The sequence below is a fragment of the Azospira sp. genome (genome assembly GCF_030247495.1).
Taxonomy (GTDB): Bacteria; Pseudomonadota; Gammaproteobacteria; order Burkholderiales; family Rhodocyclaceae; genus Azospira; species Azospira oryzae.
Map to the genome: position 1 here is coordinate 1 of NZ_JAOTRW010000011.1, position 55,188 is coordinate 55,188.

At 61.9% G+C, this 55,188-nt stretch carries 63 protein-coding genes (1 of these 63 only partly in view); 29 read left to right on the forward strand and 34 right to left on the reverse strand.

The window, feature by feature from the left end; all coding sequences use genetic code 11:
• Positions 1-485: 485 nt before the first annotated feature.
• Entirely contained in the window at positions 486-1,838 is a 1,353-nt protein-coding gene (locus OEL49_RS15635) for a M23 family metallopeptidase (RefSeq protein ID WP_287875563.1), read from the forward strand.
• Positions 1,839-1,907: 69 nt separating this feature from the next.
• On the opposite strand, the gene erpA is transcribed toward OEL49_RS15635, so the two are convergent.
• The 5 genes from erpA to rplM all read right to left on the reverse strand — a co-directional run bounded on the left by erpA (position 1,908) and on the right by rplM (position 4,505).
• Positions 1,908-2,255 (reverse strand): iron-sulfur cluster insertion protein ErpA, encoded by a 348-nt coding sequence (erpA, locus tag OEL49_RS15640; RefSeq protein WP_014236435.1) that lies wholly within the window; start codon positions 2,253-2,255, stop codon positions 1,908-1,910.
• 44 nt (positions 2,256-2,299) lie between these two features.
• Entirely contained in the window at positions 2,300-2,710 is a 411-nt protein-coding gene (locus OEL49_RS15645) for a bactofilin family protein (protein WP_014236434.1), read from the reverse strand.
• A 20-nt stretch (positions 2,711-2,730) separates the two neighbouring features.
• Complete coding sequence (locus OEL49_RS15650; protein ID WP_331489326.1) at positions 2,731-3,231, reverse strand: DUF6776 family protein; 501 nt, start codon at positions 3,229-3,231, stop codon at positions 2,731-2,733.
• A 443-nt stretch (positions 3,232-3,674) separates the two neighbouring features.
• Positions 3,675-4,067: a 30S ribosomal protein S9 gene (gene rpsI / locus OEL49_RS15655; RefSeq protein ID WP_014236432.1), complete on the reverse strand. Its 393-nt coding sequence runs from the start codon at positions 4,065-4,067 to the stop codon at positions 3,675-3,677.
• Between the two features lie 9 nt (positions 4,068-4,076).
• Entirely contained in the window at positions 4,077-4,505 is a 429-nt protein-coding gene (rplM, locus tag OEL49_RS15660) for a 50S ribosomal protein L13 (RefSeq protein ID WP_014236431.1), read from the reverse strand.
• A 500-nt stretch (positions 4,506-5,005) separates the two neighbouring features.
• Here rplM and OEL49_RS15665 point away from each other — a divergent pair, with 500 nt between their 5' ends.
• A complete protein-coding gene (locus OEL49_RS15665) occupies positions 5,006-5,422 on the forward strand; it encodes an OsmC family protein (RefSeq protein ID WP_014236430.1) in 417 nt (138 codons plus the stop codon).
• A 37-nt stretch (positions 5,423-5,459) separates the two neighbouring features.
• Here OEL49_RS15665 and coq7 read toward each other — a convergent pair whose 3' ends face one another.
• The 5 genes from coq7 to OEL49_RS15690 are packed head-to-tail and all read right to left on the reverse strand — an operon-like array spanning position 5,460 to position 7,912.
• Positions 5,460-6,083, reverse strand: coding sequence for a 2-polyprenyl-3-methyl-6-methoxy-1,4-benzoquinone monooxygenase (gene coq7 / locus OEL49_RS15670; protein ID WP_014236429.1), 624 nt, complete (start codon positions 6,081-6,083; stop codon positions 5,460-5,462).
• Between the two features lie 21 nt (positions 6,084-6,104).
• Positions 6,105-6,665: a CNP1-like family protein gene (locus tag OEL49_RS15675; RefSeq protein WP_202945987.1), complete on the reverse strand. Its 561-nt coding sequence runs from the start codon at positions 6,663-6,665 to the stop codon at positions 6,105-6,107.
• Positions 6,666-6,721: 56 nt separating this feature from the next.
• The gene (locus tag OEL49_RS15680) at positions 6,722-6,997 is read right to left on the reverse strand and encodes a hypothetical protein (protein WP_287875568.1); all 276 of its coding nucleotides are present in this window, start codon (positions 6,995-6,997) and stop codon (positions 6,722-6,724) included.
• A 39-nt stretch (positions 6,998-7,036) separates the two neighbouring features.
• A complete protein-coding gene (locus tag OEL49_RS15685; protein ID WP_287875570.1) occupies positions 7,037-7,333 on the reverse strand; it encodes a CBS domain-containing protein in 297 nt (98 codons plus the stop codon).
• 54 nt (positions 7,334-7,387) lie between these two features.
• Positions 7,388-7,912, reverse strand: a complete 525-nt coding sequence (locus OEL49_RS15690; protein ID WP_014236426.1) for an RNA pyrophosphohydrolase — start codon at positions 7,910-7,912, stop codon at positions 7,388-7,390.
• A gap of 159 nt (positions 7,913-8,071) precedes the next feature.
• On the opposite strand from OEL49_RS15690, the gene OEL49_RS15695 reads away from it, so the two are divergent.
• Both OEL49_RS15695 and OEL49_RS15700 read left to right on the forward strand, forming a co-directional pair.
• Positions 8,072-9,784 (forward strand): proline--tRNA ligase, encoded by a 1,713-nt coding sequence (locus OEL49_RS15695; RefSeq protein WP_287875572.1) that lies wholly within the window; start codon positions 8,072-8,074, stop codon positions 9,782-9,784.
• Entirely contained in the window at positions 9,772-10,380 is a 609-nt protein-coding gene (locus OEL49_RS15700) for a lytic transglycosylase domain-containing protein (RefSeq protein WP_014236424.1), read from the forward strand. Before OEL49_RS15695 ends, OEL49_RS15700 begins: the two co-directional genes overlap by 13 nt.
• A 317-nt stretch (positions 10,381-10,697) precedes the next feature.
• Here OEL49_RS15700 and ffh read toward each other — a convergent pair whose 3' ends face one another.
• On the reverse strand, positions 10,698-12,053 hold the full coding sequence (gene ffh, locus OEL49_RS15705) for a signal recognition particle protein (RefSeq protein ID WP_152090509.1): 1,356 nt from the start codon (positions 12,051-12,053) through the stop codon (positions 10,698-10,700).
• A 45-nt stretch (positions 12,054-12,098) separates the two neighbouring features.
• Here ffh and OEL49_RS15710 point away from each other — a divergent pair, with 45 nt between their 5' ends.
• The 15 genes from OEL49_RS15710 (at position 12,099) to slmA (ending at position 24,521) form a co-directional block, all read left to right on the forward strand.
• On the forward strand, positions 12,099-12,938 hold the full coding sequence (locus OEL49_RS15710) for a cytochrome C assembly family protein (protein ID WP_014236422.1): 840 nt from the start codon (positions 12,099-12,101) through the stop codon (positions 12,936-12,938).
• A gap of 280 nt (positions 12,939-13,218) precedes the next feature.
• Positions 13,219-14,937: a type IV-A pilus assembly ATPase PilB gene (gene pilB / locus OEL49_RS15715; protein WP_287875574.1), complete on the forward strand. Its 1,719-nt coding sequence runs from the start codon at positions 13,219-13,221 to the stop codon at positions 14,935-14,937.
• Positions 14,938-14,961: 24 nt separating this feature from the next.
• Complete coding sequence (locus tag OEL49_RS15720; RefSeq protein ID WP_014236420.1) at positions 14,962-16,206, forward strand: type II secretion system F family protein; 1,245 nt, start codon at positions 14,962-14,964, stop codon at positions 16,204-16,206.
• 2 nt (positions 16,207-16,208) lie between these two features.
• Positions 16,209-17,063, forward strand: a complete 855-nt coding sequence (locus OEL49_RS15725) for a prepilin peptidase (RefSeq protein ID WP_014236419.1) — start codon at positions 16,209-16,211, stop codon at positions 17,061-17,063.
• A gap of 98 nt (positions 17,064-17,161) precedes the next feature.
• Positions 17,162-17,434 carry an FmdB family zinc ribbon protein gene (locus OEL49_RS15730; protein ID WP_287875576.1) on the forward strand — a complete coding sequence of 91 codons (273 nt, stop codon included), beginning with the start codon at positions 17,162-17,164 and terminating at the stop codon, positions 17,432-17,434.
• The gene (locus tag OEL49_RS15735) at positions 17,413-18,054 is read left to right on the forward strand and encodes a DUF502 domain-containing protein (protein ID WP_014236417.1); all 642 of its coding nucleotides are present in this window, start codon (positions 17,413-17,415) and stop codon (positions 18,052-18,054) included. The genes OEL49_RS15730 and OEL49_RS15735 overlap by 22 nt, the downstream gene beginning before the upstream one ends.
• 30 nt (positions 18,055-18,084) lie before the next feature.
• Positions 18,085-19,884, forward strand: a complete 1,800-nt coding sequence (aspS, locus tag OEL49_RS15740) for an aspartate--tRNA ligase (protein ID WP_287875578.1) — start codon at positions 18,085-18,087, stop codon at positions 19,882-19,884.
• Between the two features lie 15 nt (positions 19,885-19,899).
• Positions 19,900-20,292, forward strand: a complete 393-nt coding sequence (locus OEL49_RS15745; protein WP_287875580.1) for a ribonuclease domain-containing protein — start codon at positions 19,900-19,902, stop codon at positions 20,290-20,292.
• A gap of 3 nt (positions 20,293-20,295) precedes the next feature.
• The gene (locus OEL49_RS15750) at positions 20,296-20,742 is read left to right on the forward strand and encodes a barstar family protein (protein WP_287875582.1); all 447 of its coding nucleotides are present in this window, start codon (positions 20,296-20,298) and stop codon (positions 20,740-20,742) included.
• Positions 20,739-21,206 carry a dihydroneopterin triphosphate diphosphatase gene (gene nudB / locus OEL49_RS15755; RefSeq protein WP_152090504.1) on the forward strand — a complete coding sequence of 156 codons (468 nt, stop codon included), beginning with the start codon at positions 20,739-20,741 and terminating at the stop codon, positions 21,204-21,206. Before OEL49_RS15750 ends, nudB begins: the two co-directional genes overlap by 4 nt.
• 168 nt (positions 21,207-21,374) lie before the next feature.
• Positions 21,375-21,719 (forward strand): hypothetical protein, encoded by a 345-nt coding sequence (locus OEL49_RS15760; RefSeq protein ID WP_287875585.1) that lies wholly within the window; start codon positions 21,375-21,377, stop codon positions 21,717-21,719.
• Positions 21,720-21,804: 85 nt separating this feature from the next.
• Positions 21,805-22,236, forward strand: a complete 432-nt coding sequence (locus OEL49_RS15765) for an Hsp20/alpha crystallin family protein (RefSeq protein ID WP_014236411.1) — start codon at positions 21,805-21,807, stop codon at positions 22,234-22,236.
• A gap of 97 nt (positions 22,237-22,333) precedes the next feature.
• Positions 22,334-23,215: an acetylglutamate kinase gene (gene argB / locus OEL49_RS15770; protein ID WP_014236410.1), complete on the forward strand. Its 882-nt coding sequence runs from the start codon at positions 22,334-22,336 to the stop codon at positions 23,213-23,215.
• Entirely contained in the window at positions 23,215-23,892 is a 678-nt protein-coding gene (locus OEL49_RS15775) for a pyrimidine 5'-nucleotidase (RefSeq protein ID WP_014236409.1), read from the forward strand. Before argB ends, OEL49_RS15775 begins: the two co-directional genes overlap by 1 nt.
• Positions 23,893-23,924: 32 nt before the next feature.
• Positions 23,925-24,521, forward strand: a complete 597-nt coding sequence (gene slmA / locus OEL49_RS15780; protein WP_014236408.1) for a nucleoid occlusion factor SlmA — start codon at positions 23,925-23,927, stop codon at positions 24,519-24,521.
• 67 nt (positions 24,522-24,588) lie between these two features.
• Here the strand turns inward: slmA and hemB are convergent, their stop codons facing one another.
• Together hemB and yihA are read right to left on the reverse strand one after the other, a co-directional pair.
• Positions 24,589-25,599 carry a porphobilinogen synthase gene (gene hemB, locus OEL49_RS15785; protein WP_014236407.1) on the reverse strand — a complete coding sequence of 337 codons (1,011 nt, stop codon included), beginning with the start codon at positions 25,597-25,599 and terminating at the stop codon, positions 24,589-24,591.
• A gap of 189 nt (positions 25,600-25,788) precedes the next feature.
• Positions 25,789-26,547, reverse strand: a complete 759-nt coding sequence (yihA, locus tag OEL49_RS15790) for a ribosome biogenesis GTP-binding protein YihA/YsxC (RefSeq protein WP_014236406.1) — start codon at positions 26,545-26,547, stop codon at positions 25,789-25,791.
• A 226-nt stretch (positions 26,548-26,773) separates the two neighbouring features.
• On the opposite strand from yihA, the gene OEL49_RS15795 reads away from it, so the two are divergent.
• The 6 genes from OEL49_RS15795 (at position 26,774) to OEL49_RS15820 (ending at position 30,950) form a co-directional block, all read left to right on the forward strand.
• Entirely contained in the window at positions 26,774-27,415 is a 642-nt protein-coding gene (locus OEL49_RS15795) for a c-type cytochrome (RefSeq protein ID WP_014236405.1), read from the forward strand.
• Positions 27,416-27,593: 178 nt separating this feature from the next.
• The gene (locus tag OEL49_RS15800; RefSeq protein ID WP_014236404.1) at positions 27,594-27,974 is read left to right on the forward strand and encodes a hypothetical protein; all 381 of its coding nucleotides are present in this window, start codon (positions 27,594-27,596) and stop codon (positions 27,972-27,974) included.
• A gap of 3 nt (positions 27,975-27,977) precedes the next feature.
• Positions 27,978-28,478 carry an RNA polymerase sigma factor gene (locus OEL49_RS15805; protein ID WP_014236403.1) on the forward strand — a complete coding sequence of 167 codons (501 nt, stop codon included), beginning with the start codon at positions 27,978-27,980 and terminating at the stop codon, positions 28,476-28,478.
• Positions 28,475-29,251, forward strand: a complete 777-nt coding sequence (locus OEL49_RS15810; protein ID WP_014236402.1) for an anti-sigma factor family protein — start codon at positions 28,475-28,477, stop codon at positions 29,249-29,251. The genes OEL49_RS15805 and OEL49_RS15810 overlap by 4 nt, the downstream gene beginning before the upstream one ends.
• 46 nt (positions 29,252-29,297) lie before the next feature.
• Positions 29,298-30,236, forward strand: a complete 939-nt coding sequence (gene msrP / locus OEL49_RS15815; protein WP_014236401.1) for a protein-methionine-sulfoxide reductase catalytic subunit MsrP — start codon at positions 29,298-29,300, stop codon at positions 30,234-30,236.
• Between the two features lie 12 nt (positions 30,237-30,248).
• Positions 30,249-30,950: a sulfite oxidase heme-binding subunit YedZ gene (locus OEL49_RS15820; protein WP_287875594.1), complete on the forward strand. Its 702-nt coding sequence runs from the start codon at positions 30,249-30,251 to the stop codon at positions 30,948-30,950.
• A 69-nt stretch (positions 30,951-31,019) separates the two neighbouring features.
• Here the strand turns inward: OEL49_RS15820 and OEL49_RS15825 are convergent, their stop codons facing one another.
• Both OEL49_RS15825 and bioB read right to left on the reverse strand, forming a co-directional pair.
• Positions 31,020-31,922: a methyltransferase domain-containing protein gene (locus OEL49_RS15825; RefSeq protein WP_014236399.1), complete on the reverse strand. Its 903-nt coding sequence runs from the start codon at positions 31,920-31,922 to the stop codon at positions 31,020-31,022.
• A gap of 5 nt (positions 31,923-31,927) precedes the next feature.
• Positions 31,928-32,935, reverse strand: a complete 1,008-nt coding sequence (gene bioB, locus OEL49_RS15830; RefSeq protein ID WP_014236398.1) for a biotin synthase BioB — start codon at positions 32,933-32,935, stop codon at positions 31,928-31,930.
• Between the two features lie 148 nt (positions 32,936-33,083).
• On the opposite strand from bioB, the gene OEL49_RS15835 reads away from it, so the two are divergent.
• From OEL49_RS15835 to OEL49_RS15845, 3 genes are all read left to right on the forward strand, one after another.
• Positions 33,084-33,746, forward strand: coding sequence for a ComF family protein (locus tag OEL49_RS15835; RefSeq protein ID WP_238526364.1), 663 nt, complete (start codon positions 33,084-33,086; stop codon positions 33,744-33,746).
• A 21-nt stretch (positions 33,747-33,767) separates the two neighbouring features.
• Positions 33,768-34,304, forward strand: coding sequence for a hypothetical protein (locus OEL49_RS15840; protein WP_287875597.1), 537 nt, complete (start codon positions 33,768-33,770; stop codon positions 34,302-34,304).
• A gap of 78 nt (positions 34,305-34,382) precedes the next feature.
• A complete protein-coding gene (locus OEL49_RS15845; RefSeq protein ID WP_331489327.1) occupies positions 34,383-35,582 on the forward strand; it encodes a PglL family O-oligosaccharyltransferase in 1,200 nt (399 codons plus the stop codon).
• Here the strand turns inward: OEL49_RS15845 and OEL49_RS15850 are convergent.
• From OEL49_RS15850 to OEL49_RS15930, 17 genes are all read right to left on the reverse strand, one after another.
• Positions 35,527-36,651: a tetratricopeptide repeat protein gene (locus tag OEL49_RS15850; protein ID WP_014236395.1), complete on the reverse strand. Its 1,125-nt coding sequence runs from the start codon at positions 36,649-36,651 to the stop codon at positions 35,527-35,529. The genes OEL49_RS15845 and OEL49_RS15850 overlap by 56 nt on opposite strands.
• Before the next feature lie 10 nt (positions 36,652-36,661).
• The gene (locus OEL49_RS15855; protein WP_235832442.1) at positions 36,662-37,468 is read right to left on the reverse strand and encodes an ExeA family protein; all 807 of its coding nucleotides are present in this window, start codon (positions 37,466-37,468) and stop codon (positions 36,662-36,664) included.
• A gap of 49 nt (positions 37,469-37,517) precedes the next feature.
• Positions 37,518-39,209, reverse strand: coding sequence for a pilus (MSHA type) biogenesis protein MshL (gene mshL / locus OEL49_RS15860; protein WP_235832443.1), 1,692 nt, complete (start codon positions 39,207-39,209; stop codon positions 37,518-37,520).
• An 8-nt stretch (positions 39,210-39,217) separates the two neighbouring features.
• A complete protein-coding gene (locus OEL49_RS15865; RefSeq protein ID WP_287875599.1) occupies positions 39,218-39,607 on the reverse strand; it encodes a hypothetical protein in 390 nt (129 codons plus the stop codon).
• The gene (locus OEL49_RS15870) at positions 39,604-40,257 is read right to left on the reverse strand and encodes a hypothetical protein (protein WP_014236391.1); all 654 of its coding nucleotides are present in this window, start codon (positions 40,255-40,257) and stop codon (positions 39,604-39,606) included. The genes OEL49_RS15865 and OEL49_RS15870 overlap by 4 nt, the downstream gene beginning before the upstream one ends.
• Entirely contained in the window at positions 40,254-40,952 is a 699-nt protein-coding gene (locus OEL49_RS15875; protein WP_014236390.1) for a hypothetical protein, read from the reverse strand. Before OEL49_RS15875 ends, OEL49_RS15870 begins: the two co-directional genes overlap by 4 nt.
• 9 nt (positions 40,953-40,961) lie before the next feature.
• Complete coding sequence (locus tag OEL49_RS15880) at positions 40,962-41,909, reverse strand: hypothetical protein (RefSeq protein ID WP_014236389.1); 948 nt, start codon at positions 41,907-41,909, stop codon at positions 40,962-40,964.
• Positions 41,910-41,976: 67 nt separating this feature from the next.
• Entirely contained in the window at positions 41,977-46,755 is a 4,779-nt protein-coding gene (locus tag OEL49_RS15885) for a DUF6701 domain-containing protein (protein WP_014236388.1), read from the reverse strand.
• Complete coding sequence (locus OEL49_RS15890) at positions 46,746-47,222, reverse strand: hypothetical protein (protein WP_014236387.1); 477 nt, start codon at positions 47,220-47,222, stop codon at positions 46,746-46,748. Before OEL49_RS15890 ends, OEL49_RS15885 begins: the two co-directional genes overlap by 10 nt.
• Positions 47,219-48,043, reverse strand: a complete 825-nt coding sequence (locus OEL49_RS15895; RefSeq protein WP_014236386.1) for a type II secretion system protein — start codon at positions 48,041-48,043, stop codon at positions 47,219-47,221. The genes OEL49_RS15890 and OEL49_RS15895 overlap by 4 nt, the downstream gene beginning before the upstream one ends.
• Positions 48,040-48,633: a type IV pilus modification PilV family protein gene (locus OEL49_RS15900; protein ID WP_014236385.1), complete on the reverse strand. Its 594-nt coding sequence runs from the start codon at positions 48,631-48,633 to the stop codon at positions 48,040-48,042. The genes OEL49_RS15895 and OEL49_RS15900 overlap by 4 nt, the downstream gene beginning before the upstream one ends.
• The gene (locus tag OEL49_RS15905) at positions 48,620-49,096 is read right to left on the reverse strand and encodes a prepilin-type N-terminal cleavage/methylation domain-containing protein (protein WP_014236384.1); all 477 of its coding nucleotides are present in this window, start codon (positions 49,094-49,096) and stop codon (positions 48,620-48,622) included. The genes OEL49_RS15900 and OEL49_RS15905 overlap by 14 nt, the downstream gene beginning before the upstream one ends.
• 23 nt (positions 49,097-49,119) lie before the next feature.
• Entirely contained in the window at positions 49,120-49,566 is a 447-nt protein-coding gene (locus OEL49_RS15910) for a type II secretion system protein (protein ID WP_014236383.1), read from the reverse strand.
• Between the two features lie 24 nt (positions 49,567-49,590).
• The gene (locus tag OEL49_RS15915; protein ID WP_014236382.1) at positions 49,591-50,127 is read right to left on the reverse strand and encodes a prepilin-type N-terminal cleavage/methylation domain-containing protein; all 537 of its coding nucleotides are present in this window, start codon (positions 50,125-50,127) and stop codon (positions 49,591-49,593) included.
• The gene (locus OEL49_RS15920; protein ID WP_043797842.1) at positions 50,127-50,669 is read right to left on the reverse strand and encodes a hypothetical protein; all 543 of its coding nucleotides are present in this window, start codon (positions 50,667-50,669) and stop codon (positions 50,127-50,129) included. The genes OEL49_RS15915 and OEL49_RS15920 overlap by 1 nt, the downstream gene beginning before the upstream one ends.
• On the reverse strand, positions 50,669-51,832 hold the full coding sequence (locus OEL49_RS15925) for a type II secretion system F family protein (RefSeq protein ID WP_083834016.1): 1,164 nt from the start codon (positions 51,830-51,832) through the stop codon (positions 50,669-50,671). Before OEL49_RS15925 ends, OEL49_RS15920 begins: the two co-directional genes overlap by 1 nt.
• 68 nt (positions 51,833-51,900) lie before the next feature.
• Positions 51,901-53,571 carry a GspE/PulE family protein gene (locus tag OEL49_RS15930; protein ID WP_238526338.1) on the reverse strand — a complete coding sequence of 557 codons (1,671 nt, stop codon included), beginning with the start codon at positions 53,569-53,571 and terminating at the stop codon, positions 51,901-51,903.
• Positions 53,572-53,695: 124 nt separating this feature from the next.
• Here OEL49_RS15930 and OEL49_RS15935 point away from each other — a divergent pair, with 124 nt between their 5' ends.
• A complete protein-coding gene (locus OEL49_RS15935; RefSeq protein ID WP_014236379.1) occupies positions 53,696-54,160 on the forward strand; it encodes a tRNA (cytidine(34)-2'-O)-methyltransferase in 465 nt (154 codons plus the stop codon).
• A 12-nt stretch (positions 54,161-54,172) separates the two neighbouring features.
• Here OEL49_RS15935 and OEL49_RS15940 read toward each other — a convergent pair whose 3' ends face one another.
• Together OEL49_RS15940 and OEL49_RS15945 are read right to left on the reverse strand one after the other, a co-directional pair.
• Entirely contained in the window at positions 54,173-55,168 is a 996-nt protein-coding gene (locus OEL49_RS15940) for an NAD(P)H-dependent glycerol-3-phosphate dehydrogenase (RefSeq protein WP_014236378.1), read from the reverse strand.
• A 14-nt stretch (positions 55,169-55,182) separates the two neighbouring features.
• Positions 55,183-55,188 carry the 3' portion of an SH3 domain-containing protein gene (locus OEL49_RS15945; RefSeq protein WP_130459355.1) on the reverse strand. Its footprint extends 444 nt past the window's final position, so 6 of the gene's 450 nt are visible here — the last part of the coding sequence; its start codon lies off the right edge, out of view; it ends in the stop codon at positions 55,183-55,185.

Sequence of the window (55,188 nt, forward strand, 5' to 3'; positions counted from 1 at the left end):
ACCTAAGCCGGAACACCCAACCAAGCACCTACACCTATCGGTTGTCCTATTTTTTAAAGAGCTTGCAAATCAAGATCTTATCTCAATCTGCCGCGCCGCCGTAGCAACGAAAGACGCGCATTCTACACAGAGAAAAACAAGCCGTCAAACAATTTTCAAAAATAATTAACCTTGAAAACGAAGCCATCCTTACTCCGGAGTCGATAATAACTTATTGTTTTTTATCGACTTTCCTCCGCCGCAAAGCAGCGAGAGAGGCGAATTATACAGGCCAAGAAACACCAGTCAACACAAAAATAGAAACTTTTACCCAGAATTATTCACAAAACAAAAATTTCCCTAGTAAATCCATGCGTTGGGGAAAACAGGTCGATACACGCTGCCGCTCCAGAAAACCCCGTATTACGCAACGACCCAGCCACTGGGATAGCAATGCGCACCATGCTAGACTGCCGCAGTTAAAATAGCAGGGCAGGACACGCATCATGCACCAGCACCCCGGCAGCCAACACACCTCATCCTTATTGCCTCGCCACAGTCCGCTCTACCACCTAAAAAAACATCCGGGAGCCGCCGCCGTATTTGGAGCCTTGGCCCTATTCAGTATGGTGGCTGCATTTGGCCTACAACCCCCCTCGCTAAGCACCACCGAGCTTATCCCCCGTCCCGTTGTAGAAGACCTTGCGCTTGCACTCCCCCACCCTTTGGATTTGGGCAACCAAGCCTATCTAAGAGAAGAAAAGGTACACAAGGGCGACAGCCTAGCCAACCTGCTCAATAGACTCGGCGTCAACGATGCATCAGCCCTGGATTACATCAAGCAAACCCCTGCCGCACACCCCATCTTTCGCCAACTAGCCCCCGGCAAGTTAGTCACGGCCAGCACCAGTGACACCGGAGAACTGCTACTCCTCAGTTTCCCACTGAACAATCGTGCAGAGAACTTGCTGATCGAAAGACACGGCAATACCTTCAGAACAAGAGAAGCGCCCCTGGTTCTTCAATCTCGACTGGAAATGAAATCAGGCGAAATTCGTAGCTCGCTGTATGGAGCGACGGATGATGCAGGGATTCCTGACGCCGTAGCCAACCAGTTGGCGGAGATTTTTGGTGCAGATATCGACTTCCACAGAGACTTGCGCAAGGGAGACCGCTTCACCCTGATCTACGAAATGTACCGCCACCAAGGTCAAAGCATTCGTAGCGGACGAATTCTTGCTGCAGAACTTGTAAATGCAGGAAAAGTCTTCCGTGCCGTTTATTTTGAAGACCCGAAGACCAGCATCAAGGGAAGCTACTACACACCGGAAGGCAAGAGTTTACGCAAGGCCTTCCTCCGCTCCCCACTTGAGTTCTCACGGATCACGTCTGGATTCACCAATGCCAGACTCCACCCAATTCTCCAACAATGGCGAGCGCACAAGGGTGTCGACTACGGCGCGCCAACGGGAACCAAAGTACGCGCCACCGGGGACGGTATCGTGGAGTTTATCGGACGCCAAGGCGGATATGGGAATCTGATCATCCTCCGCCATCAAGGTCGCTACTCCACCGCATATGGACACCTGAGCAGCTTCACTCCCCAACTGCGTAAAGGCTCTCGGGTTAGCCAGGGCGAGCATATCGGCAACGTCGGCGCCACCGGCTGGGCAACCGGCCCCCACCTACACTATGAATTTCGCATTGGCGGCGAACAAGTTAATCCCTTAGCAGTCCAGTTGCCTGGCGCCCCGTCACTTGAAACTGCGCAACTGTTGCAGTTTCGTCAGAAGACCCAGGATCTTCTGGCCCAGCTGGAAATGCTGAAACAAAGCGACATGGTTGCCTTTCAGGAGTAAGACCCCTCACAACCCCAACAAAAAAGCCCCGCAGATGCGAGGCTTTTTTTAGAGCACAGACTGAGCACACTATACAGAAAACGAGGAACCGCAGCCGCAGGTAGAGGAGGCATTCGGATTCTTGATCACAAACTGGGAACCTTCCAGCCCCTCAGAGTAGTCGATCTCGGCACCGACCAGATACTGAAAGCTCATCGGATCGATCAGAAGGGTCACGCCATTCTTGTCCAGCACGGTATCGTCCTCGTTTGCCACTTCGTCAAACGTGAAGCCGTACTGAAAACCAGAGCAGCCGCCACCGGTCACAAAAACCCGCAGCTTGAGCTCAGCATTACCCTCTTCTTCAATCAACTCCCGAACTTTGCTGGCAGCACTATCAGTAAAAACTAAGGGCAGACCATCAGCAACTGCATTCATAACACACTCCTAAACTAAAAACTTGAATCCTATTAGTACCGCCGTCAGTTACTTGAAGCTGCCAATTTAAGCTCGACAGTCTTCGCATTAGACTGATGAATCAGCCTTCCCTGAACCACAGCACCTTGCTGCATCTCCAGGCTGTTGTACTCCACGTCACCTGTGACCTTGGCACACGGCTGAAGTTCAAGGGTTTCGGTTGCATGCACCGGACCAATCACTGTCCCATTGATCACCACGTGCGCAACATTTATCACCCCTTCAATACGCGCATGCTCACTAACAACTAGGGTCGACGGCTGATCTTGGGCGGCCTCGACATTTCCCTTTATTTCACCATCAATGCGCAGGCCACCACTGAACTGAACATTACCTTCCAAGCGAGTACCAGCACCAATAAGACTATCAATACGGTTCTGGGGCTTGCTAGCACCATTCTTCTTGCCACCAAACATGGAGCCTCCTCACTTAGGTATCAAAGCGACAGGGACTGCTTGGCACGCACGGAACCGTCCTGCACCAGACGCGCCTCTACCCCCTTAAGAACAGCACCTTTGGGGATAGAAAAATAACCTTCAGTCCGAAGGAACCGCTTGATTTCCAAACGGAACTTCCCCGCCGCCGAGTCCCCCTCGGCGGGAAGAATCATCATAACATCTTTGCCCGCCTGCTGCACTTTGAGGTGGAACTGGAGAAGCCCTCGGAACTCTTTGGAACGAGCCCCCGACTCCATCGCAATCAATAGCCGGTATCGATAGCGCCCCTCTTCGCCTTCTGGCTCCACCCTCAACCGGCTAATCTTCAAACCATCCTCTGATGCCCCAACCCCAGGCACGATGCTTTCGAAGAAAGCCAAATCCTCTTTCAGACTGGCATTTTCCTGCTCAAGCTGAGCAACCTGGCGCAGAAGGCGCTCTTTTGCGGAACGCTCAATCTGAACACTGCTTTCCCCCGCCGCCGAGGACTGACGCAGCACAGCCAACTCAGTCTCCAGAGCCTCAGTTCGGGTCCGCAGAGACGATATCTCCCGATCGGACTCCCGGCTATGAAATCCCGCGAAGCGCCGCCCCACGTCATACACCCAGGCCGCAGCAGCCAAAGACAAGGATAGCACCGCAACAACCAACAAAAGCCGCCAGTACCAGGAAACATGAGTACGAACAGCCACTTTGGGCGCACTTATCCCAAACCGCTGCCGCAGACGCTTACGAATCAATGATGTCGCCAACACGGCCATGGGTTCCCAACCAACGGATTATCACCGCGCACCGCGGTGGATGAAGACAAATCCAGCGACAACCCTTTGAACCAACACGCTGGACAGCGTCGAGCCATCTTAAACGCCCCAACCTTTACCAACAAGTCCGGATCAAGCAAAAAAAAAGCCGCCCAAGAGGCGGCTCTTTTTCACAGCGTTGATTAACGCTTGGAGAACTGCTTGCGGCGACGAGCCTTGTGGAAACCGACTTTCTTACGCTCAACTTCGCGGGCATCACGAGTCACGAACCCAGCCTTAGACAGAGCAGATTTCAGGGCAGCATCATAAGCAATCAACGCACGGGTGATGCCATGACGCACGGCACCGGCCTGACCAGATTCACCACCGCCAGTAACATTGACCTTGATATCGAAGCCAGCGACCTGCTCAACCAACTCCAGGGGCTGACGCACGATCATGCGGCCGGTTTCACGGGAGAAGAATTGGTCAACCGGCTTGCCATTAACAACGATGTTGCCGGAACCGCGCTTCATGAAGACGCGAGCAACAGCGCTCTTGCGGCGACCGGTGCCATAAAAATAGTTTTCAGCCATGACAGTACCTTAGATATCCAGGGTTTTGGGCTGCTGAGCGCTATGGGGGTGTTCAGCACCAGCGTAGCACTTCATCTTCTTCAGCATGGCGTAGCCGAGCGGGCCCTTGGGCAGCATGCCCTTAACAGCCTTTTCCAGCACACGAGCAGGGAAACGCTGCTGCAGCTTGGTGAAGTTAGTTTCATAGATACCACCGGGGTAACCGCTATGCCGGTAATACTTCTTGTCCTCGGCCTTGTTACCGGTGACACGAAGCTTCTCAACGTTGGTCACGACGATGAAGTCGCCGGTATCAACGTGAGGGGTATAAATTGCCTTGTGCTTACCACGCAGCCGGCGAGCGATTTCAGTGGCGAGGCGGCCGAGCACCTTGTCTGTGGCGTCCACCACATACCACTCGCGCTTCACCTCATGGGGTTTAGCGGAAAAAGTTTTCATCTGGGCCGTCCTTAGCCTAATCACAGAAAGCCGCGGATTATATGGGGGCAGAACACCCCGTGTCAATGCCTTCTTGGCAGACAACACAATCCAGCGCCAACAAAAAAAGCGCGACTCCAAGGAGTCGCGCTAAATCCACACCAAAGGAGGAGGGTGGAGGAGACAAACTGCAAGCATGAGCTGCACCAAAACCTACGCACAACTCACACTTAAGTTGAGCTGATTATCACTAAAGGCAAGGTCGAAATCAAGTATTTTTTTGTGCGATGCACCAGAATTTTTTTAATTTGTCGATAATGTTTATGTATAAAACACAACCACATGTTTTAAATAAATAAACAACAATTATAGGAAATTGATTTACCAATTCATAATCTCACAACCATCTCAGAAGCAGGCCAACACCCCTTGCATTTGTGCGACGCAGCAATGCTCACCACTCCCGGCCATCTGATAGAGCCCTTAGAATGCGCCCTTCCAATAAATGGAGGGGTCTCATCGTGGAATGCAAAGTTAAATGGGTTGATGGAATGGCTTTTCTGGCGGAAACAGGCAGCAACCATACTGTGATGATGGACGGCGCCCCGGAAGCTGGAGGTCGCAACCTGGCTCCCCGCCCGATGGAGCTATTGCTGGCAGGCACAGGAGGATGTACTGCCTTTGATGTTGTCCTGATCCTGAAAAAAGGACGTCATGAAGTTAGTGACTGCGAAGTAACGCTCCATGCCGAGCGTGCCGCCACAGACCCCAAAGTCTTCACGAAAATTCATTTCGCCTTCAAGGTCACCGGGAAAAATCTCAAGCAAGCCGCAGTGGAGCGGGCTATCGAACTATCCAAGGAGAAGTACTGCTCCGCCTCAATCATGCTGGGCAAAACAGCCACCATCACGTACGAACTGGAAGTGGTCGAAGCATAGAATGCTTGCCCCAGGCCTACCGGGCCCGGGGCAAACCTCATAGATAGTAGGCAACCCCCGTCATGACTTTTGACGACAACTTCATCGCGAGCCTGACTGGACCGGGCAAGTCCACTCCTCCGAGACTAACAGCCGTCTGCGCATGGCTCATCTCATCAAATTTCATCTGGCTCACAATGCTTCTTGAACGCTGATCAGCCAGGGGCAAGCGCCGTAAATGGCTATCGAGATGGCGTTCGACCTGGCGTTCTGTCTCAGCCAGAAATCCAAGATTCCACGAATCACCAGCCTTTCCCACCACGACCCCCAGCGCCAGCGACCCCGCATACCACAGCGGATTCAAAAAGCTTTTACGTCCGCCCAACTCCTGAATTCGCCTTTCGGTCCACGCAAGGTGCTCCGTTTCTTCCCAGGCCGCATGCTCCAGCGCCTGCTTGATCACCACATCCTTCGACGTCAGTGCCTGCCCCTGATACAAGGCCTGGGCGCATATCTCACCACAGTGATTGACCCGCATCAGCGCCGCGGCGTGACGCTTCTCCTCCGGAGACAATTCAGGCATCGGCACATCAGACCCTGGAACAGAGCGGCGAGTCGGCGCAGGGGCGAATACGGCTCGAAGCGCTTTATCAAACTCGACAATCAGGCGATCAATGCTCATTCAGCAGTCCTTAGCCGAAAGCTAGCGGGGCACATCCGGATGCCCACCTGCCTTCAATGCAGCCACACCCTCCTGGGCCGTTCGGATCGCCACACCCCCAGGACAAAAATACTCCCGGGAAAGCGCGGCATGGTGCCGGTTCACCATCTTGTTCTCCACAAGCCCCCATTGGTTAGAGCGAGCCTTTGACCAACTCCCATCCGGGCGGCCAAAAGCGTAGAGACGACGCTCCCGGGTATCACATCTCAAACCCTCATAACTGACGTTCCGAGCCCCCCCTTGGGCCACGACAACGAGCACATAGCGCACCACCCCATCAGACCCCACTGAAATGGTGGCTCCATCAACGCTGAACACTCCCTGGGCAGTGGGACTGACATAAAAGGGAATCAGAGTCTCTTCCCGGGGCGCGGGCGGCAACTGAGTCTCAACCTCCTGCCAAGGCTTCTTGTCGAACTCGTCGTCAAAGTCATAGACCGTCCCCTGAGGAGGGAACAGAATGGCCGGCAAATCCGCCAAGACCTGCTGACTGAGACACAACCCGAGGGCAGCCAGCAAACTGCACAGTTTGGAATATTTCACGAACACTGCCTGTCACGTTAACAAGGACGGGGAACCGTCACTTAACCAGAAAGCCGCTATACCTCCGGCTGGGAAATCACAGCCTCGATTTCCGCAAAGGTACGCGCCACCTCGGTGGTGTGCAAAGGAATGCCCAACTGGCGCGCGACTTGGGAGGCCGAGAACACCCCCCGAACCATCTGCCGCCCGCCCAGGGGATCGAAATCCACCACCAGCGCATGCTGACGCCCTGAGTATTTGAGCGTTTCGACGACATTCCCAACATCTGCGCGCAGGACGTCCCCGATATGCAGCACCTCGATTTCATCCCGAGGCGTCATGATATCTGCCACTCGGACATCCTCATGCCGCACGCCCCGATTGCGCACGACCTAGAGCGGTCGCTCCCCCAGGATATCCCGGGCGGTCACCAGGCCGACGACATCCCCTCGGGCGTCGACAACCAGCAAGGAACGAACCCCCCGCACAATCATGGCCTGGTTGGCCACATCAATGTGGGTGGATGCCTCAATAGTGGCTGCAGCCACCAGCTTGAGATCAGTCATGACTTCAAGCGCCGGGGAATCGACCCGGACCGGCTGGGGGGAAAAATAGGTGGGTTGATGATAACCGGCCCCATCGGCCAGACGGGTTATTGGAAGCGGCTTGTACTCGGTTTTCGCGACCATTGCTATCTCCTTGACTAGAGGACGACGGACCACACCTGCGAAACCAAAGAAAACCTAATTCCCAATCTCCAGCGGGCGCCGAATGCGGCCGGGAGCCCGCCCACGATCGGCGTCAATATAACGGACCAGTTCGTTCAGCGCCTGCTGATAAACGCCACGCTTGAACTCGATCACTGCATCCAACGGAATCCAGTAATCGTTCCAGCGCCACGCATCAAATTCAGGGTGACTGGTTGCCCGGAGGCACACATCGCTGTCGCGGCCCACAAGGCGCAACAGAAACCAGATCTGTTTCTGCCCCTTGTAGCTGCCACGCCATTCGCGCTTGATCCATTGCGTCGGCACGTCATAACGCAGCCAATCCTTGGTTCGACCCAGGATGCGCACGTGTTCGGGCTTTAACCCGACCTCCTCGTGCAACTCCCTGAACATGGCCTGCTCCGGCGTTTCGCCGCGCTTGATGCCACCTTGGGGGAACTGCCAGGAATGCTCACGAATACGCTTGCCCCAGAAAACCTCGTTTTTTGCGTTACAAAGAATGATGCCGACGTTCGGGCGATAGCCTTCACGGTCGAGCATGGAAAACCTGCATCAAATATTGGGTTGAAAGCATTCTTTCACAATTCCACATACTTGGAAAGGAAGGCCATCGGCCGGAAACAAGCCAATACCCGGCATCCCATGACGGTCCGTCGTCTTGTAGAATTAGATTTTTAGCCCGTCAAAAGATTCAATCCCATGCGTACCTCCCAATTTTTCATTTCCACCCTCAAGGAAGCCCCCTCCGACGCGGAAGTGATCAGCCACAAGCTGATGCTTCGTGCCGGCCTCATCAAGCGCCTGGCAGGCGGCATTTATACCTGGATGCCCCTGGGCCTGAAGGTACTGCGCAAGGTGGAAAAGGTGGTGCGTGAGGAAATGGATCGCACCGGCGCCATTGAACTGCTGATGCCGGCCGTGGTGCCCGCCGAGTTGTGGCAGGAAACCGGCCGCTGGGAAAAGTACGGACCGGAACTGCTGCGCTTCAAGGACCGTCACCAGCGGGACTTCGTCATCGGCCCCACCCACGAGGAAGTGATCACCGACGTGGTGCGCAAGGAAATCAAGAGCTACCGCCAGCTGCCCGTCCATTTCTATCAGGTGCAGAGCAAGTTCCGCGACGAGATCCGCCCCCGTTTCGGCGTCATGCGCGGCCGCGAATTCCTGATGAAGGACGGCTACTCCTTCCACACCTCCTTCGCCGACCTGGAGCGGGAATACAAGCACATGTACGACACCTACTGTCGTATCTTCACCCGCCTGGGCCTGCAGTTCCGCGCCGTGGCCGCGGACACCGGCTCCATCGGCGGCACCGGCTCCCATGAATTCCATGTGCTGGCCGACTCCGGCGAAGACGCCATCGCCTTCTGCCCGGACTCCGACTACGCCGCCAACGTGGAACTGGCTGAAGCCCTGGCCCCTGCCGCTGCCCGCGCTGCGGCCAGCCAAGCCATGACCAAGGTCGCCACCCCGGGCAAGACCCAGTGCGCCGATGTGGCCGCCTTCCTCGGCGCCAGCGCTGAGCAGACGGTCAAGGCCGTGGCTGTGATGCGCACCGAAGGTGGCTTTGCCCTGCTGCTGCTGCGCGGCGACCATGAATTGAACGAGATCAAGACCGAAAAGATCATCGGCGAATTCCGCTTCGCCAAGGACGACGAAATCGTCGCCGCCCTCGGCTGCAAGCCCGGCTACATCGGCCCGGTGGGCATCAAGGCGGACATCCCCGTGATTGCCGACCGCACGGTGGCGGCCATGGCGGATTTCATCTGTGGCGCCAACGAGGCCGAGCATCACTTCACCGGCGTCAATTTCGGCCGCGACCTGCCCGAACCTGGCCAGGTGGCGGACATTCGCAACGTCGTCGAAGGCGACCCCTCCCCGGATGGCAAGGGCCAGCTGGGCCTGTGCCGCGGCATCGAAGTGGGCCACATCTTCCAGTTGCGCACCCGTTACTCCGAAGCCCTCAACTGCAAGTACCTGGACGAAAACGGCAAGGAACAGATCATGGAGATGGGCTGCTACGGCATCGGCGTCTCCCGCATCGTCGGCGCCGCCATCGAGCAGGGCAACGACGACAAGGGCATCGTCTTCCCCGCCGCCATCGCCCCCTTCGAAGTGGCCATCGTGCCCATGGGCTACCACAAGAGCGAGGCCGTCAAGGCGGCTGCCGACCAGCTCCTGGCCGACCTCAAGGCGGCCGGCATTGACGTGCTGCTGGACGACCGCAACGAGCGCCCCGGCTCCATGTTCGCCGACATGGAACTGATCGGCATCCCCCACCGCATCGTCGTGGGTGAGCGGGGCCTGGCCGAAGGCAAGCTGGAGTACAAGGGCCGCCGCGATGCGGAAGCCCAGATGGTGGACGCCGCCGGCATCGTTGCCCTGCTGCAAGGGAAGCTGTGCGCCGCCTAAAGGCACTGCTGCTGTCCGGCTGTCTGTGCCTGCCCCTGGCGGCGCAGGCAGGGGCTCAGAAGTATGAGCCCCTGTCGGCCAGCGTCCAGGCAGCCTTGTCCAAGTCGGTCGCCGACCAGAAGCCACCCCAGAGCTCGTTCAAGGACCCGATTGCGGCGGCCAACTGGCTGACGGAAATGTCCCTCCGGCTGGAAAAGCGCATCCCCAACCAGGAAAGCCGCCTCGAGCTCCTGCGCTCGGTGCACTACGAAGCCACCCGGGCCGGGCTCGACCCCCAGTTGGTGCTGGGCCTGATCCAGGTGGAGAGCGGCTTCAAGAAATACGCCGTCTCTTCAGCCGGCGCCCGGGGGCTGATGCAGGTGATGCCCTTCTGGGTCAAGCTGATCGGCGATCCCAGCCACAACCTCTTCAACCTCCGCACCAATCTTCGTTATGGCTGCACCATCCTGCGCCATTACCTGGACATCGAGCGGGGCGACCTGTACCGGGCCCTGGGCCGCTACAACGGCAGCCTGGGCCAGCCCGAGTACCCCAACTTGGTGAAGGGCGCCTGGCATGGGCGCTGGCTCTACAACGAGCAGGTGGCCCTGCATTAGAGCGCACCAACGGCAATTGAAAAGAGAACCACGTATCTGATTTGCCGTCTCCGAGAGAGCGAACCGCCCTAGCCGAAGGGAATGGGTTAGCGCTGCTGGCGGCCATAAATAGCATTAGCCCAGGAGACAGCAGGGACGGGCATGCCAGCTGTTCCATGCCGGAGAAGGCCGCCCTTACTGCCTCTCAGCCATGGTAACTTTCACCCCGCAACAGGAGTGGATTGGCGGCAAACACCCAGGGCCGGTCAAGCAGGCATTCCAATAAAAAAAGCCCCGGCACACGGGGCTTTTTTTATTGCCGCAAGGGATGCGAAAGATCAGCGCATGCCCGGCATCATGCCCTTCATGCCCCGCATCAGCTTGGACAGGCCGCCCTTGGCGAAGGACTTCATCATCTTCTGGGTCTGCTCGAACTGATTGAGGAGGCGATTGACTTCCTGCACCTGCACCCCGGCACCGGTCGCGATGCGGCGCTTGCGGCTGGCCTTGATCAGCTCCGGCTTGGCCCGCTCCGCCGGCGTCATGGAATTGATGATGCCCTCAATGCGGCGCACCGCCTTGTCTTCCGCACCGCCCTGCAGCTGGCCGGCGGCCTGGGCGAACTGGGCCGGCAACTTGTCCATCAGGGCCGCCATGCCCCCCATGTTGCGCATCTGGGCGATCTGGTCCTTGAAATCGTTGAGATCGAAGCCCTTGCCCGACTTGAGCTTCTTGGCCATGGCCAGGGCCTTTTCCTCATCGACCCCCTTGCGCGCCTCTTCCACCAGGGAAAGGATGTCGCCCATGCCCAGCACCCGGGACGCCATGCGCTCGGGGTGGAAGGCCTCCAGGCCGCTCAGCTTCTCGCCGACGCCGACGAACTTGACCGGCTTGCCGGTCACATGGCGCACAGAGAGGGCGGCACCGCCCCGGGCGTCACCGTCCAGCTTGGTCAGCACCACACCGGTCAGGGGCAGGGCCTCATTGAAGGAGCGGGCAGTATTGACCGCATCCTGGCCCAGCATGGCGTCGACCACGAACAGGGTTTCCACCGGCTTGATCGCCGCATGCAGCTGCTTGATCTCGGCCATCATGGCTTCGTCGATGGCCAAGCGGCCGGCCGTATCGACCAGCAACACGTCGTGGTAATGCTTGCGGGCCCAGTCGATGGCGGCCAGAGCGATGGCTTCCGGCTTTTCCTCGGTGCTGGAGGGGAAGAAATCGACGCCGGCCTGGGCCGCCACCGTTTTCAACTGCTCGATGGCGGCAGGGCGGTAGACGTCGCAGGAAACCACCAGCACCTTTTTCTTCTGGGTTTCCTTGAGCAGCTTGGCCAGCTTGCCCACCGTCGTGGTCTTGCCGGCACCTTGCAAACCGGCCATGAGGATGACGGCGGGCGGCTGGGTCGCCAGATTGAGGGCGGCATTGGCACCGCCCATCAACTGGGTCATTTCCTTGTGCACCACACCGATCAGGGCCTGGCCCGGGGTCAGGGAGCCAATGACCTCCTCGCCAAGGGCCTTCTCCTTCACGGCGGCAATGAAGTCCTTGATCACCGGCAGCGCCACGTCCGCCTCCAGCAAGGCGAGGCGGACCTCGCGCAGGGCGTCGGAAATATTGGATTCCGTCAGACGGGCTTCACCCCGGAGGGTCTTCATGACACCGGCGAGGCGTTGAGTCAGATTATCGAGCATGGGCAGGAGGTGAGCTTAAGAGGTTGCTTGGTGTAAACTGCGGGAATGCCGTCCATTTTACTGCACTTCCTGCCCCACTACCTGGCCAGCGCCCTTTATGCCCTGCTGGGTTTCCATTTCTGGCGCACCCGCTGGGCGGAAACTGACAAGCCCATGGTCACGGCGCCGATGCAACCCTGGGAGCGCTGGGCCATTCTCGGCACCATGCTGATCCAGGGCATCGGCCTTTACGACGGCCTCTTCGGCACGGGAGAAATGCGCTTCTCCTTCAGCTTCGCCCTCTCCCTGATGTTGTGGCTGGCCGTCTTCATCTACTGGATGGAAAGCTTCAAGGCCCGCATGGAAGGCCTGCAGCCCATGGTGTTGCCGCTGGCCGCCGCCTGCGCCATCCTGCCGCCCCTCTTCCCCTCGGCCCACGTCCTGCCCCATGCCGATTCGGTCGGCTTCAAGCTGCATTTCATGGCAGCCATGCTGGCTTACAGCCTGTTCACCCTGTCGGCCCTGCACGCAGTCTTCATGGGGTTCGCCGAACGCAAGCTGCATCAGCGCTCCCTCACCAAGAGCCTGACCAGCCTGCCGCCTTTGATGACCATGGAAGCCCTGCTGTTCCGCATGATCATTGTCGGCTTCATCCTGCTGACCGCCGCCCTCGGTTCCGGCGTACTGTTCTCCGAAGCCCTCTTTGGCAAGGCCATGGCGCTGGACCACAAGACGGTCTTTGCCTTCATCTCCTGGGGCATTTTCGCCGCCCTCCTTGCCGGCCGCCATGCCTATGGCTGGCGTGGCCGCACGGCCCTGCGCTGGACCATGGCCGGCTTCCTGGTGCTCCTGATGGCCTATGTGGGCAGCCGCTTCGTGGTGGAAGTGCTGCTGAACCGCCTCTGACGCAGCTGCAATGCAATGGCCGGGCACTGCCGCGGCCGGCGAGGCATCGCCCCCTCCTCAGCTAGGCGTCCCCTTGGGGGTACTGGCAGGCGATGGGCGCATACCGGCAACCAAGCAATTGCGTTGCCGAGTGTGAAAGTGTGAAAACACTTCGACTTTGCCACCCAAGCAACTGATCCGTCACAACTTTACAAAAAGACCCGCGGCGGGCATCATCAGCCCGATAACGACGGCATAGCTACCGCCCCACTTCAGTCCAACCCACGCAGATGCAGGAGTCATGGCAGCTACTTTTCAGGTTCCCCTAAGTGGTCTTGCGCGCGCCATGGTCCAGGCTGGACGCCTCAAAGAGGTCGAAGCCGAAGCCTTCATGGCCCAAGCCAGCGAAAAGGGCACGACATTCATTGAGCAGGTGATCGCCGGCAAGCGGGCCAGCGCCAGGGAAATAGCCGTATTCGCAGGAGAAACGTTCGGCTACCCGGTCCTTGATCTGAGCGCTTTCGATGAAGCCAACATTCCGGCCAGCGCCATTGACCGGAAGCTCATCGCCACCCACCGCGTCATACCGCTGAACAAGCGCGGCAACCGGCTCTCGGTAGCGATAGCTGACCCAACAAATTTGCGGGCCTTGGACGAAATTCGCTTCCAGACAGGTTTGGCAGTGGACTCCGTCGTTGTCGAAGAGCCCAAACTGGCACCGCTGGTCGTCAAATATTCGGAATCGGCAGAAGAAAACCTCAAGAATCTCACCAATGAGGACTTGAACCTCGAATTTGCGGAAGAAGAAGATCAGGCCAAGGCCGATGAAGCCGTTTCCCTGGATGTGGATGACGCACCGGTCGTCAAGTTCATTCAGAAAATACTGCTGGATGCGATCAACGATGGCGCTTCCGACATCCACTTCGAGCCGTATGAAAAGTTTTACCGCATCCGCTATCGCATCGACGGCGAGTTGCGGGAGGTTGCCAATCCGCCCCTGGCAATCAAGGAAAAGGTGGCTTCCCGCATCAAGGTCATTTCCCGGATGGACATTTCCGAGAAGCGGGTCCCGCAAGACGGCCGGATGAAGCTGGTCCTTTCCAAAACCAGAGCCATCGACTTCCGGGTCAGCACGCTACCAACGCTGCATGGCGAAAAGATCGTCATGCGTATTCTGGATCCGTCCTCCGCCACGCTGGGCATCGAGGCGCTGGGCTACGAGCCGGAACAGAAGGAAGCCCTGCTCAACGCCATCCACCGGCCTTATGGCATGGTTCTGGTAACCGGCCCGACCGGTTCCGGTAAAACCGTATCCTTGTACACCTGCCTCAACATCCTGAACAAGCCTGGCATCAACATCTCCACCGCAGAAGACCCGGCAGAAATCAACCTGGCCGGCATCAACCAGGTAAACGTCAATGACAAGGCAGGCCTGACCTTTTCCGCCGCCCTCAAGTCCTTCCTGCGGCAGGATCCGGACATCATCATGGTGGGTGAAATCCGCGATCTGGACACGGCCGAAATCGCAATCAAGGCGGCCCAGACCGGCCACATGGTGCTATCCACCCTGCACACCAACGATGCCCCGACGACACTGGAGCGCCTGAAGAACATGGGCGTCCCCACCTTCAACATTGCCTCGTCCGTCATCCTGATCACCGCCCAGCGCCTGGCCCGCCGCCTGTGCAACTGCAAGGTCCCGCTCCACGTCCCCACCGAAACCCTTCTGAATGCAGGCTTTACCGAAGCAGAACTGGATGGCAGTTGGACACTCTATGGCCCCAACCCGGAAGGATGCGAGCGCTGCAAGGGAGGCGGTTTCAAGGGCCGGGTAGGCATCTACCAGGTGATGCCGGTTTCCGAGGAAATTCAGCGCATCATCATGGCCAATGGCAACTCCATGGATATTGCTGCCCAGGCCAAAAAGGAAGGGGTCAAGGACTTGCGTCAGTCCGGCCTGTTGAAAGTAAAGCAGGGAGTCACCTCCCTGGACGAAGTGCTGTCTACGACAAACGCCTGATAACCATTCAGAAAGAGGCCCCCCATGGCCACTGCCGGCAAAAACACACAAAACACCAAGCGTGCCGACCCAAGCATCAAGGAGTTCGTCTTTGTTTGGGAAGGCAAGGACAAGACCGGGAAAATCATCCGGGGGGAATTGCGTGCCACCAGCGAAACGGTGGTCCAGGCAACCCTGCGGCGCCAAGGCGTGCTGGTTACCAAGGTATCCAAGCAGCGTTTCAAGAGTGGCGGCAAGATCACCGACAAGGACATCACCCTGTTCACCCGGCAGCTGGCCACCATGATGAAATCTGGGGTGCCGCTTCTCCAGGCCTTCGACATCGTTGGCAAAGGCCACTCAAACCCCGCTGTCGGGAAACTGCTGCTGGATATCAAGGCTGATGTCGAAACGGGTAGCGCTCTGAACCAAGCTTTCCGCAAGTACCCACTTTACTTCGACAGCCTGTTCTGCAACTTGATCGGCGCCGGCGAGCAGGCCGGCATCCTCGATACACTCCTTGATCGACTCGCCATCTACAAGGAAAAAATCCTAGCCGTCAAAAGCAAGATCAAGTCAGCCCTGTTCTATCCAATTGCCGTGATTGTCGTAGCTTTTTGCATTACGGCTGTGATCATGATTTTTGTAATTCCTGCGTTCAAAGAGGTTTTCAAATCGTTTGGCGCGGACCTTCCTGCCCCGACACTGGTCGTAATAGCGATTTCTGACTTCTTCGTTGCCTATTGGTATTTGATCTTCGGCATATTGGGAGGAGGTATCTATTCCTTCCTGGAGTCGTGGAAGCGCTCCGAGGCCGTTCAGATTGCCATGGACAAGGCATTGCTGAGGATGCCGATTTTCGGCCCCCTCATACGGAAATCGGTTATCGCCAGATGGACGAGAACCCTGGCAACCATGTTTGCCGCCGGCGTTCCTCTGGTTGAGGCATTGGACTCAGTGGGCGGAGCCTCAGGCAACCACGTTTACAAAATGGCAACGCGTCAGATCCAAAGCGAAGTCAGTACCGGCACCAGCCTGACCAACTCAATGCAGAATGTGAACCTGTTCCCCAACATGGTGATCCAGATGGTTGCCATCGGTGAGGAATCTGGAGCCCTCGACTCAATGCTGTCCAAGGTTGCGGACTTCTTTGAAGCCGAAGTGGACGATTCTGTTGCGGCCCTCTCCAGCCTGATGGAGCCAATCATCATGGTCATATTGGGGGTTCTCATCGGCGGCATGGTGGTGGCGATGTACCTGCCGATCTTCAAAATGGGCTCCGTGGTCTAAGTATGGAATTTTTACTACTGGAAAGTCCCGCCCTTGCCTCTGCTGTGGCCGGAATCCTGGGCCTCCTGGTCGGCAGCTTCCTCAACGTCGTCATCCACCGCCTGCCACGGATGATGGAGCGGGACTGGCACCTGCAGTGCGCCGAACTGCGGGGGGAAACGGCTCCGGAAAAGGAACGGCTGAGCCTCGCCGCCCCGGCCTCCCGTTGCCCCCATTGCGGCCACGCCATCCGGGCCTGGGAGAACATCCCGGTCCTCAGCTTCCTGCTCCTCAAAGGCCGCTGTTCCGGTTGCCAGGCCCCGATTTCCCTGCGCTACCCGTTGGTGGAAGCCTTCACGGGCCTGCTCTCCGCCTTCACGGTGTGGCACTTCGGCCCGACCCTGGCAGCAGCTGCCGCCCTGTTGCTGCTGTGGGCCATGGTGGCCCTGACCGGCATCGACTTCGACACCCAGCTGCTGCCGGACTCCATCACCCTGCCCCTGCTCTGGCTCGGCCTGCTGTTCAACATCTCCGGCACCTTCACCGACATCAGCTCCGCCGTCATCGGCGCCATGGTCGGCTACCTGTCCCTGTGGAGCGTCTACTGGCTGTTCAAGCTGGCCACCGGCAAGGAAGGCATGGGCTACGGCGACTTCAAGCTGCTGGCCGCCATCGGCGCCTGGCTCGGCTGGCAGATGCTGCCCCTGACCATCCTGCTCTCCTCCCTGGTCGGCGCCGTCGTCGGCGTGGCCCTGATCGTGCTGGCCCGCAGGGGCCGCAACGTGCCCATTCCCTTCGGTCCCTATCTGGCTGCTGCGGGCCTGCTGGCCCTGTACTGGGGCCAGGAACTGACCCAGTCCTACCTGCGGCTGCTCTAGCCGCTTGAATTCTCCGGGTTTCACCCCCATTTTCCCAGCCGGGGCCTGCATAAGGCCGGCCCCGGTTCGGGTATAATTTCGCTTTTCCGGAGTTCCTCATGCCGATTTACGAATACCGTTGCCCCGCCTGCGGCCATCAGCAGGACCACATGCAGAAGATGAGCGACGCCCCCCTGACCGCCTGTCCCCAGTGCGGCAAGGACGGCTACGCCAAACAGATTTCTGCCGCCGGCTTCCAGCTCAAGGGTTCCGGCTGGTACGCCACCGACTTCAAGGGCGGTAGCGGCGCCTCCCCGGCCAGCAGCAAGACGGCCGACAACCCGCCGCCCTGCCAGGGCGGCGACGGAGCATGCGCGTGCGCGGGCAGCTGATCAAACGCTATTTCATCACCGGGCTGCTGATCTGGGTGCCCCTGGCCATCACGGCCTGGGTGCTGAACCTGATCATCGGCACCATGGATCAGTCGCTGCGGCTGCTGCCGGAGGCGATCCATCCGCGCAACCTGTTCGGCTTCGACATTCCGGGGGCCGGCGCCATCCTCACCCTGCTGATCATCCTCGTCACCGGGGTGGCGGCGGCCAACTTCATCGGCGAAAAGCTGGTGCGCTGGTGGGAAAAGCTGCTGGCCCGCATCCCGGTGGTCAATTCGGTCTATAACAGCGTCAAGCAGGTTTCCGACACCCTCTTCTCCCAGAGCGGCCAGGCTTTCCGCAAGGCCCTGCTGGTGCAATACCCGCGCCAGGGCTCCTGGACCATCGCCTTCCTCACCGGCCAGCCCGGCGGCGACGTGGTCAATCACCTGGTGGGCGACTACGTCAGCGTCTATGTGCCGACCACGCCCAACCCCACTTCTGGCTTTTTCCTGATGCTGCCGCGCAGCGACACCATCGAACTGGAAATGAGCGTGGACGAGGCCCTCAAGTACATCATTTCCATGGGCGTCGTCGCACCGCCGGCCCGGCACCTGCCGCCGCCCCAGCCCCATCACTGAACCACAAGAATCAACCCTTCTGGAATCACCATGCGTACTCATTATTGCGGACAACTCAATTCCGGCCTGAACGGCCAGGAAGTCACCCTTTGCGGCTGGGCTCACCGGCGGCGCGACCACGGCGGCGTCATCTTCATCGACCTGCGGGACCGGGAAGGCCTGGCCCAGGTGGTGTGCGATCCGGACCGGGCCGACATGTTCAAGGTGGCCGAGTCCGTGCGCAACGAGTTCGTGCTGAAGATCACCGGCAAGGTCCGCCCCCGCCCCGAAGGCACCGTGAACCCCAACATGGCCAGCGGCGAGATCGAAATCCTCTGCCATGAAATCGAAGTGCTCAACGCCGCGGTGACGCCCCCGTTCCAGCTGGACGACGACAACCTGTCCGAGAACGTGCGCCTGACCAACCGGGTCATCGACCTGCGCCGGCCCCAGATGCAGAAGAACATGATGCTGCGCTACAAGACGGCCATGGCCTTCCGCCGCTTCCTCGACGGCCAGGGCTTCATCGACATCGAAACCCCCATGCTCACCAAGAGCACCCCGGAAGGCGCCCGCGACTACCTGGTGCCCTCCCGCGTGCATCCGGGCCAGTTCTTCGCCCTGCCCCAGTCCCCCCAGCTGTTCAAGCAGATGCTGATGGTGGCCGGCTTTGACCGCTACTACCAGATCACCAAGTGCTTCCGCGACGAGGACCTGCGCGCCGACCGCCAGCCCGAATTCACCCAGGTCGATATCGAGACCTCCTTCCTCAGCGAAGACCAGATCACCGCCATCATGGAAGAGATGGTGCGCTACGTCTTCAAGGAAGCCTTGGCCGTCGAGCTGCCCGCCCCCTTCCCGCGCATGACTTACGCCGAAGCCATGAACCGTTTCGGCTCCGACAAGCCGGACCTGCGCGTCACCCTGGAACTGACCGAAGTCACCGACCTGGTGGCCGACGTGGCCTTCAAGGTCTTCTCCGGCCCGGCCACCAGCGGCGGCCGTGTCGCCGCCCTGCGCGTGCCCGGCGGTGCCAGCCTGACCCGGGGCGAGATCGACGAATACACCAAGTTCGTCGGCATCTACGGCGCCAAGGGCCTGGCCTACATCAAGGTCAATGACGCCTCCCAGCCCAACGAGACCGGTCTGCAGTCCCCCATCGTCAAGAACCTGCACGAAGCCGCCCTCAAGGGCATTCTGGAGCGCACCGGCGCCCAGTCCGGCGACCTGATCTTCTTCGGCGCCGACAAGACCAAGGTGGTGAACGATGCCCTCGGCGCCCTGCGCGTCAAGCTCGGCCACGAGAAGGGCTACCTCAACGGCAAGGCCTGGGAACCCCTGTGGGTGGTGGATTTCCCCATGTTCGAGTACGACGAGGACGACAAGCGCTGGACCGCCTGTCACCACCCCTTCACCAGTCCCAAGGACGGCCACGAGGAGTTCCTCTTCACCGATCCGGGCAAGTGCCTGGCCAAGGCCTATGACCTGGCCCTCAACGGCTGGGAAATCGGCGGCGGCTCCGTGCGTATCCACAAGGCCGACGTGCAGGCCAAGGTTTTCGAAGCCCTCAACATCGGTGCGGAAGAGCAGCAGCTCAAGTTCGGCTTCCTGCTCGACGCCCTCAAGTACGGCGCCCCGCCCCACGGCGGCCTGGCCTTCGGCCTGGATCGCATCGTCACCATGATGGCAGGCGCCGAATCCATCCGCGACGTCATCGCTTTCCCCAAGACCCAGCGCGCCCAGTGCCTGCTCACCGACGCTCCCTCCGACGTGGACGAGAAGCAGCTGAAGGAGCTGCACATCCGCCTGCGCCAGAAGGTGGAAGCCCAGGTCGAAGTCAGCAAGGGCTAAAGCAAGCCCGCCGCCATGCGCCGCTCCCGCCTCCTGCCCTCCCTGCTGGCCGGCCTGGCCCTGCTGGGCGGGCTGCTGGCGGGGCCGGCCGCGGCCCGGGAACCCAATCCCGGCCCGGCTTTCGGCGATGCCAGCGTCTCCGTCCAGGAGCTGCCGGCCGAGGCCCGCAGCACCCTCAACCTGATCCATCGCGGCGGCCCCTTCCCCTACCCCAAGGACGGCAGCACCTTCGGCAACTTCGAACGGCGCCTGCCCCTGCAGCCCCGGGGCTACTACCGCGAGTACACGGTGGACACCCCCGGCGCCCGTAACCGGGGCGCCCGCCGCCTCATCGCCGGCGGCCAGCCGCCGGTGGTCTTCTACTACACCGACGACCACTACCGCAGCTTCCGTCGTCTGCGGGACTGAACCATGACCGGCAAACCATCCCGCACGCCCGACTTTCCCGCCCTGCTGGCCAAGGCCGACCTGGCCGGCCCCTACCGCCTGCGCCCGGACCAGGCGCCGACTGCCCTGGCCGCCGCCCGGCAACTGGGCCTGAGCGTGGCCGAGATCGGCCTGGACGGCGACTTCCTCGCCGAGCTGGGACGGCAGTTGCAATTCCCCGAACACTACGGCGCCAATTTCGACGCCCTCTACGACTGCCTCACCAACCTGGCGGCCAGCCCGGGCCAGGGCTGTCTGCTGCTGTTCACCGGCGCCCCTGCCGCGGGCGCGGATGAAGATGACGAGGACAGCCCGGTGGATACCCTCATCGCGGTGCTGCAGGCCGCCGGCGACGAATGGCGGGAGCAGGGCCGCCCCCTGTGGGCCCTGTTCGCCGTCCCCGGCCTGGCCCTGGATTCCCTGCCGGCGTGAGCGCCACCCCGGGCGAAACGCCCAAGCCCTACAAGCGGCCCGTTTCCGTACTGGTGCTGATCCACACCCCGGAACGGCAGATTCTCCTGCTCGAGCGTGCCTCCCACCCGGGCTACTGGCAATCCGTCACCGGCAGCCAGGAGGGCGACGAGCCCCTCGACGCCACGGCCCGGCGCGAGGTGCTGGAGGAGACCGGCATCGACATCGCCGGCGAAGGCCTGCCCCTGCGCAACTGGCAGCAGAGCCACGTCTTCGAGATCTTTCTCGAATGGCGCCATCGCTACGCCCCCGGCGTCACCCACAACACCGAACACGTCTATTCCCTGGAGCTGCCGGCGCCCCGCCCGGTGACCCTGGCACCGGGCGAACACCTGGACTACTGCTGGCTGCCCTGGCAGGAAGCTGCTGACAAGGTCTTCTCCTGGACCAACCGGGACGCTATTCTCCAGCTGGCCCAGCCCTAGAGGCCCAAGAGACGGCCATCCCAGGCCGCTACTGCCGCAGCGCCTCACCACGCCTTGCCCTGCCGGCACCCCGGCTCGTCATGCCCGTCCCTTTTTGATGCCAGCCCTGGCGCTGCTGGTGGTCTTCGTGCTTCCATTGGTCATCGTCATTCCCGTCCCATCTCCGCCATGCGCCGTCCCGCCCTGTTCTGCCTGCTGCTCCTCTGTTCCTCCCTGGTCCTGGCCCACGGCCATCCGGTGGCGGTGGCCGACGGCCACCCGGACGCGCCCCGCCTGAAGCTGTGCAACCGGGCCGAGGACGTGGCCCTGCAGGCCCTCGGCGACCGGGACAAGGGACGTCCCCTGCGCCCCCTGCCGGCCGAAGAGGCCCATGCCGCCTTTCTCCAGGCCCTGGCGCACCAGGTCTATGAGGAGCCCCAGATCCGCAGCCCCAAGTTCGCCCAGAGCATGGCCCGGGGCCGCTGCAACGAGTACTGGGAGGCCCGAGGGGAGGGGCAGAACGCTCGCCCTTGAAAAGTTTTTGCCATGCCCTATATAGGAAACAGAAGGTGCCGTATGGATATGGCATCCGCCCTGAGTCCTTGAAGGAGAGATCATCATGAGCAATCACCTGACCCGCCTCAGCCAAGCCGGACTGGACCCGCTCGACGACCTGTTCCGGGGTTTCTTCGTGCGCCCGGTAGAGTTTTCCAACCAGACCCAGGCGCCCAGCATCAAGATGGACGTCAAGGAAGATGAAAAGGCCTATCTGGTGCACGCCGAACTGCCGGGCGTGAAGAAGGAGGACATCCATGTCCATGTGGAAGGCAACACCGTGGCCATCAGCGCCGAGGTCAAGCAGGAGAAGGAAGTGAAGGAAGGCCAGCGCCTGCTGCGCTCCGAACGCTACTTCGGCAAGGTTTCCCGCTCCTTCCAGGTGGCCCAGGACATCGATGACGCCCAGGCTTCCGCCAGGTTCAACGACGGCGTGCTGGAACTGACCCTGCCCAAACGGGCCGCCGCCAGCAGCAAGCGCCTCACCATCGACTGAGCCTGCGCCGCTCCCCAGACAGCCGGCAGCCACTGCCGGCTTTTTCTTTCCGCCCCCCGGCGGGTAGAATTCCCGGGTCTTTCATTCGGGAAACACCATGACCACCCCCACCCCCGCCCAGCAGGCCGCCATCCTGGCCGAAGCCCTGCCCTACATCAAGCGCTTCCACGGCCGCACCATCGTCGTCAAATACGGCGGCAACGCCATGACCGACGAGCACCTCAAGCAATGCTTCGCCCGGGACGTGGTGCTGCTGAAGCTGGTGGGCATGAACGTGGTGGTGGTCCATGGCGGCGGCCCCCAGATCGAGAACATGCTCGGCCGGGTCGGCAAGAAGGGCGAATTCATCCAGGGCATGCGCGTCACCGACGCCGAAACCATGGAAGTGGTGGAAATGGTCCTGGGCGGCCAGGTGAACAAGGACGTGGTCAATCTCATCAACCGCGCCGGCGGCAAGGCCGTGGGCCTCACCGGCAAGGATGGCGGCATGATCCGGGCCAAGAAGCTGCTGCTGCCGAACAAGGAAAACCCCGACGACCTGATCGACGTGGGCCAGGTGGGCGACATCGTGCAGATCGACCCCTCCCTCATCGGCAACCTGGAAGGCGCCGGCTTCATCCCGGTGATCGCCCCCATCGGTGTCGGCAAGGATGGCGAAACCTACAACATCAATGCCGACGTGGTGGCAGGCAAGGTGGCCGAGGTGCTCAAGGCCGAGAAGCTGGTGCTGCTGACCAACACCCCCGGGGTGCTGGACAAGGCCGGCCAGCTCATCACCGGCATCACCCCCAAGCAGATCGACGACATGGTGGAGGACGGCACTCTCTCCGGCGGCATGCTGCCCAAGATCAGCTCCGCCCTGGATGCCGCCCGCAACGGCGTGAAGAGCGTGCACATCATCGACGGCCGGGTGGAACATGCCCTGCTGCTGGAAATCCTCACCGACCACGGCGTCGGCACCATGATCAAGAGCCACTGATGGCCATGCCCCGGGGCTGGCGGCAGGGTGGCCAGCCGGTCTGGATCTTCGATCTGGACAACACCCTGCACAACGCCAGCCCCCACATCTTCCCCCACATCAACCGGGCCATGACCGCCTACATCCAGCGCCACCTGGCCCTGGACGAGGCGGCCGCCCAGGCCCTGCGCCAGGACTACTGGCACCGCTACGGCGCCACCCTGCTGGGCCTGATGCGGCACCACGACATCGACCCCCACCATTTCCTGCGGGAAACCCACGACCTGGAGGTATTGCTGCCCGGCATCGTCTTCCAGCGGGGGGTCAAAGCCATGCTGCAGCGCCTGCCGGGACGCAAGATCGTCTTCTCCAACGGTCCCCAGCACTACACCGAGGCCGTGCTCGAGGCCACCGGCATCGCCGACTGCTTCGCCGCCGCCTATTCGGTGGAGCGGGTGCGTTTCCGGCCCAAGCCCGAGAGCCACGGCTTTCGCCACCTGTTCCGGGCCGAGGGCCTGAATCCGCACCGCTGCATCATGGTGGAGGACAGCCTGCCGAACCTGGCCACGGCCAAACGGCTCGGCCTGAAGACCGTCTGGGTGAGCACTGACTCCGCCGCCAGGCTGCGCCAGCCGGCCTATGTGGACGTCACCCTGCGCAACATCCTGGACCTGCCCCGGGCCCTGCGCCAGCTATAATTTCCCCACCAACAACAAGGGGGAGAAGCACCATGGCCAGCAAGCCCGGCGAACGCAAGCTGCAGATACTGCAAACCCTGGCGGCCATGCTGGAACAGCCCCAGGGCGAGAAGATCACCACGGCCGCCCTGGCCGCCCGCCTCGAATGCTCCGAGGCCGCCCTTTACCGTCACTTCGCCAGCAAGGCCCAGATGTTCGAGGGCCTCATCGAATTCATCGAGACCAGCCTGCTGGGCCTCATCAACCAGATCACGGCGGAAGAGGAAATGGGCCTGAAGCAGGTGGAACTGATCCTGCACCTGCTGCTGGGCTTTGCCCAGCGCAACCGGGGCATGACCCGGGTCCTCACCGGCGATGCCCTGGTGCACGAAAACGAGCGCCTGCAGGCCCGCATCAACCTGTTGCTGGAGAAGCTGGAGGCGGCCCTGCGGCAGTCCCTCAAGGTGGCGGCCACCCAGGAGGACCTGAGCCCCGCCACCGACTTCGCCGCCCTGGCCAACCTGCTGCTGTGCCACGTCAGCGGCCGCTGGCAGCAATACACCAAGAGCGGCTTCAGCCGGGAGCCCCTGGCCCAATGGCCCCAGCAATGGCCCATGCTGTACGGGGCCTGCCTCAGCCAGGCAGCCTGACTTCCAATCGCCATGGACAATGAAAAAGGGCGCCGCGGCGCCCTTTTTCATTGGAGTAAGCGACCGCTTACTTGCGCAGCCACTCCGCCGCATCCAGGGCAAAGTAGGTGAGGATGCCGTCGGCGCCGGCCCGCTTGAAGGACAGCAGGGCTTCCAGGACGCAGGCCTCCTCGGCCAGCCAGCCGTTCTGGATGGCGGCCTTGAGCATGGCGTACTCGCCGCTCACCTGGTAGGCGTAGGTCGGCACGCCGAACTGCTCCTTGACCCGGCGCACGATGTCCAGATAGGGCATGCCCGGCTTCACCATCACCATGTCGGCACCCTCTTCCAGGTCCTGGGCCACTTCCCGCAGGGCCTCGTCCGTATTGGCCGGGTCCATCTGGTAGGTGTACTTGTTGCCCTTGCCCAGGTTGGCGGCGGAACCGACGGCGTCGCGGAAGGGGCCGTAGAAGGCGGAGGCGTACTTGGCGGAATAGGCCAGGATGCGGGTGTAGATCAGCTTTTCCGCTTCCAGGGCCTGGCGGATGCTGCCGATGCGGCCATCCATCATGTCGGAGGGCGCCACCACGTCGGCGCCGGCCTGGGCGTGGCAGACAGCCTGCTTGATCAGCACTTCCACGGTCTCGTCGTTGAGCACGTAGCCGCTGGCGTCGATCAGCCCGTCCTGGCCATGGATGGTGTAGGGGTCGAGGGCCACGTCGGTGATGACGCCCAGCTCCGGGAATTCCTTCTTCAGGGCCTGCACCACGGTGGGCACCAGGCCTTCCGGATTGTAGGCCTCGGCCGCATCCAGGCTCTTGCGGCTGCCGTCCACCACCGGGAACAGGGCCAGGGCGGGCACGCCCAGCTTGAGGGCGCGCTCGGCGGTATGCAGCAGCAGGTCCAGGCTCTGGCGGCAGACGCCGGGCATGGAGGCGACGGCTTCGCTGCGCTGGCTGCCTTCGAGGACGAAAACGGGATAGATCAGGTCGTCCGCAGTGAGCACGGACTCACGCATCAGACGACGGGAGAAATCATCGCGGCGCATGCGCCGCATGCGGGTGGCGGAGAACTTTCCGGGGATGGTTTGGCTAGTCATGGCAGGCGGTTCTGAACCCAGTAAAAAATTTTCAAAAAAATTGCACGGTTTGGGAACTTCTCTCCCCCAAGGCCTCTCTTAGAACGCAGATGGCTCACACCGTCTCCCGCTTTACCTCCCTGAGCGGGTGCCTTAATCAAGTTAATTAAGGCATTTCGGCCCCCGGTTACCCCTTTACCGGGGGCTTTTTTATTTCTGTGCCGGAGCCTTGGCCGGCTTCGGTTTGGCCGGTTTGCCCCCCGCCAGCACGGCTTTCTTGTTGCCCGGGGCGTGGGTCCGGTTCTGCTTGGCACCGGCGGCGCTCTTGGCCGAACGGATCGGCCGGGGCGGCGGCGCCGGGCGCGGCAGCGGCACTTCCATGCCCATCCAGCCGGCAATCACCTTCTCCGCCTCCTCGACGCCGGTCTTCTTCAGGCTGGAGAACAGCTGGACGGTGCAACGTTCCCCCAGATCGGCCATGGCGGCCTTGACCTGACGCAAAACCAGGGACTGTTCCTGCCGCGTCAGCTTGTCCGCCTTGGACAGCATGATGTGCAGGGGCTTGCCCGTGGCGGCAAACCAGTCGATCAGGTTCTGGTCCAGCTCCGTCAGGGGATGGCGGCTGTCCATGATCAGCACCAGGCCGGACAACGGCCCGCGGTGCTGCAGGTAGGGGCCGAGCAGGCCCTCCCACTGGGAACGGATTTCCTCCGGCGCCTTGGCATAGCCGTAGCCGGGCAGATCGACCAGGAACTTGCCCTCTTCCAGCTTGAAGAAGTTCAGGTGCTGGGTGCGGCCGGGGGTTTTGGAAACGAAAGCCAGCCGGGTATGGTTGGCCAGGGTATTGATGGCGGACGACTTGCCGGCATTGGAACGGCCGGCAAAAGCCACCTCCGCCAGGGCGTCCTCGGGCAGATCCCGCAAATGGGCGACGGTGGTTAAAAAAACCGCCTTTTGAAACAGGGCCATGGTGGGCCTTCTCCTTTTTCCGCTCCTCGCTTCGGAGCACCGAAGTGATATAGAATAGCAGGGTTTCGGCTTTTGCTTTCACGGGGTTCAGCCCCCAGGCGAGGCAAACTCCGGCCGCAGCAATGCTCAAAGAATAACCCTGGCCTCCCGGGAGGGGCCGCGCGATCCCGCTCCGGCGGCCTAGCGTCTATACCGAATTTTTTGGATCGATAGAAGGAGTTTGGACATGATTCGCACCACGGCTCTGGCGCTTCTGCTCGCCGCCAGCTTCACCGCCCACGCCAACCCGGAAGCTGCTGCCAAACCGGACCCCGCCAAGGGCAAGCCCATTGCTGAAGCCGTCTGCGGCGCCTGTCACGGCACCGACGGCAACAGCCTGGCTGCCGCCAACCCCAACCTGGCCGGCCAGATCCCCGAATACATCGTCAAACAGCTGTCCAACTTCAAGCCCGGTGCCGACGGCAAGGCGCCCCTGCGCAACAACGCCATCATGGCCGGCATGGCCGCCACCCTGGCCACCGAAGACGACATGAAGAACGTGGCCGCCTACTTCGCCGCCCAGACCCTGAAGCCCCAGGTGGCCAAGGACGAAAAGCTGGTGGCCCAGGGCCAGAAGCTGTGGCGCGCCGGCGACGTGAAGAAGGGCATCCCCGCCTGTGCCGGCTGTCACGGCGCTGCCGGTGCCGGCCTGCCCGCCCAGTTCCCCCGTCTGGCCGGCCAGTGGGCTGAATACACCGAGAACCAGCTGAAGACCTTCCGCTCCGGCGAGCGCGGCAACGATCCGGAAAAGATGATGCGCACCATCGCTGCCAAGATGAGCGACCAGGAAATCAAGGCCGTGGCCGAGTACGCTGCCGGCCTGCGCTAAGCCGCACTCCCAGCAGCACCGAAAAGGGTGGCGTTTGCCACCCTTTTTCTTTTTCTGCGGCATTTTTTCCGGCGCCGGCGGTCCTACCGCCAGCCACGGAAATTATTTGCCGCCGGAGGGAATTGGCAGCCGGGGATTTCCGTATATCCGTATGCAACATCACCCTACGGAGATCACCATGAAAATCCACACCTACATCGCCGGCATCGTTCTCGCCACCGGACTGGCCGCCTGCGCCAGTTACGGCGGCCCCGCTCCAGCCACGGTCGCCCAGGACGCCCTCACCGGCAGCAACGGCATGACCCTCTACGTCTTCGACAAGGACCCGGCGGACGGCAGCAAGAGCGTCTGCAACGGCCCCTGTGCCAGCAACTGGCCGCCCCTGTTCGCCAACGAGATGGACCGGGCCAACGGCCACTTCAGCATCCTCACCCGGGACGACGGCAAGAAGCAGTGGGCCTACCGGGGCAAGCCCCTCTACTACTGGGTCAAGGACCAGAAGCCGGGAGACCGCAGCGGCGACGGCGTAAACAACGTCTGGCACGTGGCCAAGCCCTGAACCATGGAGGAAGCGCCGCTCCTGGCCGAGATACCCCGGCTACGCCGCTACGCCCGGGCCCTGGTGGGCGACCGGGCGGCGGCGGACGACCTGGTGCAGGACACCCTGGAACGGGCCTGGAGCCGGCGCCGCAGCTGGCAGGATGACCGCCCCCTGCGTCCCTGGCTGTTCTCCATCATGCACAACCTGCGCCTGGATCAGCTGCGCCGCCCCGGCATCGCCCCCCAGCCACTGGACGAGCGAATCCCGGAACCGGGTACCCGGCCCACCCAGAGCGACGCCCTGGAACTGGCCGACCTGGCGGCAGCCCTCTACCGCCTGCCGGAGGAGCAACGGGCGGTGATCCTGCTGGTGGCACTGGAAGACATGAGCTACGACGCCATAGCCCAAACCCTGGCCATCCCCCGGGGCACCGTCATGTCGCGCCTCTTTCGCGGCCGCGAGCATCTGCGCCGCCTCATGGCGCCGGAGTCCGGCGTCACCCATTTGAGGGTCGTACCATGACGCCCCAACCCATTCACGAAGACGAGCTCCAGGCCTGGGCGGACCGGCGCCTGCCCGCCGAGCGGCAAGCGCAGGTGGAGTCGTACCTGGAACAGCATCCCGACACCCACGACCGACTGCAGGCCTACCAGGCCCAGAACCGGGGCCTGCAATCCCTCTTCCAGCCGGTGCTGGAGGAGGACATTCCACCGCACCTGCAGGAACTGCCCCGGCCGGCGCCCCTCCTCCGGCAGCGCTTCCTCACCTGGCCCTGGCAGAGCGCCGCCGCGGTACTGCTGGTGCTGTCGGGCGCCCTGGCCGGCTGGCAGGCCCATACCTACCTGCCGTCGCCCAGCCTGGCTGCAGCCCTGCCCCGCCAGGCGGCCATCGCCCACGCGGTGTATGCACCGGAGGTGCGCCACCCGGTGGAAGTCGGCGCCGACCAGGAAACCCATCTGGCCGCCTGGCTGTCGAAACGGCTCGGCGCTCCCCTGCACCCGCCCCGCCTCGGCGCCCAGGGCTTCGAACTGGTGGGCGGGCGCCTGCTGCCGGGCGGCCAGGGCCCCGTGGCCCTGTTCATGTACCAGGACGGGGGCGGCCAGCGCCTGACCCTCTATGTCAGCGGCGAAGGCACCGGCAGTGGCGACACCTCCTTCCGTTTCAGCCGGGAAGGGGACGTCAGCGTTTTCTACTGGGTGGACGGTCGCTTCGGCTATGCTTTGTCCGGCACGCTGGACAAGGCAAGCCTGGGCACCATCGCCACCCAGGTCTATCAACAACTGGAAGCCCGCTAGGCCGGCCCGCCCCGAGCCTGCCCAATCCTCACCTCCGGAGCCGCCCATGCTGATCCGCCGCCCCCCCGACCTGCTGCCATCCGAGATTACGCCGGAGCCCCTGGCCCGGGGTCGCCGTGCCCTGCTCAAAGGCCTCGGCGCCGGCGCCGCCCTGGCCGGCCTGGGGCTGCCCCAGATCAGCCAGGCCGGCAGCCTCGGCACCCTGCGCCCCAGCCCCTTGAGCAGCGACGAAAAGCTGACGCCCCTCAAGTCGGTCACCGGCTACAACAACTTCTACGAGTTCGGCACGGACAAGGAGGACCCGGCCCGCCACGCGCCCGGCCGCCTCAAGACCCGGCCGTGGACCGTCACCGTGGAAGGGGAAATCAAGCGCCCCCGCACCTTTTCCATCGACGACCTGCTGAAGCTGGCGCCCCTGGAGGAGCGCATCTACCGCATGCGCTGTGTCGAAGGCTGGAGCATGGTGATTCCCTGGGTCGGCTTTCCCCTGGCGGAGCTGATCCGGCAGGTGGAACCCAACGGCCAGGCCCGCTTCGTCGAATTCGTCACGCTGGCGGACCCCCAGCAGATGCCCGGCGTCCGCTCTCCGTTGCTGGACTGGCCCTATGTGGAAGGACTGCGCCTGGACGAGGCCCAGCACCCCCTGACCCTGCTCGCCGTCGGCCTCTATGGCGAGGTGCTGCCGGCCCAGAACGGGGCGCCGATCCGTCTGGTGGTGCCGTGGAAGTACGGTTTCAAGAGCGCCAAGTCCATCGTGCGCATCCGCTTCGTCCGCGAACAGCCCCGCAGCACCTGGATGAAGGCCGGCCCCAGCGAATACGGCTTCTACTCCAACGTCAATCCGGCGGTGGACCATCCCCGCTGGAGCCAGGCGACGGAGCGCCGCATCGGCGAATTCATCAAGCGCAAGACCCTTCCCTTCAACGGTTACGCCGACCAGGTGGCCGGCCTCTACAGCGGCATGGACCTGCGCCGCTTCTTCTGACATCTTCCGCCCATGACCTTCCAGCCCACCCCGCGCCAACTCTCCGCCATCAAGGCCGCCCTGTTCCTGCTCACCCTGCTGCCGGCCCTGCACTACGCCCACGGCCTGTGGTCGGACAGCCTTGGGGCCAATCCCATCGAAGCCCTGACCCGGGGCATGGGCATCTGGACCCTCAACTTCCTCTTTCTCACCCTGTGCGTCTCGCCCCTGCGCAAGCTCTCCGGCTGGCACTGGCTGCTGCGCCTGCGCCGCATGCTGGGGCTGACGGCCTTCGCCTACGGCTGCCTGCACCTGCTCACCTACCTCTGGCTGGACCAGTTCTGGGACGTGGACGCCATCGCCCGGGACATCTGGAAGCGCCCCTTCATCACCGTCGGCGCCACCGCCTTCCTGCTGATGCTGCCCCTGGCCCTGACCTCCAGCCACGCCGCCATCCGCAGCCTCGGCGGCAAGCGCTGGCAGAGCCTGCACCGGGCCGTCTATGCGGTGGCGATCCTGGGGGTGGTGCATTACCTGTGGCTGGTGAAACGGGTGGCCCTGCTGGACCCCATCATCTACGCCCTGGTCCTGGCCATCCTGCTGGGATGGCGCGTGGTGGAACGCATCCGGCTGAACGGCCCCTGGCCGACCCGCAGCACGCCGCCGGCAGTGCAGCCCGTCGTCTTCATGAAGCGGGATGCGGCGGCGGCCCTGGGGATGCCGAAGAAGCGCTAAAACAAAGGGCCCTGGGCACTCGTGCGCCCAGGGCCCGCCAATATCGGGAAGATGGGGACGGCTTGACCGCTAGGGGCGGTTGCGATCGAAGCGGACGATGCTGCGCCCGTCGGCAGTCTTCTTCGGCGCAGTTTTCCAGGCGTGGCCGTAGACCACCTCCAGCGTCACCGGCACCCGGCCGTCCCTGGCCTTGGCGGCAAAGGCGGCGGCTGCCTGGCGCCACAGACGGGGCGTCATCAGGCCGTGGCGGCGCGCCGTCATGGCGACGGTGTCGCCGGCGGCCTTCAGTTCGGCAGCCAGGGCGTCAAAGTCCGGATAGGTCAGGGTGAGGATTTCCATATCCATCACCGGATCGGCGAAACCGCAATGGACCAGCAGATCGCCCCAGTCGTGCATGTCGATGAAGCGCTGGGTGTGGGCGTAGCCATCACCGAAGGCGGCCCGCAGTTCCTTCAGCGTATCCGGGCCGAAGGTGGAAAACATCAGCAGCCCCCCGACTTCCAGGGTGCGATGCAATTCCTTGAGCACCGGTTCCGGGTCATTCACCCAGTGCAGCATGAGGTTGGACCAGAGCAGGGAGAAACTGCCGCCGGCAAAGGGCAGCCGGGCCGCCTCGCCGCCCGCCAGGGCCGGCCCCCGGGAGCCACCGCCGAGCCAGGCGGGAAGCCGGGAAAGCAACGGGCCACTGGCCGGATGCTGGCGCCGGGCCTGGTCCAGCATGGCCGGCACGGCGTCCACACCAACGGTGAGGGCCTGGGGATAGCGGGCCTGGAGAGGCGCCAGGTCGGCGCCGGTGGCGCAGCCCAGATCGAGGATGCGCGCCGGTTCCAGGCGCACGTAGTCGAGACGTTCGGCCATACGGCCGCCCACTTCCCGGGCGACAAAGGCGGCGCCGTCGTAGCCGGCGGCGGCACGCGCAAAGGCGCGCCGCACCTGGCGGTCGTCCACCAGGGGAGCCGCGGCCTGTTCCATGGGGCTTAGACGGGCTTGAGGCCGAGCTTGGCGAACATGGCGTCGTCCTGGTCGGCCTGGGAGTTGCCGGTAGTCAGGAGCGCTTCGCCGTAGAAGATGGAATTGGCACCGGCCAGGAAGCACAGGGTCTGCAGTTCCTCGCTCATCTCGTGGCGACCGGCGGAGAGGCGCACATAGGAGGTGGGCATGGTGATGCGGGCGGCGGCGATGGTGCGCACGAACTCGATACCGTCCACCGGATTGACGTTGGCCAGGGGCGTGCCGGGAATCGGCACCAGGTTGTTGATGGGCACGGATTCCGGCGCCTTGGGCAGGTTGGCCAGCTGGGCGATGAGGGCCGCCCGGTTCTTGCGGGTCTCGCCCATGCCGATGATGCCGCCGGAACAGACGTTGATGCCGGCATCCCGCACCTGCTCCAGGGTGTCGATACGATCTTCCTGGCAATGGCTCTTGATCACCTGGCCGTAGAATTCCTTGTCCGTGTCCAGGTTGTGGTTGTAGTAGTCGAGGCCGGCATCCTTCAGCTTTTCGGCCTGGCCGTCCTTGAGCATGCCCAGGGTGACGCAGGTCTGCAGACCCAGGGCCTTGACGGCGGAAATCATTTCGGTGACCTTGTCCAGGTCCTTGTCCTTCGGACCGCGCCAGGCGGCGCCCATGCAGAAGCGGGATGCACCCCGGTCCTTGGCGGCCTGGGCGGCCTTGAGCACGTCATCCAGGGGCAGCAGGGCTTCCCGCTCCACGTCGGTGCTGTAGCGGGCGGACTGGGAACAGTAGCCGCAGTCCTCGGAACAGCCGCCGGTCTTCACGGAGAGCAGGGTGGAACGCTGGATCGCATTGGGGTCGAAGTTTTCCCGGTGCACCTGCTGGGCGCGGAAGACCAGGTCCATGAAAGGCAGATCGAACAGGGCCTGCACCTGCTCCAGGCTCCACACCGGCTTGTCGGTGGCAGCATGGGCGGAAGCACTATTGGCGGCGGGAGAAGTGGCGGAAACGGCGGCTGCGACTGCATTCATGGCAAAACCTTTGCGAAAAACCCTACTGGCATCCATACTATTAAGTATGGCTCATAATTATGAATAATCCCGGAGCACGGGTGAAATGTCAATTGTAGCCCAAAGCCGGAAAGTCCTCGGGCGGGCCTGGAAATTCGCTTTGAATTCAGTGCTTCCGGCCAGTTGCCTGCTGTGCCACGACCGCTGTGAGGAAGGCATGCTGTGCGCCGCCTGCCGTGACGACCTGCCGCTGCTCGGCGCCAATGCCTGTCCCCGCTGCGCCGAACCCGGCACCGGCGGCCTGACCTGTGGCCACTGCCAGAAGCAGCCTCCCCACTTCGACCGCGCCTGGGCCTCATGGCGTTACGAGCATCCCGTGGACCGGCTGATCCAGGCCTTCAAATATCAGGGCCAGCTGGGACTGGCACCGCTCTTCGCCGAAGGGCTGGCGCGACAGCTGGCACCCCTGGCCGACCAGTGGGACGCCATCGTGCCCCTGCCCCTGCATGGGGAGCGGATGGGCGAGCGGGGCTTCAACCAGAGTCTGGAACTAGGCAAGCACCTGGGCCGGCTGCTGAACCTGCCGATCCTGTCCCAGGTCTGCCAACGGACGCGAGCGACAACGGCCCAGGCAGAACTGCCCATCGACAAGCGCCACGCCAACGTCCGCGGCGCCTTTCATTGCACCACCGCCCTCGACGGCCAACGGCTGCTCTTGCTTGACGACGTCCTCACCACCGGCGCCACCCTCTCGGAATGTGCCAGAACCCTGAAACTGCATGGCGCACGACAGGTGGATGTAGGCGTCATTGCCCGCACCTGTCATCATTAGCCTTTTTTCGCCACCGCCCCGATGTCCTTTTCCTATCAGCGCCATCTGCAGTGCAGCCTGTTCCTGGTCGGGGCCATGGCCTGCCTGCCCTTCCTCAATCCGCACCACTACAACCCCATACCCTCCTTTTATGCGGAGTGGTGGGCCGGCCTGCTTGGCCTGTTGGCCAGCAGCCTGTTCCTGCGGGAGCCGGCACGCCAGGATCTGCGCCTGCCCCTGGGCGCCCTGATTCCCTTTGCCCTCATTGCCCTGTTCCTGTTTCAGCTGGTTGCCGGCAAGGTCCATTTTCTGCACCAGGGCCTGCTCTTTTGCCTCTACCTCATCTGGGCCTGCCTCATGCTGCTGCTGGGCCGGGTGCTGGTCAGGGAAGCCGGCCTGGAACGCTTGGCGCAGACGCTATCCTTCGGCTTTCTCTGCGGCGGCTTGATGAGCCTCCTCATCGTCGGCCTGCAGTTGTATCGTCCCGACTGGCTGGGCCTGGAATTCATTTTCCCCACCCGCAATGGCCAGGTCTTTGCCAACCTGGGGCAACGCAACCAGTTCGCCGACTATCTTTAGCTGGGAGTCCTCTCCGCCATCTATCTCCAGGCCCGGCAGCGCCTGCGTCTGTGGCAGTTCCTGCTGGCCTCCATACCCCTGGCCCTGTGCGCCGTCTTCACGGCCTCCCGCTCCGTCTATCTGTACATCGCAGCCACGGCCATCCTGAGTTTTGCCGTGGGCTATCGGCAGTCCGACTTTGCTTCGATTCGCAGAGGTACCGGGTGGGTCATCGCCGCCGCATTGCTGGTGGAGCTTGCCAAGCACTTCGGCAACGTGAGCGACGTTGCCATGGTCACGGCCGGTGAGCGCCTGTACAGCGACCCCGGCGGCATTTCCACCCGTTTTGCCTTGTGGCTGATCGCCTGGAACAGTTTCCTCCAGGCTCCCCTGCTGGGCGTCGGCCTGGGCGGTTTCTCCTGGCAGACCTTCGCCCTGGCCGGCTCCGTCCCTCCGGGCAGCCTGCCGGGTGCGGCGGAACACGCACACAACCTTTTCGCCCAGCTGCTGGCCGAATTCGGCATCGCCAGTTTGCTGACCCTGATGCTCGTCGGCGTGGCGCTGTGGCGCGAATTCCGGAAGCAGGCATGGGGGCATGGGCATTGGTGGGGACTGGCCGCCATCGCCATCGTCGGACTGCACAGCCAACTGGAATACCCCCTGTGGTACGCCTTCTTCCTTGGCCCCATGGCCATCCTCCTGGGAGCGCTGGCCCCCAGGCCCATTTCCATCGACCTGGGCAAGCTCGGCCCCCGGGCAATGGCGCTGCTGCTGCTGGCCGGCATCTGGGTCATGGGCAACCTGTATCGGGACTATTCCCTGCTGGAGGACACCATGCACTGGCGGGATATCGATACGACCCAGCAGGCCTCCTGGCCGGAAGTGCATACCCGCTTGAGCAAACTCTACGGCGAGTCCCTGTTCCCCCACTACGTCCAGCTCTACTACGCGCTGGCCGCCCCCATCAGCCCGGACAATCTGGAGGAAAAACTGGCAATCACCGCCGACAGCCTGTTGTTCTCGCCGGTGGATCGACTGGTCTTCAAGTATCCGGCCCTGCTGGCCCTGGCCGGGCGCCAGGATGAGGCCCAACAGATGCTGCAGCTGGCCATCCTCGCCTATCCTGCCCGGGTGCCAGCGGCCCTGCGTCAGGTGCGGGTTCTGGCCGACAAGTATCCGGAAATCAGGGCGCTGGCAGCATCCCTGGAAAAGGCCGAGGCGGCCGCCAGGCAGCCCTCCGGATTCAGCGCAGGCGCTGCTCCACAAACGCAGCCATCTCCGGTGTCAGGGAACCGCTAGCCCGGGCCGTCTGGAAGGCCGTACGGGCTTCTGCCCCGTTACCCTGGGACTCCAGGGCGAGGCCAAGGCCGATCCACCAGCGACCGTCATTGGGACTGAGGCGCAAGGCCGCCCGGTAGTGCTCGGCGGCATCCTTGCCATTGCCCAGCCGCTGCAGGACATTGCCGGCCAGCCCCTGGTAATCGGCGTTGTTGGCGCCCGCCCCCATGGAGGCCTGCAGGCTCTGCCAGGCGCCTGCCGCATCCCCCTTTTCGATCTGCAGCCGCGCCAGGGTCATGGCCCACTGATAGCGCCCGGGCTGAAGTTGTACCGCCTCGGCCAGCAACTCCCGGGCCTCATCATAGGAACGCTGCTCCAGCAATGCCTTCAGTAGCAGCTGCCGGGCGGCTGCGTGAGTGCCATCGACCTTCAGACAGGAGCGCAGTGCATCCATGCCGGACTTGAGCTGCCCCTGGGCCAGCAGGGCAGCACCCCGCCGGTACTCGGACTCGGCACGCTCCTGGGGAGTGGCCTGCAGGGGCGTTTTTTCGATGTGAACAGGTCCATCCCGCGTTTCACCTTTGCTCGCAACACTGGCAGCAACCCCGCTCGCAGCTTTGGCAGGGACGGCTTGTGGCACGGTCACAGGAACTGGTGCAACCGCAGGGCTCTCCTTCGCCAGCGGGGCACTCCGGTTTTCCTGGGGAACGGATGATTGCCGCGGCTGGGGCATCGAAAGTACATCCGACAGCCGCAAGGGCATGGGCTCCGCGGCAGCGGGGACCGGCACCGGTGCCTCTATCGGCACGCTGCCCCCCGCGGCTGGGGCAGCCGGGGGCTCATCCGTCGGGATTCCAGGGGGAGACACCACGGCCGCGGCTACAGGCGCAGCCCCACTTTGCGTTGCCAAAGGCAGGTAAAAATAAACGGCTGCCGTCGTCAGGGCGATACTGCCGCCGGCGATAACCCAAGGCAGAATGGAAGAACGACGGCTCGGAGGAAGGGAACGTACCTCGTTGGGCAGGGCCCGCTGCACTTCTCCTGCCTGGCGCTGGTCCAGATCCTGCAGCATCTGATTGATCAGGCTCATGGCAACCTTTCTACCACCAGAGACGGAGCGAGCGGGTGCCTTCCGTATCCCGGGCGGCAGCCTTGATGTGCTTACCCCTTACCTGGAAGTGTCCCTCGCCGAATACGGCCAGCAGGGCCTTGTGGGCTAGGATGTTGATCAGGCGGGGCGTACCGCGGCTGGCGCGGTGCAACCCCTTGATGGCGCCGGAGGAAAACAGCTCTTCGCCCCGATAACCGGCCACCCGCAGGCGGTGGGCCACGTAGGCCGCCACCTCGCGACGCCCCAGTCCGGGCAGGCGGTAATGGAAGGCGATCCGCTGTCGCAGTTGCCGGATTTCCGGCATGCCCAGTTTTTTGTCCAGCTCCGGCTGTCCCAGAATGACCCACTGCAGCAGTTTGCGTTTTTCTGTTTCCAGATTGGAAAGCAGGCGCAGGGCCTCCAGACTCTCCAGCGGCATGGCCTGGGCCTCGTCGATGCAGACCACGGTGGACTTGCCCTCCCGGGCGATATCCAGCAAACGCTTGTTGAGGGACTTGAGCAGGTGGTACTGATCGATATCCGGCGCCACCTTCAACCGCAATTCCTCAGCCAGGGCCAGGTAGAGGGTACGGGGCTCAAGGTTGGGGTTGGGCAGATAGGCGGTAACGAACTTGTCGCCCAGATTCTGCAGGAGACGGCGGCAGAGCAGCGTCTTGCCGGTGCCGACCTCCCCGGTGATCTTGACGAATCCTTCTCCCGCGCGAAGCGCCACCAGAAGGGTATTCAAGGCCTCCTGGTGGCCGGTGGTGGCGTAGACAAAACTGGTGTCGGGCGTAATCCCGAACGGATACTCCACCAATCCGAAATGCTTCAGATACACAGCGCCCCCCCGGCTCCGGCAGATGTCATTGGGGCAGGGTTCTCCGGGGATCGAAATCGTCGATGCGGGACTGGGTGTTCTGCAGATCGGACTGCCAGTCGGATTCGTTCTGGATAACCGTTGGCTTGAGCAGGATCACCAGCTCCCGCTTGTTCAGGGCCTTGGATTTCTGACCGAACAGGTTGCCGAGAACCGGGACCTGATGGATACCTGGCAGACCGTTACTGGTATCGGACTGGTCCTGGGTCATCAAGCCACCGATGGCCACGATCTCCCCGTCGCGAACCCGCACGATGGTATCGGACTCGTTGATCCGGCTGGTGGCCAGGGGCAGGGTCATGGCCAGATCCGTACCCAGGCTCAGACTCTTGTTCTTCTCCGTCACCACGCTGATGGAGGGGTGGATGTGCAAGGTGATCAGGCCACTCTCGTTGATCTGGGGCGTCACATCCAGGGCAATGCCGGAGAAGAACGGCTGCAGCGTTACCGTCGGGGTGGTGGTGGTGGTGGTGGAAGCAATGGTGGTGGAACTGACGTTGGTCACATAGTATTCGTCGGTACCGACCTTCAGCACGGCCTTCTGGTTATTCAGGGTGGCGATGCGGGGGCTGGACAGCACCTGGGTATTGCCCTGGGTCTCCAGGAAATTCAGCAGCGCGGCGAAGCTCTTGGTGCGGAATGCCAGGCCGAAGAAACCGTTGGTACCAACCGACCCCAGATTTCCATCGGTCCCCGGACGAATGGAAGCATTGTCAGAGGTCAGCGCTCCTGACGGAGACAGGGATGTGCCATTGGCAGCCACGCCAATGGTCGTGTGGCCACTGAAGGACGCCCAGTTGATGCCCGACTGATAGGCATCGCTCAGGGCCACATCGATGATCTTGGCCTCGAGCATGACCTGGCGCTCGATAATGGCCTGGGTGGCCCGCAGATACTGCTCCACATTGCGCAACTCACCGGGCATGGCACGCACCAGAATGACGCCGGAGTGGGAGTTAATAATGACGCTACGCCCGTCCTCCGTCCCGACGATGGCTCCCAGAGCCGTCTTCAGTTCCGTCCAGAAGTCAGCATCCTGCGAGGTGTAGACACGGCTACTGTCCTGAGCACGAGTTGCGCCGGCACCAGCACCGGTGGTGCCGGAGGCAGTGGCAGCCTGAGCCTGGGCGGAAGAGGTCGAACTGCCAGAGGAACTGGCACCAGGGGAAACCACACTGATGGAACTGGAAGTCACCCGCACATCGCTGGAACCCTGACGCCGGCCGGCCAAGTAATTAACCTGGAAGACCCGGGTCTGCATCGCATTGGACATGACGGTGATGCGATTGCCCTGCACCCGGAAGTCGTAACCATACAGGTCCCGCAGGCTTTCCAGCGCCTCCCGCAGGGTGACATTTTTCAGATTGACCGTGATCGAGCCCGCCACTTCCGGCGGCACCAGCATGCTGTAGCGGGTACCGGAAACCAGCGCCATGAAGACCTGGGACGCAGGAGCATTGGTCACCGCCAGGTCAAAGCGAGGCTCAGCCGGCGGCGCCTTGGGCACATCCAGTTGCAGCGGCGGCAGCAATGCCTGATTCACAGCATCGGCACTGGCGGAGCGATTGGCATCCACCGCACCTTTCATCTCGCTCTGGATACGCTCATAGGTGGCACCGGGCTTCCCTCCCGAGGTAACGCAACCGCCGAGAAACAGGGAGGCCAGAATGCCGATCAAGGCTCGCTTCATAAATTACCCCTTTGGTTCCTGCGCCCGACGGGCTTGGGAACTTCAACTACCGTCTTCTTGTTCACATCGGGAGTCATGCGTAGAACCTCGCTCCCCAAAGGCCCTTTCAGGACCACTTCATTTTCTTTTATCTTGACCAGAATGCTATCGCCCACTTTGCCGCCCAGGGGGACCATCGCACCGCTGATGACTGCCACCGGAGTTCCCTGCCGGCGCAGCACGACTGACTGCAGGACGGGGCCGGACACCGCCGCACCGCCTTCCGGAGAGACATGAACCCAGGCCTCCGGTGGCCGGGTAGGATCAGGCGGAGCACTATCGTCAGCGATGGCAGGCATCATCGCCAAACAGCCACCCCAAAACACCAGGCATTTGATTCGTGTCATAGGACCAACCACGCCTTATCCAGGCTGAGGGTATAGACCCGCAGGGTCAGAATGGAACGGGGATACACATCAACCTTCAGTTCCGCCCCCTCCCATAGCAGCCGCTCTGGTGCCGACTCCAGATCGGCCAAATAGCCAAGGAGGTCGCCATAGCTGCCGGCCAGGCGTATCTCGATACCGTGGCGGTAAAGATTCAACTCGGGAGTGCTGGCAGCACTCGGACCATCGATGGCCGGCACCGGCGCCACGGTACGCAGACCCAGCATCTGCAGGCTCTTGCGACGCCCCATCAGGCGTTCCAGCAGGGCCGGAGCAGCCTGGGGGGAAACGAGGGTGCCATCAAACGATTTCAGTTGTCCATCCAGGTTGGTAACCCGGCTCTTCAGGGTCTGCAGAACCTGGGCGCGATTCGCCGCACTGTTCGCCAGTTCCGACTGCACATCCTTGAGCTGCAGGGAAAGGCTGGCCGCCTCGCTTTCACGCTGCTCCGCCAGGGCAGTCTGAGCCCGGACCCGAATCAGAGGAGATGAAAGCAGCAAGGCATCGCCAACAAACAGCACCAGAACAACAGCAGCCACCGCTCCGATGGTCCTCTCCCGCTTGTTGCGAGCATCAAACCATGCCAGCCAGGCCAAAAACTGCCCCTTCATTGCCCACTCCCCTTGCTCTCGGTTGCGTCCCGCTCCCCGGCAGAGGAAGAGCGCAAAGGTTTCAAGACAAAATTCACGTAATTCTGGGAAGGCCTTGCGGCCGGCTCGGACGGTTTGGCGGCACCAGCCTGCGGCACATCGGGCGCATCCGGCAGGCGGACATCCAGAGCGGCAAACTCCCGTCCGACAAAAACCGGCTCCCGGTTGAGGCGACGAATGTATTCGGGCAGCAGGGACTGGTCCGTCATGCGCCCGCGAATTTCCAGCCCTTTACCCCCTGCCCCCAGGGAAAAGCCGGTAAGCCACAGACCAGGCAAGGATTGACGGGCCAAGCCGCGGAAATAATCGGCAAAACCCTGGCCCTCCTTGGGCGAACCCTGCTCCAGCAAGGCCAGCACCTGTTCGCGCTCGGTCACGGCGCGCTGCAGGCGGGATAGTTCGGCATCCTTGTCCACCGGGACCTTGGCGGCCGCCAGTTGCTGGCTGGCCTCCTGCAGTTTTGCCTTCAACTGGGAGACAGATTGCTCAGCAGCCCTGGCCCGTTCAGTGGAAGACGCCAGACGGTAATGGGTCACGCCGGCAGCAACGAGGAAAAATACCAAAAGACCGGTAACAGCGAGGGCCAGATTGCGCCCGGTAATCCACTCTTTCTCGGGAAGCAGGGAAGGATGGAACAAATTGATTTGCTGACTCACACCACCCCCTTAACGCATCGCACAACCGAGCAACTTCAGGCACTGGGCCTGACGCTCGGGATGGCGCAACTCGGGAATACCCGGGAAATGCAGAACGTTCTGCAAGTCCAGGGTTTCGACCGGCACATAAACATTGGGGGCCAGGGTGGCCTTCAGCCCATCACCACCGGGCACCTGGGCCAACCAAAGCTGCCCCATGGGGACGAAACTATACTGGCGATCAAACGTGTCCAGGGTCCGCTGGACCTCAAGCACGATGCGGTCGAATAGCTGCTCACGACGTTCGTCCGCAGCCCCTTCCAACGCCTGGCGACTGACATCGATGCGGCGGCTGACATACAACTCGCCCTGAGCACTGACCGTCAGCAGGCCGCCATCGTCGTCGAAAGTCAGGAGAGCGACGGCCCTGTTGTCCTTTTCCAGCAAGGCGGCGATATTGCGCTGCCCCATATCGGGAACATCAATGGCTTCCAGTTTGAGTCCGGCGCCGACCACTGCCGCAGCCAGCGGCGACAGCACAGCATTGGCTGCAACTACCACCAGCACCTGTTGCGCCCGCCCACTGCCCTGCTGACCGGGAACATCCAGCACATCCAGGGTTGCCGCCTCTACGGGATAGTCCAGCATGTCCTTGATCTGCCAACGCAAGGCTTGCCGCCGCTCGTCGAGAGGCACACTGGGCGCCTCGACCTGCAACACCTGGAAGTCACCAGAATTGAGCATGACCACGCAACGATGGGAATGCAGGCGCTTTTCCTTGCGCAAACGCTGCAAGGCCCCCTGCAAATCGCCTCCCGTGGCGTAGGACTCAAGCAGAACGACCTCGGGCATCTGTCCGGGAGCCTGCTGCACATGGGCCAAATCCACCCGATCCTTCAGGCAATTTATGGCCAGCCAACCATCCGACCGTTTGGCGGATGCGCTAGAGATAGAGGGGGCGGACAGGGAGATGGACATAGACGTCTTGATATTTCACTAAAAGATAACAATATATGGGCCTAATTACTATGAATTTTTACCCACATCAGTAGTTCTCCCGGTAATACAGGTAGGCCCCACGATTCAGGCCAAACGCCGCTCTGGCTGACGGATCCCGGTCAAACAAGGCACTGCCATCCCAACGCCCTGTCATATAACTCATGGCAGCAGAGCTAGTTGCCGCACAGTTGGCATCGCCACCCAAATCCACACAGACACGGAAAGTGGAGCGCAAACCGGGAGAGGCAAAGCGCAAGCGCCCCTTGCCCGCGGCAATCTGCGTCACGGTTGGCGCCCCCAGGGTTGCTGCGGTCTCACCAGCCACCCTGGCCGAGGCTACGTTGGTTGGCTGAATCGCGGTGCAGTTGTCCTGGGCATTGAGCACAAAGGCCAGGCCGTTCCAGAACCGGGCTTCCATGCCGACAGACAGGGGCAGCAATTCGGATCCATAGGCCGTCGTCAGTTGCAGCAAGCCGAAACGGACCGCCGTCGTCGCCAACTTGGCCCGCTCATTGCTGCCGGACTGGTCGGCATCCAGATTCAGCGCCGTCGCTGCCAGCGAAACACCATCCTGGTCCCGGGGAACTGCGCCAATGGTGAAGCTCGCGTAGGGCCCGTCAGCGGTTGCCGCGCGATTCAATACGAGGTTGCCGGTAATCGTTGCAACCCCGGCACACCACCGATTGGTCGGAGACCCGCTGCAGGCAGTAGAGACTGTGCCGGGCGTAAAACCGAGGCGGGTTCCGCCCCCCCCGGGAAAGACCGTGGCACTCCCGGTGGCAGGGTTATCCAAGGCCCAGAGATTGAAGTTGTTGCTATCCAGGGGGGTGGCGCCGGCTGCCGCCAGCCAATTACCCATGGTCAAGCGGGAATAGCCGCGGCCAAAGTCGTAGTTCTCCGTAGTAGAACCGCCAACAGCCTTGGCCGCTATGGAGAAGCCAAGTCCGATGGGTTCCCCCATATAGGTGAAACCATCCAGGTTCCGGTTGCTGCAGGTCGTCAGTTCGCTGCGGTTATCAAGAGCAACGGCCGACAACTCGAAATGATCGGGGATGAAACGCCCCCAACTGGTGGCGGACGGCGTCCCGATGTTGCAGCCGTACTTGCCGTTACTCAGCGTATTGGAGGTGCTATTGACGATGCAGTCATCCCGCCCGTTTTGGTCAACGGTCGTGAAGGTATTATCGATTAGCGCATCCACCGGCAAGGAGAAATAGCCAACTTCCCGATACTGACAGGTACCACTGACAGTTCCCGAAGAAGTGTCTGCCGCTGAAAACGCGCACGACAGGGGTGCAGGGGAAATGGCACCACTACTGGCCACATCGATGACATTGGCGGTGACGATACTGGGGGTTCCGCTGTAATTGCTACTCGGACTGGCCGTCGCCGAAAGGGAAAAATCTGAGCCGGCCTTCACGGTCATGGCTGCACCGGCCCCATTGCTTGAAGCCACCAGATCCGTGCTGCCAACCTTGGCTGTAACGTTGGTCAGCGAAAGGGGGCGGATGGCAAAGGTATCGGAGGAGCAGGCAGTGGTCGTGCTGTCCTTCATCCGGACCAGGACGTTGCTGTAAGCCGAATTGATCTTGAAAGTCGGCGACAACTTGAAGCCCTTGTCGGTCGAAGTAAACGACATCGTCGTCGAGGCAAAACTGGACTTGGCCGAACAAGTTGCCGCCTGGTTGGCCGTCGTACTGTTGTCGATCAACTCCACGGTGACAGTCTTGTTGGAGGTCAGCGCGTAGTTGGAGTCGATACCGGTCCCAGCACTATTCAAGACGGCGATATTCAATGCGAAATCAACACCGACAAGCTTGGTATAGATGTGGGCGCCGGCCTGCTGCACATTGATATCCGTTCGGGCCATGGCGCTATCGATGGCATTAAATCCGCTTGCCGTAGTGCCATTGGGCGGGATGATGCTTTGAGCGCAGACCCGCAGACCGGATATTTCATGGATATTGGTTGAGGACCCGGTGGAGCCGGTAAAGGATATCTGCCAGTTGTCCGGCACCGGGACCTGGGCAGTGGTCGGGGTAAAACCTGGGGCATAGGCATCAAAGGGGGCCAGAAGATTTACATAACCAGTGGTCGGACAAAAATCGGTACTGCAACTGGTATCCCGATTCACCTGAATCTGGGCCGTCTTGTTGGCTGTCGTGTAGTTTCTGGCGTCAATGACCACTTGATAGTAGTACCCGCGGGACGCCACCGAGGATGTGCGGTTGTCAATGGTATTGCTTCCGCTCTGCACTGCAGAGCGGGCCAGATAGGGGTAGCCCAGGCTGTAGAGATTGGCCGGCGTAGTCGCAGCGTATGAACCGCGCACGGCAACCACTTGGCTGAAGTAGCCCGGTCCATCTATACGCCCCTCAGTGGGATTGGTGTAGTTGCCAAACTCGTCGAAGCCGACGCCGATCCACCCCCCGGCAAAGCCAACGATCCCAGACTTCTGTGCATACCCCAGAGAACCACCAAACGCTCCCGGATTCGGCGCCACACTGTAATCGGACAGAGTGACGGCCAGACCATCCGCACCGCTACCGTTATAGGCAAACTGCCGGAATTCCACGGATATGTAGTTACCGGCCGCAGGGAAAATGGCCCCCAGGGTTGCGGAGGTAGCCTCGTTGGTATTGTTGTCCGTCAGACGCAAACGGCCACTGACAAATGACGGCGTATAACTGCGCGGCCCCAGCGTACTGACCGTCCACTTTGAATTGAAGATACCGGAGGTCAGATTGGAACCGGTGAAACTGTCGCAATAGCAGGTGACGCCGGACGGGACAAACGGGGGAACAGAGCACTGCCCCGGATTGGGAGAGCCGGGCTGGCCGGTCACGAAACTGCCGAACAGCGTAAGCCCGGACAGGTTGACGCTGTTCGCCGTATAGGAACTCAAGGCCAGCACCGGAGATGTCCACGCACCGCTGGTGTACCTGCTTCCGGCGAAAGTGGACACCTGGGCCCCACCCAGAATATCGGCAGCAACAAACTGGAAAGTTGCATTGTAGGACCCGCCGCTGGGTAGGGAGGTAAGGGTGTCTCCGGTAACGCCAAGAGTCCAGTAGCGATTCACATCCATCAGGGGATTGATACCGGAGGTGTTGATCTGGGGATGCTGCCCCTTGGTCGTGCTCCCGGTCAGGGTGCCCCCGCTGATGCCGGCAAACCAGGGGAAGGCAATGGTCATGGGGGCATAAGCGCTGGTATCGCCAATGGGATAGGTGCAGGTGGCGTTATAGGGCGGGAAGCTCAGGCGAAGATTGCCGATGACGTAGCTGGCGGCGCTGCCGCCGCTGATGCTGGCCGGGCAATAGGTTCCGGTAACTGCCAGCACATAGCTGCCGGCAGTGATGTTTCCCGAAGTCAGGGTCAACGTGCCGGGCACCGTGACATTGCGGCTCAAGGTCACACCGGCGCTGTTGTTCATGGTCATGTTGCCCAGGCTGGAATCCGAGCTGCCGCCAATGGTCTGGGCCGAGGTGCCATTGAAGATCCAGCTGGTATTGGGCAGGGCGATACTGCCGTTATTGGTCAGCGCCCCCTTGATGTTCAACGTCGAGTAGTTGGATGAAGAAACCGTGCTGCCGCTATTGACGGTAAAGTTGGTCACCACATTCTGGCTGTTGTAGAACGTGGCGGCCTGGGTACCCGCTTTCTGGAAAATCAGATTGGCGACGGTCAGCGCATTTGAACTGGTCAGGTCGCCACCGACGTTGAAAGTCGTAGCCGTTAATGGCGCATTGGAAGTGGCAGTCCCGCTCACCGTCATGGTGCCGGCCGTCAGGCCGGTGGCACCGCTGTTATTGAGATTGCCACTGACGGAAAGCGCAGTACGCACAGTCATCGGACTACTGCTGGTCACATTCCCCGTCACCGTCAGATTGTCGACGGTAAAGGTTGACCCCGTATTGGAAACGCTACCGCCGACAGTAATGTCGAAACTGCCATTACTGCCATTATCCAGGATGGAGCCGGAATTGGTGATATTGCCACTCACCGTCAACGTCTGCGTCCCAGTTCCTGTCTGGGTCAGGGAGCCGGAGTTGATGGTCAGGGACGCAACCGAACTGCTGGTATTGAAGGAAATAGCATGGTTGTTGATGGTGGCGCTGTCGATACTGATGGGAGGCCCGTCTCCCGGACCAGAGCCGCAGTTCCAGGTAGCTGCGGCACTCCAGTTGCCGGAGGCGGCAGACACACAGGCCCGAGGAGCCGGTGTGTAATCAACAAGTATCTGGATGTGGTCCACGTAAACGATGTGTGCCGCGCCCGAACTACTCGCTTTGGTGGCGGCAAATGCGACACCAAAAGCACCCGCATTCACGGTCGCCGGAGTCCAAGCGGCTCCCCAAAGGTTCGTGGCTCCACCATGACTTTCCACCACATCTGAAGTGGTATATGCCGTCGCCGTTGCCAAATTAGAACCCACCACGACACCACCCGAAACCAGGCTTACGGATGAGTCCCTGCTGCCACCATTACCAGTCAACGATGAGCGTCGTTCGACATTGACGGTGATGCCGTTGATCGTGGCCCCCGCCGGAACGGCAAAGCCGAAGTCATGACAATAAAGGTACTGGGAGATAGTCCCGTCCAGGGAAACCGTCGCGTAGGAGGTGTTGGAACTCACCGCCCGCCCGGGATTTGACCAAACCTGGGTGCCGATGCCAGCCAGGTTCTCGCAGGCCGTGGGGCTGGCAGTCAGGGTCACAGCAAAAACACTGGAGCCGGCCATCATCATCACCAGCAAGAACAGTGATTTAATGATTAGGTTTTTCACGCAGGAACCCCGCGTGCAATGGTTGATCATGGGCATGCCGGTGTCACTCCATCAACGACGCAGCCGGTTGTCACGCGAACCTGCCGCTCCACATAGTCGTTCCCGACGGCTTCAACATCTTCGCAAGAACCAGAGTCGGGAACGTTACAAGCCGTTGACGTGATCTCATAGACCCTAACGGCGGAACCGCTTTCGTCAGAACTGGCTACACGTGTGCAGTCCACACTGGCCACAAACCCGACAAGCTCCGTCCCGGCAAAAGCAATGTCGGTCCCGGCACTGCACTGCCCAGCCCGCAACAGCTGAAACAGCCCCCACTCAGCGCCGGCCCGGGCCGCCTGGTATGCCCGCGCCCCTTGCACATCCTGGGCGCTGCCCCGGTTCTGGGCCGAGGTCAGCCACAGCATGTAGGTTGCCAGGGCGGCAAAGAGAATCAGCAGAAACACCGCGGTGATGATCGACACCCCGCGTTGCCGCTGACGACCAGGCAGAACGGGCTTCATGGCACGTTGCTCACATGCACCTGATGCAACAGGGTCACTGACTCGCCGGCTTCCTCCAGCGTCAGGGACATGGAAACGACGCCCATACGGGTATTGGCCACATTGGCATCGTAAGTCATGGTGCAGGCATTGGCGCGATTGGCTACCCGATCGGCAAGCAGTACCGGCGCCACGCCGGGAGGGGTGGGCTGGACCGCCCCCACCAGGGCGTAGCCCGAATAACGGCGCAGCAACCCGGCATCCGGATTACATTCATAGGTCACGCGCTGGTTCACGATGAAGAAGCGGGCGCCGGGAGAAGGAACCGGAAAACGGAAGGCTGCAAACTGAACCACACCGGCAGGGGTAATGCCCGTGATGGGCACCATGTTGTTGCCGGTATAGGCATCCGCCCCCGAATCCGTCCCCAGATTGGCAATGGCGACATGGTCCCCCGCCTGAAAAACCGGTGGAGTACCCAGTACGTCGAAGCCGTTGGTGTCCGCTATGCCAAATTCCAACGGATTGCCACCACCGGCTGCCGTCGGATCAGTACGGTAGCGCCCACCAACTCGGGTCTGCAGAAACTCCAGGTAACGCACGTTGCCGACGGCAGTTATGCGGATGCTGTTGGGCAGAGCCAGGCGCAAATCCCGCGCCATGCGGCGCAGGGCGGTGTCCGCAGTGTCCGTCAGACGGGCCCGGCGCTCCGTATCGAAATAGCCTTCGATGGGAATCCGGATGAACATGCCCACCAGCGAGCCGGCAATCCCCAGCAGTACCATGGCGACAATGGCTTCGATCAGGGTGAAGCCCCGCTGACGATGACGCGCCTGACTCATGGCGACACCCGCGGCGCATGACGGGTACGGAAACCATCGAGGCTGATCCGCGTGTTGTTGGGCCCCGTCACCGTGACATTGACCAGCAGAGACTCCGTCGCCGAGATGCCGGCGATACCGAGTTCAGAAATGGTCACCGAGGCCTGATAGCCTGCGGGTGCGGCAATACCGGAAGAAAGATCGGTTGCGGCAATGTTCTTCGGCGTACCAAAGGCATCAACATAATCATTGACGTTGTCGAACGGACGCGCCTCGGTCACTCCGGAGAAAGTATCCGGCCCCACACTCTCGATCAGTGCGGGAGTGCACTGGGCCGTGTTGGTGGCCGAAAGAAAATTGGGATCCTGGGGTTGGCAAAAGGTGAATCCGGCGGAGGTGATTTCTTCCATCAGGGATTCGGCCAGGGCCAGGGCCTGCTTTTGTGGCAGGGGGTCCGCGCTGAAACGGATGGCTGTGCTCATGGCCGACAGCAATCCGGCCACGCCGATGCCGACCACCAGCAGGAAAACGATGGTTTCAATAAGCGTAAAGCCGCCCAGGCGGCGGCTCACGGTACAACCAGAAGGAATCGGGAGCTCAACGATGGACATAGCCGCTTTCGCCTTCCACCGTCAGCGTGAAACCACCCTCCTGCCCACTGACGTTAACGGTCACGCTGGTTGTTGGCGACAGACGCCCCAGAGGATCGAAATTCAATTGCATCGGCGCCAGCGCCACACCATCGGGAATCGCCAGAATGTAATCGCCCGAGGCATTGGGATGGGCCAGGGAAGTATTGCAGGCATCGCCGGAGAAGGCTGACTTGCTAACACTGACCGTTGCCCCCGCCACAACCACACACACCTGCCGACGCTGGGCGACGGCGGTGCGGCGGGCATCCTGCAACAACACCTGCAACTGGTCGGAAAACCCCCGCCCTTCAAAGCCATGACGCCCGGCGAACCTGGGCGCCGCATAGGCCGCCAGGATACCGAGCACGATCATGACCACAACGAGTTCGGGCAGGGTAAAGCCCCGGGAGGAAGAGAGGGGGCGCCGGCCGTAGCGGACCATCAGGCCCTCCTCTCCATCATGCATCAGCAGCCGCTAGTGACGACCGTGTAGGTAGGCTGGGTGTTGGCGCCAGCAGGAGTATAGGTCACCTTGCAATTGGCCGGAGTAGTGGCCTTGGCATGCTGGATGCCGGAGGTACCATCCATCGAAAAATCGGACGCCGGGCTCAGGTCCATCACGGAACTCAGGGCGGCGGCATTGGCAGCATAGCCGTAAACCACGCTGACATTGACGGAGTTGGTGGCGGAGATGGTGGTGGGACCGGCACCCAGAGCATTGCGGGCGGCAGCCTTGCCGTAAATCATGACGTTGGCGGAACGCATGGAAGCTTCCACACCACGGATCACGCCGGCACGGGCATCACCGCTCAGGTCGATGAACTTGGGCAGGGCGGTCGCAGCCAGGATACCCAGAATGACGATCACCACGATCAGTTCGATCAGGGTAAAACCTTTTTGTTGGCTTTTCACAGTAAAGACTCCTTTAGAAAAAAATCACAGACATTCGGAATTGGCGGTTGCAGTGCCGATGACCGGCGCGATGACCGTAGTGGTACCGGACATCTGGGCAGACTGGTAGGTAAACTGGCAGTTGGTGCCGGTGCCGCCGGGGACCACAATGGTCAGGGTGTTGGCAGCACCGGAGCCGCCACCGCTGGTCACATAATCCACCCCGGCGCCGGCAGCAGCCCCCGCCAACAACCCGGCAGCGGCGACAATACCATTGGCATCAGCGGTCGGATACTGAGCGACCCCGGTAATATTCACGCCTTCCATCGGAATATTGATTACGGTAGTGCCATCGGCAGGACAGCTTCCGCCGGTACCGGCACGAGCCAGGCAAGTGGCGTGGAACAGAGCGGAGGCGGCACGCACGGAGGCTACCGCCCCCTGCAACTTAGCCTGGCGCGCCTGGACCTGCAGATTGACAAAACGGGGCAAAGCCGTAGCCGCCAGGATGCCCAGGATGATGATCACAACGATCAGTTCGATAAGGGTAAAGCCCTTCTGCTGGGCCCGGATCAACTTCATTACTCTCTCCCTGCGGGTGAAGCCGCGTAATGTTTTGGCAACCACCCGCACGCACATTGGCCGGTGATACGCATGCCCTCAAATACTCGCCCATGCGACGGGGATTCCCGGTACACGGCGTCGATTGTGAACTCTACGCTTTCAGACGTAATTTCGTTTGTGAAAAAGTTCTCGGAATACCTTGGGCGATAAAGGATTTTCTTTCGCTCCGCATCAAAGTACCAGCCCCCGATTTGTAAATTTCCGTAATCCCCGGCAATTACCCCGGCATAGGCCGGAACAGCGCCATGCAAGGCAGGAAAGGGATTCTCGGTTTCCAGACGAGCCAGGGCTCCATCTCCTTCCGTTCCGATACGGGCGGCCGCTTCCAGCCACACGCCTGCCCGTATTGTATCCAGCACAGAAATCACGGCGGTGCGCTCCACCGCCATCTGCACTTCCCTCAACCGGTGCAGCAGCCCTGCCAACAAAACTAAAGCAATCACCAAAACGACCAACAACTCGAAACGGGATGCCCCCCTGATCCGACGGTCCATCGCCATCAGCGCTTGAAGGCAACCTTGCCCAAGTCCCAGATCGGCAGGAAGATGCCCAACGCCAGAACCAGCACCAAGATGCCAAGGGCCACGATAAGAATCGGCTCGATCTGCTGGGAGAGGTTTTTCAGTTCGTACTCGACCTCACGCTGATACATGTCCGCCACTTCTTCCATCATGTCGTCCAGGGCGCCGGATTCCTCGCCGACAGCCACCATCTGCAACACAATAGGGGTGAATACCCGGGCGCTGATGGCAGTACGCAGGACGGACTCGCCCCGCTCCACACCTTCGCGCATTTTCTCGATCTTGTCCGCGATGAAGACATTGTCCACTGTCTGGGCCACCACGCTCATGGCCTGCACCACTGGCACACCACTACGCACCGCCAGGGCGAAGCTGCGGGAAAAGCGCGCCAGCGTGGCCTTTTCCACGATCTTCCCGGCAATGGGAACCCGTAGCTTGGTCCGGTCCCACAGGTAGCGCCCCATGGGTGTCGCCACCCAGGCGCGGAAGGCGAATATGATCCCGACCAATCCCGCCAGCAGATAGGGCCAGTCGGCCACCATGAAATCGGAGAAATTGATGAGCAAGCGGGTCATGAAGGGCAACTCTGCGTTGAAGCCCTTGAACACCTGGGCAAAAGCAGGAATCACCCAGATATTCACAACCACGATGGCAATCGCCATGGCTGCCACGACAAAGCTTGGATAACGCAGGGCCGACTTCACCTGGTTGCGCATGAACTGCTCGAAATCCAGGTGGTAGAAGAGACGGAGGAATATCTCCTCCAGCCGACCGGTCATTTCCCCCACCCGCACCATGGAGAGATAGAACGGGGGGAAAACAGTCGGGTGACGCGCCAGAGACGCGGACAATTCACGGCCGGAATCCAGGCTCTCCCGCACTTCCTGCAGCAACCGCTTCATGGCGCCGTTGCTGCTGGATTCCTGCAAGCCGGCCAAGGCGCGCATGATCGGCACGCCGGCCTTGAGCAAGGTATAGATCTGGCGGCTGAAAAGCAGCACGTCCACGTGACGGACTTTTTCCGCAAACAGGGTCAGGTTGAACTTGAGGCCGGCCCCGTCCTCCTGCTTGGGCGCCGGCTTGATTTCCAGCGGCGTAATCCCCTGCAACAACAGTTGATCGGCCACGGCCGAGGCAGACATGGCCTCCAGGGAGCCATTGACCAGGCCACCGCCGCTGCTGCGGCCCCGATAGCTGAAATTGGCCACGCTCAGTCTTCCGTCTGGCTGGCCACGCGCATGGCCTCGTCAATGGTGGTACGGCCCTGACGGGCCAGGCGTACCGCATCCCGGCGCAGGGTGTTGCCGCCCATCTGCTTGCGGGCTGCCTGCATGAAGATGGAGGGATCGTCCTGATTGGTGGCTTCCACCACCTCGCTGGTCATTTCAAGCATTTCCCATACACCGGTACGCCCCTGGTAGCCAGTTCCGCCGCAATGGGGGCACCCGGCACCCTTCTTGAAGTGGTGACCGTCGAGCTGCTCGCCCAGCTCATAGCGCAGCCACTCGCGCTCGTGGGGCTCCGGCACATGGGGCGCGGCACAGGAATCGCAGATCACGCGCACCAGACGCTGGGCCAGGACCAGTTGCAGGGACAGGGCCACCATGTAGCGCGGCACCCCCATGTCGAGCAGGCGAATGGGCGTGGAGATGGCATCGTTGGTGTGCAGGGTGGACAGCACCAGGTGGCCGGTCATGGCGGCCCGCATGCCGATTTCGGCCGTCATCTGGTCGCGCATTTCGCCCACCAGGATGATGTCCGGATCCTGGCGCAAGGCCGTACGCAGCACCCGGTCGAAGGAAAGATCGATTTTTTCGTGCACCTGCACCTGGTTGATGCCCGGCAGCCGGTATTCCACCGGGTCTTCCACGGTGATGACCTTCTTTTCCGTGGTATTCAGTTCGGACAGGGCCGCATACAGGGTGGTGGTCTTGCCGGAGCCGGTGGGTCCGGTGACCAGGACGATGCCGCTGGGACGGTGGATGGCATGCCGCAGACGGTCCAGGATATGGGCCGGCATGTGGATGTTGTCGAGGCCGAGGATACCGTTGGACTGGGCCAGGATCCGCATCACCACCGACTCGCCGTACTGGGTGGGCATGGTGGAAATCCGCACGTCCACCGGATTGTTGCGCACCTTGATGTTGAAGCGTCCGTCCTGGGGCAGGCGCTTTTCGGAGATGTCCAGGCCGGACATCAGTTTCAGGCGCAGGGCCACGGCAGTGGCGATTTTCGGGTCGGCCTCGGTCTGGATGTGCAGCACGCCGTCGATGCGGAAGCGGATGCGCAGGCGCGCCTCCTGGGGCTCGATGTGGATGTCCGACGCGCGGGTGCGCAGCGCTTCCTCGAACACGGTCTGCAGCAGTTTCACCACCGGCGCATCTTCGGCGCCCGGGGTCAGCCCCAGCAGTTCGCCGAATTCGATGGGCATGTCGCCCAGCTCCGCCTGCAGTTCCTTGGCCAGGCCGGAGATTTCCTCGGTACGCCGGTACAGGCGGTCGATGGTGACCAGCAGCTGGCTCTCGGTCACCACCGCCAGCTCGATATCCCGCCGGACGAGGCGGACGATTTCGTCGTAGGCCAGCAGGTCGGTGGGATCCACCAGACCCACCAGCAGGGCGCTGCCCCGGTCTTCCAGGGGAATGGCGCGGAAACGGCGAGCCTGGGCCTCGGGCAGCAGCTTGGTGAGGTCCGGCTTGACGTTGAAGGTCTTCAGGTCGAAGAATGGGATGCGCAACTGGCGGGCCAGCGCCTGGGAAATCTGCTCCTCGCTGACGTACCCCCCATCCACGAAAATGCGGCCCAGCTTGCGGCCGGTCAGCTTTTGCTCTTCCAGGGCCAGCTTGAGCTGTGCTTCGGTCAGCAGCCCTTGCTGAATCAACAGGTCACCGAGTCGGATTTTCTCCGGCCGCGCCATAAAATCTCCAATCTGCTTTAAGATTGACGCTTAATTTTTTGAACTATAGCGCTTTTTTACCAACCAACCCAAGCCGCATCGTGCCTTCGTGACCGCCATCATTCTTTACCAGCCCGAAATCCCGCCCAACACCGGCAACATTATTCGCCTTTGCGCCAATACTGGCTGTGAATTACATCTCATCGAACCTTTGGGATTCGATCTTTCGGACAAACAATTGCGGCGGGCGGGGCTGGACTACCACGAATATGCCAAAGTCACACACCATGGAGACTGGCAGAGCTGCCTGGTAGCCATGGCGGGACGGCGCATCTTCGCCCTATCCACCCGCGGCGGACAACGTTACGACACGGTGCGATATCGGCAAGACGATGCCTTCGTTTTTGGTCGGGAAACGGCAGGTTTGCCTGAGGAAATCCTGTGCCAGTTTGCCCCGGAGCAACGACTGCGCCTGCCGATGCTGCCGGACCAGCGCAGTCTCAATCTTTCCAATGCCGCCGCCGTGATGGCGTTTGAAGTTTGGCGGCAACTGGACTTTGCCGGCGGCCGTTAGGTCATCGGCAAATCAGCCCTGCTCGGGCTTGGGGTCCCGGGAAAGCAGCTGGCTCGCCGCCTCGGCGGCCGGCAGGTCGTGGTGCAGCACCGCATCCACGGCGGCAGTGATAGGCATGTCGATGCCCAGGCGACGGGCCAGTCCGGCCACCTCGGCGGCCGTGCTGACACCCTCCGCCACATGCCCCAGATCCACCAGGGTCTGGGCCAGGGTCTTGCCCTGCCCCAGGGCCAGGCCGACCCGGCGGTTGCGGGACAGGTCGCCGGTACAGGTGAGGATCAGGTCACCCATCCCCGCCAGGCCCATGAAGGTTTCCCGCCGCCCGCCCAGGGCCTCACCGAGACGGGCGATTTCGGCCAGTCCCCGGGTCACCAGGGCCGCCCGGGCATTGAGTCCCAGGTCCAGGCCGTCGGCGATGCCGGTGGCAATGGCCAGCACATTCTTCACCGCACCACCCACCTCCACCCCCACCACATCATCGTGGGCGTAGATGCGCAGGCGCTGCGTATGCAGCTGCCGAGCCAGGCGGGCCGCCAGTTCCCCATCGGCGGAAGCCAGGGTGATGGCCGTCGGCTGCTGCCGCGCCACTTCATCGGCAAAGCTGGGGCCGGAAAGGGCGCCGCAGGGATGATCGGCGCCCAACTCTTCCGCCACCACCTGGTGCGGCAGCTTGGCGGAACCAGCCTCCAGGCCCTTGCAGGCCCACAGCACGGGTACCCTACCGGCCAGGCCGGCAGCCTTGAGGCTGCGCAGGGTGGGACGCAGACCGACCAGGGGCGTCGCCACCAACAACAGGTCGGCATCGGCGGCGGCCCAGGCCAGGTCGGAGCCGACCTCCAGCCCCTCGGGGAACGAAACACCCGGCAGGTAACGGCTGTTGGCCCGCTCCCGGGCCATGATCTCGGCCTGGGGCTGCTCCCAGGACCACAGACGGACCCGGTGGGCCGGAGCAAAGGCGATGGCCAGCGCGGTTCCCCAGGCGCCGGCACCTAGAACGGCAATATTCATGGATGGATCAATACTTAAAG

Excerpts from the sequence above, each read along its gene's own strand:
- OEL49_RS15635 (WP_287875563.1), top strand. The coding sequence starts at position 486 with ATGCACCAGCACCCCGGCAGCCAACACACCTCATCCTTATTGCCTCGC.
- erpA (WP_014236435.1), bottom strand. The coding sequence starts at position 2,255 with ATGAATGCAGTTGCTGATGGTCTGCCCTTAGTTTTTACTGATAGTGCT.
- OEL49_RS15645 (WP_014236434.1), bottom strand. The coding sequence starts at position 2,710 with ATGTTTGGTGGCAAGAAGAATGGTGCTAGCAAGCCCCAGAACCGTATT.
- rpsI (WP_014236432.1), bottom strand. The coding sequence starts at position 4,067 with ATGGCTGAAAACTATTTTTATGGCACCGGTCGCCGCAAGAGCGCTGTT.
- rplM (WP_014236431.1), bottom strand. The coding sequence starts at position 4,505 with ATGAAAACTTTTTCCGCTAAACCCCATGAGGTGAAGCGCGAGTGGTAT.
- coq7 (WP_014236429.1), bottom strand. The coding sequence starts at position 6,083 with ATGAGCATTGATCGCCTGATTGTCGAGTTTGATAAAGCGCTTCGAGCC.
- OEL49_RS15685 (WP_287875570.1), bottom strand. The coding sequence starts at position 7,333 with ATGGTCGCGAAAACCGAGTACAAGCCGCTTCCAATAACCCGTCTGGCC.
- OEL49_RS15690 (WP_014236426.1), bottom strand. The coding sequence starts at position 7,912 with ATGCTCGACCGTGAAGGCTATCGCCCGAACGTCGGCATCATTCTTTGT.
- OEL49_RS15695 (WP_287875572.1), top strand. The coding sequence starts at position 8,072 with ATGCGTACCTCCCAATTTTTCATTTCCACCCTCAAGGAAGCCCCCTCC.
- ffh (WP_152090509.1), bottom strand. The coding sequence starts at position 12,053 with ATGCTCGATAATCTGACTCAACGCCTCGCCGGTGTCATGAAGACCCTC.
- OEL49_RS15710 (WP_014236422.1), top strand. The coding sequence starts at position 12,099 with ATGCCGTCCATTTTACTGCACTTCCTGCCCCACTACCTGGCCAGCGCC.
- pilB (WP_287875574.1), top strand. The coding sequence starts at position 13,219 with ATGGCAGCTACTTTTCAGGTTCCCCTAAGTGGTCTTGCGCGCGCCATG.
- OEL49_RS15720 (WP_014236420.1), top strand. The coding sequence starts at position 14,962 with ATGGCCACTGCCGGCAAAAACACACAAAACACCAAGCGTGCCGACCCA.
- OEL49_RS15725 (WP_014236419.1), top strand. The coding sequence starts at position 16,209 with ATGGAATTTTTACTACTGGAAAGTCCCGCCCTTGCCTCTGCTGTGGCC.
- OEL49_RS15730 (WP_287875576.1), top strand. The coding sequence starts at position 17,162 with ATGCCGATTTACGAATACCGTTGCCCCGCCTGCGGCCATCAGCAGGAC.
- OEL49_RS15735 (WP_014236417.1), top strand. The coding sequence starts at position 17,413 with ATGCGCGTGCGCGGGCAGCTGATCAAACGCTATTTCATCACCGGGCTG.
- aspS (WP_287875578.1), top strand. The coding sequence starts at position 18,085 with ATGCGTACTCATTATTGCGGACAACTCAATTCCGGCCTGAACGGCCAG.
- OEL49_RS15745 (WP_287875580.1), top strand. The coding sequence starts at position 19,900 with ATGCGCCGCTCCCGCCTCCTGCCCTCCCTGCTGGCCGGCCTGGCCCTG.
- OEL49_RS15750 (WP_287875582.1), top strand. The coding sequence starts at position 20,296 with ATGACCGGCAAACCATCCCGCACGCCCGACTTTCCCGCCCTGCTGGCC.
- OEL49_RS15760 (WP_287875585.1), top strand. The coding sequence starts at position 21,375 with ATGCGCCGTCCCGCCCTGTTCTGCCTGCTGCTCCTCTGTTCCTCCCTG.
- OEL49_RS15765 (WP_014236411.1), top strand. The coding sequence starts at position 21,805 with ATGAGCAATCACCTGACCCGCCTCAGCCAAGCCGGACTGGACCCGCTC.
- argB (WP_014236410.1), top strand. The coding sequence starts at position 22,334 with ATGACCACCCCCACCCCCGCCCAGCAGGCCGCCATCCTGGCCGAAGCC.
- OEL49_RS15775 (WP_014236409.1), top strand. The coding sequence starts at position 23,215 with ATGGCCATGCCCCGGGGCTGGCGGCAGGGTGGCCAGCCGGTCTGGATC.
- slmA (WP_014236408.1), top strand. The coding sequence starts at position 23,925 with ATGGCCAGCAAGCCCGGCGAACGCAAGCTGCAGATACTGCAAACCCTG.
- hemB (WP_014236407.1), bottom strand. The coding sequence starts at position 25,599 with ATGACTAGCCAAACCATCCCCGGAAAGTTCTCCGCCACCCGCATGCGG.
- yihA (WP_014236406.1), bottom strand. The coding sequence starts at position 26,547 with ATGGCCCTGTTTCAAAAGGCGGTTTTTTTAACCACCGTCGCCCATTTG.
- OEL49_RS15795 (WP_014236405.1), top strand. The coding sequence starts at position 26,774 with ATGATTCGCACCACGGCTCTGGCGCTTCTGCTCGCCGCCAGCTTCACC.
- OEL49_RS15800 (WP_014236404.1), top strand. The coding sequence starts at position 27,594 with ATGAAAATCCACACCTACATCGCCGGCATCGTTCTCGCCACCGGACTG.
- OEL49_RS15805 (WP_014236403.1), top strand. The coding sequence starts at position 27,978 with ATGGAGGAAGCGCCGCTCCTGGCCGAGATACCCCGGCTACGCCGCTAC.
- OEL49_RS15810 (WP_014236402.1), top strand. The coding sequence starts at position 28,475 with ATGACGCCCCAACCCATTCACGAAGACGAGCTCCAGGCCTGGGCGGAC.
- msrP (WP_014236401.1), top strand. The coding sequence starts at position 29,298 with ATGCTGATCCGCCGCCCCCCCGACCTGCTGCCATCCGAGATTACGCCG.
- OEL49_RS15820 (WP_287875594.1), top strand. The coding sequence starts at position 30,249 with ATGACCTTCCAGCCCACCCCGCGCCAACTCTCCGCCATCAAGGCCGCC.
- OEL49_RS15825 (WP_014236399.1), bottom strand. The coding sequence starts at position 31,922 with ATGGAACAGGCCGCGGCTCCCCTGGTGGACGACCGCCAGGTGCGGCGC.
- bioB (WP_014236398.1), bottom strand. The coding sequence starts at position 32,935 with ATGAATGCAGTCGCAGCCGCCGTTTCCGCCACTTCTCCCGCCGCCAAT.
- OEL49_RS15840 (WP_287875597.1), top strand. The coding sequence starts at position 33,768 with ATGTCCTTTTCCTATCAGCGCCATCTGCAGTGCAGCCTGTTCCTGGTC.
- OEL49_RS15850 (WP_014236395.1), bottom strand. The coding sequence starts at position 36,651 with ATGAGCCTGATCAATCAGATGCTGCAGGATCTGGACCAGCGCCAGGCA.
- OEL49_RS15865 (WP_287875599.1), bottom strand. The coding sequence starts at position 39,607 with ATGACACGAATCAAATGCCTGGTGTTTTGGGGTGGCTGTTTGGCGATG.
- OEL49_RS15870 (WP_014236391.1), bottom strand. The coding sequence starts at position 40,257 with ATGAAGGGGCAGTTTTTGGCCTGGCTGGCATGGTTTGATGCTCGCAAC.
- OEL49_RS15880 (WP_014236389.1), bottom strand. The coding sequence starts at position 41,909 with ATGTCCATCTCCCTGTCCGCCCCCTCTATCTCTAGCGCATCCGCCAAA.
- OEL49_RS15885 (WP_014236388.1), bottom strand. The coding sequence starts at position 46,755 with ATGCCCATGATCAACCATTGCACGCGGGGTTCCTGCGTGAAAAACCTA.
- OEL49_RS15890 (WP_014236387.1), bottom strand. The coding sequence starts at position 47,222 with ATGAAGCCCGTTCTGCCTGGTCGTCAGCGGCAACGCGGGGTGTCGATC.
- OEL49_RS15895 (WP_014236386.1), bottom strand. The coding sequence starts at position 48,043 with ATGAGTCAGGCGCGTCATCGTCAGCGGGGCTTCACCCTGATCGAAGCC.
- OEL49_RS15900 (WP_014236385.1), bottom strand. The coding sequence starts at position 48,633 with ATGTCCATCGTTGAGCTCCCGATTCCTTCTGGTTGTACCGTGAGCCGC.
- OEL49_RS15905 (WP_014236384.1), bottom strand. The coding sequence starts at position 49,096 with ATGGTCCGCTACGGCCGGCGCCCCCTCTCTTCCTCCCGGGGCTTTACC.
- OEL49_RS15915 (WP_014236382.1), bottom strand. The coding sequence starts at position 50,127 with ATGAAGTTGATCCGGGCCCAGCAGAAGGGCTTTACCCTTATCGAACTG.
- OEL49_RS15920 (WP_043797842.1), bottom strand. The coding sequence starts at position 50,669 with ATGGCGATGGACCGTCGGATCAGGGGGGCATCCCGTTTCGAGTTGTTG.
- OEL49_RS15925 (WP_083834016.1), bottom strand. The coding sequence starts at position 51,832 with ATGTCTGCCTCGGCCGTGGCCGATCAACTGTTGTTGCAGGGGATTACG.
- OEL49_RS15940 (WP_014236378.1), bottom strand. The coding sequence starts at position 55,168 with ATGAATATTGCCGTTCTAGGTGCCGGCGCCTGGGGAACCGCGCTGGCC.